Source organism: Pseudoalteromonas sp. SG45-3 (assembly GCF_014164075.1).
In the GTDB taxonomy this organism is placed as follows: Bacteria; Pseudomonadota; Gammaproteobacteria; order Enterobacterales; family Alteromonadaceae; genus Pseudoalteromonas; species Pseudoalteromonas distincta.
In genome coordinates this window covers 61,358-119,028 of the sequence record NZ_JACJEN010000012.1, presented here as the reverse complement: position 1 = coordinate 119,028, position 57,671 = coordinate 61,358, and the positions used below count along the sequence as shown (strand labels likewise).

The window sequence follows — 57,671 nt, the reverse complement described above, 5'->3', positions numbered from 1 at the left end:
CGTTGGTAGATTACTCTTTGCAAGCTGGTGCAAACTCAATGTTGTTTATGACTATTTTATGCTTGGCAATATTGAGTAGTAAGTTACCTGCGTCTAAACGAAGCAGAAAAGAGCATGGTTAAATACAAAATATAAGTAATAAAATATATAAGAAATTAAATCACCACAGAGAGCACCGAGAAGAAAAGGAGTAGTGACCAACCATTACTAGTATTTCCTCTGTGTAGCGCAAAGCGCCTCTATGCTCTCAGTGGTGGGATCCATTTATAAGTAATAAGAAACTGCGCTTTAACATTTGAATTCATTAGTAAACAACTGATTAAATCACCACAGAGAACACTGAGAAGAAAAGGAGTACTGACCAATCATTACTAGTATTTCCTCTGTGTAGCGCAAAGCGCCTCTGTGCTCTCAGTGGTGGGATCCATTTTTAAGTAATAAGAAACTTCGCTTTTACGTTTATGAGTAACTTATTACTTATGTTCTAAATCGAACTCGGTCAAATGCCCTTCACCGTGTATAAGTTGGTAGCGGGCTAAATTCCCCTGCTCTAGTGTTATTAAACTAATAGCTGAGTCACTTACTAAGTATTTTTGCCCTTCACCTATGGTTTGGTGTTTATCTACTTCCATGTGCCAGCGTTTGGTAAAAAAGTTTAATGGGCTTTTTGGGCCGTATAGAATTGAATCTAGTTTATCGAGTATGTTTATTAATTTACGCGGGAACTCATTTTTAATACCGCTGGCGGTAAGTTGCCAAATTCGATTGGGGTGATCGCCAAAACGTTTTTGCACCGAAAAGCAAAATGAGTAATGTACGTCTCCCGATAAAATAAGGGTCTCGTTTGGGGTGTCGGTTCGTCTAAAGGTATCGAGTAGCTTTTTGGCTGATCCTTCGTGCGCCATCCAGTTTTCTACGTCAACCATGAGCGGTTGGCCACATATGTTAAACATGGCTTGAATGGCTTCTATTGATTTAACACCAAATACAGGGGCTGGCGATACAATAATAACCTGATCGTGGCTTAATAGGCTTTCTTCAAGCTCTGTTAAACGCTCCCAATCAAGTAGGCCTGAAGGCTCGTTAAAGTTTTGCTCATTTCGCCAACGGTGCGTACGTGTATCTAGCACCACTACTTTTGGGGTTGTAGTTAACTCATAATGCCAAAAACTAAAATCGTTTAGTGGTTTATCAAATGCTTTAAACTGCCATAAATTATTAGCTGTACGGCTTTGCTTAAAAGGTGTTAGTAACTCGCCTGTTTTATTTAGTGCATCGTTCCCCATTCCTTGAAAAAGCCAATAACTAATTAAGCCGTTATTAATGATTCGTTTACTACTTGGATTTTCATTTATAGCTTGCTCCCACCCAGCGGTGAGGTTCCAGTCATCGGTTACATCATGATCGTCAAACATCATTAATGTAGATACATTGGCAAACAATCGCTCTACTTCACTTAAGCCTTTTGCATAATCAATCAGTGCTGTTTTTTCAGCGTCAAAAATAGTTTTGTTTTGCTTGTTTTGACCTGAATACGTTGTGTTTTGTATATCAACGCATTGCCAAGCAGCAGCACTAAAATTTAATAAATACAGTGCTATATATTCTTCAAAATGGATAAGGTGATTGTAGGCTTTTACGCTTGAAAAATGAGGTTCGTCTTTTTTTAGCCAGTAACCAACACCTAACTTTGAGCGTTTTTGCCAAGGCGTTTTTGGTAAATATAAGTGACGATTATAAAGTTGCTCATTTATATCATCCGGTAGCTCAATAGCAAGTGGTTGCTCTTTATAGATACCTAAGGCTTTAATTAACTGATGAATAGCTAATAACATGGGTCCTGCTACATCATCGGCATAAACCTGATCGCCGCTCAGTAATAATAATTGTGCGCCTTGGCTATTATTACCGCGCTGAGTATTTTGCCAGTGACTTGCAGACACTAAGCTATCTTTTGCTGGGTGATGTGCATTACGGCACGAGCCATGCAAAATATCACTGAGTTTATCGGGGATTACAAATGCAGGCGTTGTTTGGTTGCTATAGCACCAAGGTGATAAATCGATTGCTGTATCGTCAATTACAAGCTCATAGCTTAATAAGCTATCTACAGGGAGTTTGTTGTCTATTGGCTTTATAATAACGAAATGCAGGTATAAATGTTCCCCTAAAGAAACCGTATGTTGTTCGCTATAACACTTAACATTTAATAAGTTTATTTGGCAATTTGCAGGTTTGGAGGTAGCAAACTGAATACAGACTCCAGTTTGCTCTGCACGGCGCACCATTGGCCCCATTAGTAAAATAGGAAGGTTTGCCGTGTGAGGAATCATGTATTTAGCCTTTAGCTGCTAATTTAAATAAAGAATAAAAGTTTTCGGTAGTGGCTTTAGCCAGTTCATTAAAGCTAATGCCTTTAAGCTCGCTAATGTAATAAGCAACATCTTCTACGTACGCTGGCTGATTTGTTTGCCCACGATACGGTACCGGCGCTAAATAAGGCGAGTCGGTTTCTATTAATAATCTATCTAGCGGTATTTGCTTTACTACTTCTTTTAGCTCAATAGCATTTTTAAAGGTAACAATGCCCGAAATAGAAATATAAAAGCCCATATCTATGGCTTTTTTTGCCATATCCCAGTCTTCGGTAAAGCAATGTAATACACCACCGCAGTTTTCGGCCTTGTGCTCACGCATTAAATTAATGGTGTCGGCGCGGGCATCACGAGTATGAATAATTAACGGTTTTTGTAATTCGTTAGCCACTTCAATATGCCCAACAAAGCTTGCTTGCTGCACTGCGTGAGTATCTTTTGAATAGTAGTAATCAAGACCCGTTTCGCCAATAGCAACGACTTTGTCATGTGAAGCTAAGTCGATTAGTTGCTGTTTATTAAGGGCGTCTTTTTGATCAAGTGGATGTACACCGCATGAGGCTGATACATCGTCGTAATGTTTAATTTTATCAAGCATGCTTGGAAACTGATCAAGCGTTACGCTTACACATAAAAAGTGCTCTATTTGCTTTGCACGCGCTTTATCAAGAACTTGGTCAAGGTTTAAGTCTAGTTTATCAAAATCAAGACGGTCTAAATGGCAATGAGAATCTACAATCACTATAAGGCCTGTATTATGTTCAGGGTTTAAATTTGTTCGTTTAATTTATTATGTTAGTAATTAAAAGAACCCAATATAGGGCGGCGTTAATCTCAATGAAAAACCGACCCTATAACTACATGGTATATGTCTGATCGCCTGAGTTTAACATAGTCCCAAGGAGCTTTTCGATTTTAGCGTTTAGGTTTGTTTTATCATCTAAAAAGCTAATACCAATACCTGGAGGATTAGAGCTTTGTGCACCTTGTGGCGTGATCCACGACACTTTACCTGTCACTACGTCATCTTCTAAGGCATCGGGCAAAGTAACTCTAAGCGCTAATGAATGCCCTGCTTCGTAACGCATATTAGTGCGTACAAATAAGCCACCTTTTTTTAAGTAAGGCATATAACAACGGTATAACTCGTCTAAATCGTCTATGTCTACTAGTAGTTCTTGCATGATTAATCCTTTTAAGAATTTCGCAATGTGTATGCTAATCGTGATACAGCAAGCGGTAAATTAAGGCCAAGTACTTGTGTGTTATTTTGTAAAAACTCGCCTAGTGCATTTTGCGCACTTTGATAAGCGTCAAAACTCATGCCTTGCAGTAATTGCTGCTTTAGTTGCACGCTTAAAAACAAAGTAAATATACGAACAAGTTCAGGCTGTTTATTTATTATATCGACTAACGCTTTAAAATTATGACTTTGTTTAAACTCAGTTGCAAACTTATACAGTGTATCAATATTTTTCAGCTGGTCTTGCTGTTGCCAATGCTTTACTTGCAGCGGTTGGTTATAAAAAAGTGCTAACCAACTATAGTTAGGAATGTCTAATGTCTCTAGCCATTGCTGAGCAAGTGCTGTATTAGCTATTTTTACGTCACTTTTAGCGCATCGACTTAAAATAGTTGCAGGGAGCTGCTGTGGTTGGCTTGTGGTTAATATTAAAAAGCGGCTATTAGTTGGCTCTTCAAGTGTTTTTAATAATGCGTTAGCTGCTGCTGTGGTCATTTTTTCGCAATTTTCGATTATCGCGACTTTATTGCCATTTTGCGCTGCAGAGTGATTCATAAAATCACTAATACCACGAATATCATCTACACCAATACTTTGCCCATCAACTTGCGTTAAACGTTTGTCGGGGTGAGTGCCAGCCAGGTTAAGTAAACAGCTTTTACACTGTCCGCAAGGTTTTAGCATACTGTTTTGCGCAGCTACCTGCGTAGCTATATTTTGGCATAACAAAGCATTCCCAAGCTCATCACTTAACTCAAACTTACCTACGCCAACAGGCCCACAAAATAATTGCGCATGATGAAAACGCTCTGCGCGATAACTTTTCGCTAAACGTGCTTGAGTATCATGTAGCCAAGGCAATGGCATATTATTTTAGGCCTTCAAAAAATGAATGCAGTACATTGGTAATATCGCGATGTACTTTATCAATACTTTGGTTTGCATCAACGGTTTTAATTGTGTTGTCGTCATTAGCAAGTTCAACATAACGCATACGTGTACGCTGAAAAAACTCAATGGCTTCTTGTTCAATACGGTCAAGCTCGCCACGCCCTTTTGCACGTTCAAGGCCTATCACTGGGTCAATATCAAGGTAAATAGTTAAATCTGGCTTTAAGCCTTTTAACACCATTGACGAAAGTGAAGCTAATGTATTTGAGCTAATACCACGCCCTCCACCTTGATACGCCTGAGACGATAAATCATGACGATCGGCAAGTACCCATTGGCCTTTATCAAGCGCAGGGGTAATAACATTGTGCATTAGCTGCGAGCGAGCTGCATACATAATAAGCAACTCAGTTTCAAAGGCAATCTCTTCTTCGTGCTCTGCTTTTACAAGCGTACGAAGCGATTCAGCCAGTGGCGTGCCGCCAGGTTCGCGGACATTAATAAAGTCTATTTTTTGTTTGTTTAAAAAGTCTTGGCATAACGAAATAGCGGTTGATTTACCCGCGCCTTCTAGCCCTTCTATTACTATAAATTTTGATTTCATAAAAACTTAATTCTTTTTATTTAATATATACGTTTTAACTGCCGCGTTATGCTGCTTTAACGTGGTTGAAAATTGGTGGCTACCATCGCCTTTTGATACAAAGTAAACGTATTCACTTTGCGGCGGATTAACTGCAGCTAAAATAGCGGCTTTAGATGGCATAGCAATCGGTGTTGGCGGTAAGCCATTAATACGATACGTATTGTAAGGCGTATAATCGCGCAAATCTTTACGTTTAATATCACCATCAAAGTCAGCGCCTAGCCCGTATATTACGGTAGGATCGGTTTGTAGGCGCATATTAGTGTTTAATCGGTTAACAAACGCTGATGCAATTAACGGACGCTCGCTGGCAAGGCCTGTTTCTTTTTCAATGATTGAAGCCATTATTAGTGCTTCGTATGCTGTTTTATAGGGTAAATTAGCGGCGCGCTGCTGCCAAGCATCATCTAATGTTTGCTGCATTTTTTGTGCTGCACGTTTTAATACACTGCTTGCAGTATCGTTATTATGATAATGGTAAGTGTCGGGGAATAACCAGCCTTCTAAGTGCGTGTCATTACCCAGTATTTGAGTACTTAGTTCGTCAGTTTTTAAATCGTTTTGTAAATTATCAGCTTTTTTAATAGCACTTAGTACTTCACGTAAGTTTTGACCTTCAATTATGGTAAAACTAAAACTAATTTGCTGACCTTGGTTAATTTTTTTTACGTTGTTAATAACGCTATCGGCTGTTAGCTCGTAAAGCCCCGCTTTTAAGTCGGTAAGTGTGGGATCTAATTTGGCAATGACCTGATAACGCCAGCAACTCTCTACCCAGTTATTAGCTTGCCATTGCTGACATAATTTATTAAAGCCAGTGCCATGCTTAACTTCAAATTGTGTGTTTTTAGCTACCTTTAGCGGGCTATTTATTGTTGCTTGTAATTGCTGGTAACCAATAGCAGTGGTTACAACAGCTAAAAAGAGTACCGATAAAATAACTTTTAACACTCAGCCTCCTTGGCTAATAATTTAGTTAATAATGCGTGGCTGTCATCTGTATTAAATACTTGTTGCTCAATACGTTTAACAGGCACTGCTCCCATTAAGCTATTACACACAAATACGGCGTCTGCTTGGGTTAAGTCTTCTACTTTTACGCGTTTAAATTCAATAGGCAATTTATCACATAACGATTGTAGATAAACGCCCTTTATCCCGCACTCATCAAGGAATGGCGTAAACACACACTTATTTTTAATCGCAAAAATATTAGCTGCTGAAGCTTCAATTACATTGTTATTGTAATCAAGCACTAACACATCGTCGCAGTCTTGTTTTTGCATCGCTTTTTTAACTAATACTTGCTCAAGTCGGTTTAATGTTTTTAGGCCCGCTAAATGTGGCTGAGCCGCTAATTTAATGGGGCTTATTTCGAGATTTACACCCTTTTTAGCAAGCGCTTCGTAATTACTAGGATAATCTAATACACTCAATAAAATAGTAATATTACACTCACTTGGCAGCCCATAACCACGACCGCCTTCGCCTCGCGTTACAAGTATTTTAAACACATTCAGTGGTGCAGCTTTAATATGCAGGGCAATTTGATTTTCAAGGCTATTAAAGTCTAACTCAGGAAAACCCAAACGCTGTGCGCATTCAATCAAACGCGCTTTATGATGAGCCCAATACTGTACTTGCCCATCAACAACCTTAGCGGTTGTAAAAAAGCCGTCACCGTAATTTAAGCCCCTGTCACGCGTACTTAAAGTGCTATTTTGATCTGCTGCTATTATTGTTTGCATTTTGTTTGGCATATAAAAAAAGCCCAGTTAAACAACTGAGCTCTTATAATTTGATTCGTTGTTAAAAAAGATTATACCTTTTTAAATAGCAACGAGCCATTAGTACCACCAAAACCGAACGAGTTACACAGTGCAAAGTCTAACTTTGCATCACGTGCAGTGTGCGCAATATAATCTAAGTCACACCCTTCGTCTGGGTTATCAAGGTTGATAGTTGGCGACACTTTTTGATCTGTCAGCGATAAAATCGAAATAATCGATTCAACCGAGCCAGCAGCACCTAACAAGTGACCCATCATCGATTTAGACGAGCCTACCATTACATCTTTGGCTGAATTACCAAATATAGACTTAACAGCGGCAGTTTCTGCTTTATCGCCTGCATTTGTAGATGTACCGTGTGCGTTAATGTAACCAATTTGCTCAGCGTTTACTTGCGCATCATTTAGTGCGTTTTGCATTGCAAGTGCAGCGCCCGCACCATCTTCTGGTGGTGATGTCATGTGATACGCATCGCCGCTCATACCAAAGCCTACAAGCTCAGCATAAATTTTAGCTCCACGTGCTTTAGCATGTTCGTACTCTTCAACTACAACAACACCAGCACCGTCAGAAAGCACAAAGCCATCGCGGTCTTTATCCCAAGGGCGAGAAGCCGCTTGTGGATCGTCGTTACGTGTTGAAAGTGCACGTGCAGCATTAAAGCCACCCATACCAATTGGTGTACAGGCTTTTTCTGCACCGCCGGCAACCATTGCATCTGCATCGCCGTAGGCAATCATACGCGCTGCATGGCCAATATTATGCAAACCAGTAGTACAGGCAGTTACAATTGAAATATTTGGACCACGCAGTCCATGCATCATTGATAAATGACCTGAGATCATATTAATAATGGTAGACGGCACATAAAATGGAGATAACTTGCGCGGACCACTATTTAATAGCTTAATGTGGTTTTCTTCAATTAACGTAAGCCCACCAATACCTGAACCTACAGCTACACCAATGCGTGCTGCGTTTTGCTCGGTGATTTCAAGGCCTGAATCTTTAAAGGCTTGAACACCCGCTGCAATGCCGTACTGAATAAACAAGTCCATTTTTTTAGTATCTTTCGCTGACATGTATGCAGTTGCATCAAAGTCATTTATTAAACCCGCGAATTTAGTACCAAATTTTGATGTATCAAAGTGCGTTATTGTTTGAATGCCACTTTTACCATCTAATAAGCCTTGCCAGGTTGATTGAACATCATTACCTAGCGGCGTCAACATTCCTAAGCCAGTTACGACGACTCGACGTTTAGCCACGGTTTGCCTCCAATAAGGGATATTTTACAAGGGGGTGATCATACCCAAGCTACCTCAAAGTGCTAGTCCCAAAATAGATTAAAAACGCATAACACAATCAAAATTAATTTTTAGCTAAAATTGAGCATCGAGATTTAAGTTTTGAATCATGAACTTTGAGGTGGTTTGGATATAAAAAATTAAAGGCAGCGGATGCTGCCTTTAACGTGCGATTAATTACTCAGCGTGTGCTGTAACGTAATCGATAGCAGTTTGTACTGTAGTGATCTTCTCAGCTTCTTCATCTGGGATCTCAGTATCAAACTCTTCTTCAAGAGCCATTACTAGTTCAACAGTATCAAGAGAATCTGCACCTAGGTCATCTACGAAAGAAGATTCATTTTTAACTTCTTCTTCTTTAACACCTAGTTGTTCAATGATAATTTTCTTTACGCGTTCTTGGATATCGCTCATTCTTCTTTCCTTTATTAAAAACGCCGATGCGTTATTTTCAGATTGCCGCGTAGTTTACGCGGCATAATTCTCTGATTCAATGATTTGACCATAAATAATTGTCTGGTCAAACCTCTGAGTGTGTGTTTTGTCTTTTATCGCTTATTTTCGCAGCGATTTCAAGTATGTTTAAAGCAAGTTCACAAATAATTCAATGTTTTTGAGGTAACTTACTTAACTTTATCAAGCAGTAATTTAGGTACTATGGTTATTAAACCATGTACATCGCGCCATTTACATGCAAAGTTTCGCCTGATACATACGCAGCCGCGTCAGATGCTAAATAACATACTGCAGCCGCAATTTCGTCAGGTTGACCTAAACGCCCTGCTGGAACATTTGCAAGTGTTGCTGCTTTTTGCTCGTCAGTTAAATTATCAGTCATGTCTGTTTGAATAAAACCAGGTGCAATTACGTTAACGGTAATACCACGTGATGCAACTTCGCGCGCTAGTGACTTAGAAAAACCAATTACACCCGCTTTAGCCGCTGCATAATTAGCCTGACCTGCATTACCCATAGTACCCACTACTGAGCCAATGTTAATAATACGGCCTTTCTTTTTCTTCATCATTGGACGAAGTACCGCTTTAGATAAACGGAAAACTGAGCTTAAATTAGTGTCGATAATATCGTCCCACTCAGTCTCTTTCATACGCATTAATAAGTTATCACGTGTAATACCTGCGTTATTTACAAGTACGTCAATATCGCCTAAATCAGCTTTTATTGCAGCAAGTGTTGCTTCAATAGATGCAGGGTCGGTTACGTTCAATGCATAACCTTTACCACTGTCACCTAGGTACTCACTGATTTTAGCAGCGCCTGACTCGCTTGTAGCAGTGCCTGCAACTTTTGCACCTTGCGCAACTAATGTTGTTGCAATTGCTTTACCAATACCACGGCTAGCGCCAGTAATTAGGACAATTTTGCCCTCTAAAGAAAATAAATTAGACATTTTATATACTCTTATTTAGCTGCAGCGATTGAAGCGGCATCGTTTACTGAGCCACAAACCATTGCTTTATCAATTCGTTTAGCAAGTCCTGTTAATACTTTACCAGGACCAAATTCGTAGCTTTGCGTTACATCTTGTGCAACCAAGGCTTGTACTGTTTCTGTCCAGCGAACTGGGCTGTATAGTTGACGTACTAGTGCATCTTTAATTGCATCAGCGGTCGATTCAGCTTTTACATCAACATTATTAATTACATCACACTTAGGTGTATTAAATGTTAAAGCGGCTAAGTCTACCGCTAACTTATCAGCTGCTGGCTTCATTAGTTCACAATGTGAAGGTACGCTAACCGAAAGTGGTAATGCGCGTTTAGCACCAGCATCTTTACATGCTTGTGATGCTCTATCTACTGCCGCTTTATGCCCTGCAATAACAACTTGACCAGGAGAATTGTAGTTAACTGGAGATACAACCTCACCTTGCGCTGAGGCAGCACATGCCGCTTTTATTTCTTCATCGCCTAAGCCAATAATCGCAGCCATTGAACCTACGCCTGCAGGTACAGCTTCTTGCATGTATAAACCACGGTTTTCAACAAGCTTAACAGCTTCACTCAAGCTTACTACGTCGCTACATACTAGTGCTGAATATTCACCTAAGCTGTGCCCCGCCATAACAACGTCTGCATCTGGGTTTGCTGCAAGCCAATCACGGTAAATAGCAACACTTGCAGTTAATAATGCAGGTTGTGTACGATGAGTTTGATTTAATTTTTCTTCTGGGCCATTAAGAACTAGCTCTGCTAAGTCGTAACCCAGTGCATCTGATGCTTCTGCAAATGTTGCTTTAACAATGTCAGAACTCTCTAGTAGCTCTTGTAACATACCAACGCTTTGCGAGCCTTGACCTGGGAATAGAAGTGCAATTTTTTGTGCCATACTTTGCTCTTTTTAATTAAACAAATAAATAATGAAATACACGGCACATCAATTATTGATTAACCGCCGTGTCTTTAGAATGTGTTTTTTCGAAAATAGCGGCTATTTTATCAGGAAGTTGACGTTCAACCTCTTTTACCGCTTCATCAATTGCTGCTTGAAATGCTTTAGCTGACGCATTTCCATGACTTTTAACGACAATACCGCGCAATCCTACCAGAGAAGCACCGTTATACTGGTCGGGGTTCACCCTTTTATAGAGTTTTTTTATTATTGGACGCAATATAAACGCCATACATTTATACAAAAGGTGCTTTTCGAGCGCAGCTGTAAACTTATTCATAATAAGCTTGGCAATGCCTTCGCATGTTTTAAGCGCCACGTTACCCACAAACCCTTCGCATACAATAACATCAGCCTTGCCAGAAAAAATATCACTTCCTTCGCTGTAACCAATGTAATTAATATGTGGGCTTTGCTGCATTAATTGTGCAGCCTGTTTAATATCGTCGTGGCCTTTAATGTCCTCAGCGCCAATATTTAATAAGCTAACGCGAGGGTTATCGCAGCCAAGTGCTTGGCCAGCAACTACAGAGCCCATAATCCCAAACTGATACAGCATTTGCGCATCGCAGTGCACATTAGCACCTAAGTCGAGTAAATATACTGGGTTTTGGCTTTCTGTAGGAACAGATGAAATGAGTGCGGCACGTTTAACACCTGGCAGCATTTTTAATACGTAGTGAGCCATAAAAAATAAAGCGCCGGTATTACCTGAGCTAACACACGCTTGTGCTTCGCCCGATTTAACTAAATCAAGGGCAACACGCATAGATGAATCTTTTTTTGAACGTACAGCAATTGCAGGTTCGCAGGCGTTAGTGACTATTTCACTACAGTGACGAATTATGAGTCTTGGATGAGATAAAGAATCGAGGGATTCGAGTTCTTTAGATATAACGTCTTCATTGCCACATAAAATGAGACTTAAATTGGCATGAGCATTCACCGCATGAACGGCAGCAGGAATAGATGAACGGGGGCCGTAATCGCCCCCCATCATATCTAACGCTATGGTTAGATCTTTCAGCATATAAGTAATCTCTTATTTAGAAATTACTTGAACGCCTTTGTAGTAACCATCTGCAGTCACATGGTGACGACGATGAGTCTCACCAGATGTTTGATCTACAGTTAAAGTTGGACCACTGATCGCATCGTGTGAACGGCGCATGCCGCGTCTTGCACGAGACTTTTTGCTTTTTTGTACAGCCATAGTCTTCTCCTAAGAATCTTTCTTAAGTTGTTTCAAAATATCAAATGGATTAGGTTTATCATCTTCCGCCTTTAATACACCAAAGCTGGCAGGCTTTGCTGAATAACTGCATGAAGCTTCGTTGTGGGTAGCCACTAATGGAATTGCTAAAATTAGTTCGTCTTCAATTAAATCAAAAACGTTAACTTCACCATTTTCATCAAGTGCTACTTCGTCGTAGTCTTCAGGAAAAATATCTAACTCTGTATCTTCACCTACTGGTGAATATGCAAAGTCTTGAACCAAATCCAACCCTAAATCACCATTACAACGTTGACAAATGACAGTAACATGTGTGGACAAATTGCCTCTAATCACAGCGAAACCTTGATCATCGTTTTTGCAATGTATTTTTACCGCTATTTCACCTACTTCTTCCTGCACAACTTTCTCTAAACGAGTAAGTTTTTCAAGCGGTACAATTCCGTCATACTTTAAACGGTGCTGCGCTGCTTTGCCTGGATGAAGAGTGATGGGAATTTTCACCTTTTGCATAGGGGCTGCATCATATAGATAGTTAGTTTGTTAGTCAAAGTAAAAAACCATTTTTACTTGGTTTTTAACGTGTTTTACTCTCGGATCTGATTTATCCTAACTCAATCTGAATTATCGTAGGAAAACAGTCCATGAAGCTTCCACTCATTTTAGCGTCAAGCTCGCCTTTTAGGCAGTCTTTATTACAAAAATTTAATTTACCCTTTGATACGTTTTCACCCGACGTTGACGAATCAGCACTTGAATGCGAAACACCTACTGAACTGGTTAAGCGTTTAAGTGAGTTAAAAGCCTCAGCAGCTAATAAACACTTTAAAAAAGGGTTAGCAATTGGATCAGACCAAGTCGCTGTGTTTAACAATCAAATTTTAGGTAAACCGCACAATAAACAAAATGCTCTAAAACAACTAAATTTATTTAGCGGTAATACTGTAACATTTTTAACTGGGCTTTGTGTTTACGATATTGTAACTGGAACAAAAAAAACCTGCGTAGAACCTTTTAATGTGACGTTTAAAACCCTAAGTGATGCACAAATTAGTGCTTATTGCGACGCAGAGCAGCCTTATAACTGTGCTGGCAGCTTTAAAAGTGAAGGGTTGGGTATCTGTTTATTTGAAAAACTAAGCGGAGACGATCCTAATAGCTTAATTGGATTACCATTAATTAAACTCAGCCAATTACTGGCTGAGTTTGGTATTGATGTGCTTACCGCTCAAAACAAGCTCTAGTTAAATAAATTAGCCAAGCAAAACCTGTTGCAATTGCAGATAATTATCTACCGTTGCAACAGGGCTAAGCTTATTTAGCTGCTGTGCGTTATGTACACCCATTGTTACGCCAATTCTATCCACGCCTGCAGCTTTTGCCATTGTCATGTCTATTTGGGTATCACCAATCATTACAGCGTCTTGGGCGCTTATGCCAAGTTCTTCAAGTAATTGATACAGCATATCTGGAGAGGGCTTTGATTGCGCTTCGTCGCTTGTACGTGTTGCACTAAAAAAATGTCTAAGTTGGCTTTGATCAAGCAAGCGCTCTAATCCATCTCGACCTTTACCTGTTGCAACCGCTAAAACAATGCCCTGCTCTTTTAAGGCACCTAAAACGTTAACAACATTATCAAATACAGGAGTTGGCGTGGTATTAACACTATATTGGTGTTTATACCCTTTAATTAGCGCTTGATGCTGCGCGACATTATCGGGAAATAAAACATCAATTGCTTTTTCAAGCGACATACCAATAATATTTTTAATTGCTAAATCACTTGGCGCCACTAAATTAAGTGACTCAGCACTACTACGAATACAGTTAACTATTTTAGTGACTGAATCCATAACGGTGCCATCCCAATCAAAAATGACGAGCTTATATTTTTTAATCGGCGTCACTGCAATCACTGTTTTGCGTCTCGTAATTTTAGTAATGTATTTTTAAGCGTTTTATCAAGGGGCGCTTCAATACGCATCGTTGTTTCGTTTTTAGGATGATAAAAACTTAAATCGTGTGCATGTAAGAATAAACGGTTTAACCCAACTTTACGCATAGATTCATCAAACCCCTGGTCACCGTATTTATCATCGCACGCGATAGGATGACCTTTACATTGCGTATGAACACGAATTTGGTGCGTACGTCCTGTAACAGGCGACGCTTGTACGAGTGAGCAATCGTTAAAACGTTCAAGTACTTTAAAACGCGTATGCGAAGGCTTGCCCTCAGTGTTATCTACACGTACTACGCGTTCACCCGATTTAAGTGTATTTTTACGCAGCCCTTCGGTAACGTTTTTAGTTTTAGAGTCCCACTGCCCTTCTACAAGTGCCCAGTAATTTTTTTCCATGGTTTTTTCACGAAGCTGTTCATGCAATGCTGTTAACACCGAACGGCGCTTTGCAATAAGTAAACAGCCCGATGTATCACGGTCAAGCCTATGTACTAGCTCAAGATTGCGCTCTTCTGGGCGAAGCGCGCGCAGCGCTTCAATTAAACCATAACTTAAACCACTGCCACCATGAACAGCCATACCTGAAGGTTTATTTATGACGATAAGGTATTTATCTTCAAATAAAATATCGTTTTCTAGGCGAGTTACTTTGTCTAACTTTGATGGTACAAACTCTTCACGCTCAGCAACTCTGATAGGTGCAATACGCAGTACATCGTCAAGCTGTAGTTTATATACAGGTTTAATACGCTTTTTATTAACGCGTACCTCACCTTTGCGCAAAAGTTTATAAATAGCGCTTTTAGGCACCCCTTTTAAATGGGTAATAAGAAAGTTATCAATACGCTGACCTAAATGGTCTTCATTGATCGTGACATAAGTTACTTGTAAGTCGTTTTTTTCTGACATTGCCTAATCACTAATTTAAGTAAAATAATTTAGTTGCTAACACTGTAATAATAGTGGGATAATCAGCAGCGCAAATATTTAGTATTTGCAAATAACAACGGTGCTTTTTAACACATTAAAACATTCGTGATGCACATTCTGGGTAGCCGATCATACAGATCCGAGTTAAGTTTTCCAAAGCTTTTATGCCTCCTCAGTTAACACGTGCGATCAATTAACGGCAATGCGCGTAATATATTGCTGGTTAAGTTTGAACATGAAGCGATTTTTAATGTGCTAGAGAAAGCAATGAACAGATAATTTGTCTGATAGTGACGACGTAAAAAACGTCGTTCAGCACTAGCTCAATTATTGTAGTACCGTACAGCAGCTTATTTAGAATTAAAAAAATCTAATAAATAAGCGTTCATTAACATCGGCAGCGATTTTTGCTCTTAAAACGGATATTAGCGATACATCAGTATGTATTGCTCACCAACTTAATGAGCCCTACGCGCCTAATATGAATGATATTTAGTAAGATTAATATGACAGGCCGACTTCTGGGTAAAACTTGTAAACGTAGCTGAAAAGCCGACAGTTTTAGCACCATTAAGAATTTAATAGCGGTAATAATCGCTATTGTTTGCCAGCATTTAAAATACTGCATACGAGATACAGAGCCGTTCCGTTAAAGACCCAGTCGTGAGGCTGCACATTCTAAAAATAGGGACAACTGAACAGGCGAGAAAAACATCGTCATGTCAGCGACATAAATAAGTAGAGTAACAATATGAAACGTATGCTAATCAATGCAACGCAGCAAGAAGAAATGCGCGTAGCACTGGTTGATGGCCAGCGCCTTTATGATTTAGATATCGAAAGCCCAGGTCACGAACAGAAAAAAGCCAATATTTATAAAGGCAAAATCACTCGCATTGAACCATCTCTTGAAGCAGCATTTGTTGATTACGGTGCTGACCGCCATGGTTTCCTTCCTTTAAAAGAAATTGCACGTACTTACTTCCCTGCAGGTTACACTTTTCATGGTCGCCCTAACATTCGCGACGTAATAAAAGAAGGTCAAGAAGTAATAGTACAAGTTGATAAAGAAGAACGCGGCCAAAAAGGCGCAGCGTTAACTACTTTTATCAGTGTTGCTGGTAGCTATTTAGTTCTTATGCCTAATAACCCTCGTGCTGGCGGTATTTCTCGTCGTATTGAAGGTGATGAGCGTACTGAACTTAAAGAAGCTTTAGGCCGTTTAGAACTACCTAAAGGCATGGGCTTAATTGTTCGTACAGCCGGTGTTGGTAAGTCATTTGAAGAACTTAACTACGATTTAAAAGCACTATTAGTACATTGGGATGCAATTAAACAAGCAGCCGACAGTGCTAAAGCACCGTTTTTGATTCACCAAGAAAGCAACGTGATTTTCCGCGCAATACGCGACTATTTACGTCGTGACATTGGCGAAATTTTAATTGATAAACCACGTGTTTTTGAAGAAGCTAAAGCGCACATTGAGCGTTTTCGTCCTGACTTTATGAGCCGTGTTAAGCTTTATCAAGGTGACACGCCTTTATTTACACATTATCAAATTGAAAGCCAAATTGAGTCAGCATTCCAGCGTGAAGTACGTCTTCCTTCTGGTGGTTCAATCGTAATTGACCCTACTGAAGCACTGACATCTATAGATATCAACTCGTCTAAGGCAACTAAAGGCGGCGATATTGAAGAGACAGCACTTAATACAAACTTAGAAGCGGCCGATGAAATTGCACGTCAATTACGTCTTCGTGACCTAGGTGGTTTAATTGTAATCGACTTTATTGATATGACTCCTCCACGCCATCAACGTGAAGTAGAGAATCGTTTAAAAGATGCAGCGCGCCCAGACCGTGCTCGCGTTCAAATTGGTAAAATCTCACGCTTTGGTTTACTTGAAATGTCGCGCCAGCGTTTGCGTCCTTCATTAGGTGAAGCAAGCCAAGGCCCATGTCCACGTTGTAGTGGCCAAGGTACTATTCGTTCAAACGAATCAATAGCACTTTCAATTCTTCGCTTAATTGAAGAAGAAGCAATTAAAGACAATACAGCACAAGTAAATGCACAAGTGCCTGTTGCTGTTGCCGCTTATTTATTAAATGAGCAACGTCGTAGTGTTCATCGCATTGAAAAACATCATAAATGTGACGTAGTGATCATTCCAAATCAACATATGGAAACACCACATTATGAAGTTATGCGCTTACGTAAAGACGAAACACTTGAAACTGTAAGTTACGGACAAGTTGTTGCACCAGAGCCTGAAGTATTCGAGATGTCAAAATCTCCAAGTACGCCAGTCCGTGAAGAGCCGATGCTAAAAGGTGTGGTAATGCCTTCTACTCCTGCTCCACAAGCAGCGCCAGCTAAAGCCGTAGAGCCTGCTGCGGTAGCACAAACTAAAACTGAAGGTGGCTTACTAGCTGCTATTGGTAATTGGTTTAAGTCGTTATTTGCAAGTGAATCTGAAGAAGAGAAAAAAGAAGCTGTAGAAAAAGAGCAGCAAGAAACGCGCAATAATGCGCGTCGTGGTAACGATAATCGTCGTCGTAATAACAATCAACGTCGTCGCAATAATAACCCACGCACTAACAAGCCGCGCAATGAGCGTCCAGCCGCTGAAGAGGAAGCTAAAACTGACTCAGCAGCAAGCACCGAGACTCAAGAGAGAAGCGAGAACCGCAACAAGCGCCGTCGTAACCCTAACTCTCGTAAGCGCCCAGAGCATAAAAACCAAGAAAAAGATCAAGTTAAAACTGAAGCCCCTGCAAAGGCGGAAGTAGAAACTGATTCTAAGCCAGCACAAGCTGCAGAGCCTAAAGAGCAGAAGCCTAAAGTTCGCCGTCAACGTCGTAACATACGTAAAAAAGTACGTCTGCAAGATGAAAAAGCTGAGCAAGCTAACTCAACAGAGCAAGCACCTGAGCAAACGGCTGTAACTGAAACTCCACAAGTTCAAGAGCAAGCTCCTGCTGTAGAAAAGCAAAAGCAAACTCCGGCAGAAAAAACAGCTCACATTAAAGAAGAGAAAGTTGATGTTGTTGATTCTAACGATGAAACAGCAACTACTGAAGACGAACAAGAGCAAACACGTACACGTTCACGTCGCTCTCCTCGTCATCTTCGTGCATCTGGTCAACGTCGTCGTCGCCCTGAAGGTGAAGCAGAAGTTAAATCTGATGAAGCCCCTGCATTTATTCCAGTTGCTGATCAAGCTGCTGCAGAATACGAAGCAGAACTTAAAGCTAAATCAGAAGAAACACCAGTAGATGCGTCGCAACAAGTTGAACAAGCCGTTGCTGTTGAAGACTTAGCAAAAGTTGAAGCTGTAGAAGAGCCAGTAAAAGCTAAAGAACAAGCTAAAGTTGAAACGCCTGTGGTAACTGAAGAGCCAACTAAGGTTGAAGCGCCAGTAGTAACTGAAGAGCCTGCTAAAGTTGAAACACCAGTAGCAACTGAAGAGCCAGCTAAAGTTGAAACACCAGCAGCAACTGAAGAGCCTGCTAAAGTTGAAACACCAGTAGCAACTGAAGAGCTTGCTAAAGTTGAAACACCAGTAGCCACTGAAGAGCCTGCTAAAGTTGAAGCAAAATTGAAAACTGAAAAATCAGCACCGCATGTTAAAACAGCGGTTACTCAAGGGTCAGCAAGTGCGCCAATGGCACAACCTACTCCTGTAGCTGATAGCGAAGTGAAGCATACGTCTGTAGCAATGGCTCACGATAAACGTGAACTAGTTCCAGACAGTGGTTTACGTGCAGGTTCAATCAAACCTGCTGGTCGTGCAAGTTCTGCAATGACTAAAACAATGAGTGTTGATTAATAACTAACATTCATTAAAAAGCCCCGCTATTTAATAAATAGCGGGGCTTTTTTGTTTATATGATTTGAATAATTATTAAAGTTTCTTCACGCCCACAATAAGCGATTTATTCACAAAGAGGTAAAGAGACGCTGCGCTTTTAGAGGTAGTAAAAAAGCTAAGTCTTGCTAACTTAAATAAGCCCCGCTAGTAAACCATCGCTTGTGTTTCTCATTTACTCCTCTTTTACTTCTCTTTGTGCAATAGATCTTTTAGTGGTTTTGTTAGCAAAGAAATTAAATAAACAGAAGCGGTGCTTCTCGCGTAAGCAAGCTTCACGACTACAGCCGAAATTTAAAACCGAATAAGATAAACTTGTAGACGCACAACTTGTTGGCGTGACGGGCACAAAGCCCATAATAAGCGACTTATTCACAAAGAGGTTAAGAGACGCTGCGCTTTTAGAGGTAGTAAAAAGGCTAAGTTGTACTAGCTAAGTCTTGTTAATAAAGCACGACTTGTGTTTTCTCATTTACTCCTCTTTCACTTCTCTATGTGAAATAAATCTTTAAGGTTTTTTTTCCGATGCAACGAATTTATATACCGATACAAAAAAGCGCGATATAAATACCGCGCTCTTAAATCAGCTTTTTACTTGTGAAATTTACTCGCTTTCACTTTCCATAAAACGTTGTAACTGATCTTTTAAGTTTGGCGGAATACCTTTAATTACAAGCGTGTCCGTTGCCTCGTTGTAAGTTACGCGCTCACCTAAGTGTTTACGTTCAAAGCTTACACTCACACCACCACCAAGACCTGAGAACTTAACCATGCTGGTTACGGTTTTCTTATCAACAGGGAAAGTTTCTTCTAAGTCATAGCTTTGTTCTTTACAAAAACTATCAAACGGGCTGTCATCGCCTTTTGTAAGCGTTGCAGATAGCTCGCTTACGCTGGCATCTTCACCAGTTGTCACACAGTCATTACAGTAGTCAAAAACTTGTTTACGTAAATCGTCTTTTTCTGATTTATCAAATTGTTGCTCAGATAAATAATCCTCTACTGCGCTAAGCATTACTTGGCTTTGCTGTTTTGAATCAATACCCTCTTCACAACCTAAAAAGTCTAAGAAAAAGTCAGCAACTTTACGTCCAGCTCGCCCTTTGATAAATGAAATATAACGGTTGTCGTTAGCTTGTGTATCCCACGCTGTTAAATCGATACGAGCAGCAAGTTGCATGCGTGATATGTCTAAATGACGAGAAGCGGCTAAATCAAGCTCTGAGGTCATAGAATAATGCTCTTTGATGTTAATCATCGCAATTAGCATGTAATCAGTTGCAACGTACTGGTAATGACAAAATACTAAATAGCCTGTTTCACTAAATGCATACTTATCAAGCTCTTCTTTTAAAACCGTTGAGGCTTGCTCGGTCATATGCCAAAAGCCTAACTCATCATTACGGTAACTTTGCATTGCAGATGCTACAACACTGTTTTTGTCACCACTGAAAGCACAATAACCTTTACCAGGTTTACCATTGTATGCATGATGTAATTGTTCGATAAAAACGGCTACTTTATCGTTAATTACCATCTCATCATTTCGAAGGTGAATTTGCGTATCGTCGTCTTTTTTGTCTACATAGTGAACGACTAATTTTTTAACGTCTGTTGTCATCTTTGTTTTTCACGCCTCTAGTGTTAAAATACGAGAATATAACTATTTTATTGAACCAACTAATGCCAATCTTATCAAAATACTCTAATGAAGAAGTAGAACAAATCGTCGATCAGCTTATTGATGTGTTAACTAAACACAATGCGCCGGTTGATTTAAGTCTTATGTGTTTAGGAAATTCTATCACGCATATCTTAAAAGAGCATGTACCAACAGGGAAAAGACAAGCTGTAACCGAGAACTTTGCAAAAGCGCTCGCGCAGTCGGTTAAATAAAATTTATGAATTTATCGCAGCACAATCAATTTTCATCAAAAGCGAGTCAGCTGCTAAGTTGGGGGCATTGGTTTACCTTTGCCAATATCGGCTTAGCCCTACTTATTAGCTTAAGCTATTTATTTGCAGACTCGCCACCTACAAGCTTTTTAGGCATTACCTATATGCTAGTTACTTGGCTAAGCCACACTAGTTTTATAGCCTTTTTAGCGTTTGTGCTGACGGTATTTCCGCTTAGTTTAATATTCCCCTACCCACGACACATTCGTGGCATGGCCGCTGTAATAGCCACTGTAGGCGCATCATTGCTTACTCTTGATGCTTATGTGTATGTTAATTTAGGTTATCACCTAAGTATATCTGCCTTACCTGAAATCATTTCATTGTTGTGGCATCGTTTAACAAGCTCTCCTGCTTTAACAACAATTTTAGCCAGTGGTATTGTTGTTGTTATTTTAGGCTTTCAGCTACTTGTTAGTAATTACACATGGCACCACCTTGAGCGTTTAAAGCAATATAAATTTGCACGTTACGCAATTTCTTTCTTAATCGTGTGTTTTTCGCTTAGCCACAGTATTCATATTTGGGCTGACGCCAATTTAAACTTTGATGTAACAAAACAAGATAATGTTTTGCCACTTTCATACCCTACTACCGCTAAAAGCTTGTTAGCTAAAAATGATCTGCTAGATATAGAAAGCTACGAGCAAGCACACAACGTAAAAATTAATAACCAAAATATTAGTTATCAAATGCCAAGCCCGCTTGAAAAATGCGAGGACTACACACAAGCCAATGTAGATATATTTGTATTTGAAACTCAACAACAACTCGAAAAGTTTGTTGCCGAGAATAAAAACATGCACAAAACAGAGCAGTTTTTACAGCCAACAAATCATGACGATACGTTATTTAGCTTAGTGTATGGTTTACCCGCTTTTTATAAAGCAGCAATTTTAACCGAGCAGACACTCCCAGTTTGGCAAAGTCAGCGCCGTAGCATTGAAGTAACTGGCATTGAAGAACTAAGCTTTATTAATGATCAAGCACATAGCTCTAGTGCTATTCGAGTAATTAAAGCGAGTGATACCCCTACTGTTCGAGATGATGAAACACAAGTTTTTGCTTTTAGTCTTGCCAATAACAAGCAAGAAGTAGTAACCACCTCAACTTTATACAGCTCTGACAAACGTATTTCTAAGGTAGATGGGCTAATTCAACCTAGCGATTTAATTGCAACAAGCGTTGGGCAATATTTAAATTGCAAAGCTATTGCCAAGCAAACAATGCTAGGCGTTAATCTATACAAGAAAAAAGACGATATGGGCGTGAACTACTCTCAGGGTGTTGTTATAGCCTATAAAAAAGATAGGATTACCTTAATAGATTCAGATGGTAACTTTAAAAACATTTCCGCCGCTGAAGGTTTTTCTATTGAACAAGGTTTAGATATACCATTTTTAGTACAGAGTATTAAAAAGCTCAAAACCTTTACCCAATAACAGTTATCCTAACCTAGCTTGATATACCACCAAGCTAGGTTATAGTTTTATATTGTTGTTAGATATATAAACCAAGGATGACATGTATGTTTAAAACTTCTCGTTATATTCTCCATTCTAGCTTTTTACTTATCAGTTTTTTTAGCTTTAGCGATACCACTTACTACAAATGTGTAACAGAAAAAGGCACTGTCTTTTCTCAACTCCCCTGTGACGACGAAGCAACGACTTATAAAGTTAACACAACGGGTAATCAGTATTCTGGTCCTAAGGTTGACTACACTAAACAACTAAACGAACTTGAGCGTGAAAGGCTTCTATCTGGCTTACAGGCAGAGCTTCGCAGTAATAACCATAAACTAACAATACTTGATCGTAATAAAGAGCGTGCTGAATACAAACAACAAGAGCGGTTAAATCATATCTTAGCCATTGATGATAAAAAGCGTATTACTAAAGACATTACTAAAAAACTAAAAATAATTAATAAAACATATAAGAAAAACGTATCGGCTGTGACTAAACAAATTAAAATTCTCGAAAAAAAGATAGCTCAATTCCAATAAGTTACTCTTAGTTAGTAAGTAACATTTATCTTGGTTTTAAACTTAAAATAACATACCCTTAACACAATAGAGTATAAACTCTAGGGACTTTTAAGGAGTGCAAATGCAACCTCGCCATATTGCTGAATTAATTTTAACGGGTTTTAAAAGGCACTATCAGTTATTTCAAAAAACAACAGCCAAAGCCCCTCTTGCCTTTGCAAAAAAAGATTGGCAAGCAATTAATGATATCAGCCGTTTGCGTATCAGCTATTATGATGATCGTGTTAACGAAACCACGCAAGCGCTAAAAAAAGAAACCCCAACCGAACAACTCGATGAAAGCCTATGGCTTGAAGTTAAAAAGATATACCAGCATTTTTTATGTTTTCATCCCCAAGCAGAGCTCGCCGAAACTTTTTATAACTCTGTATTTTGCCGGCTGTACCATAGGCGCTATTTTCATAATGACTTTATATTTGTAGAAGCAACCTTAAAAGATGCTCCTTCAGTGCCTGTAGAAGCAGAATATAGAACTTACTTTCCTGTAGTTGATGGCCTCAAACCAACAATAAAACGCATTATTAATCATTTTGATTTTAAAGCCCCATTTGTAAATTTAGAGCGTGATATCCGCCTCCTTGTTAAAGCTTTTTATAAACAAGCCCCCGATACACATCACCAACCTTGGCAAATGCGCTTTGATATTTTACATACGCCTTTTTATCGAAATAAAGCAGCCTATATTGTTGGTCGTGTTGTTTCAAAAAGTGGGGTTCAGCCCTTTATAATCGCCGTATTACACGATGAAGATAACGGATTATATTTAGATGCACTTTTAACTAAGTCATCTCAAATGCGTGTTATTTTTGGCTTTGCCCGCGCCTACTTTATGGTAGAGACTCACGCACCTTCAGCACTTGTTCGGTTTTTAAATCAACTTATGCCAAACAAAACACTTGCTGAGCTCTATAACGCAGTGGGTTTTCATAAGCAGGGTAAAACTGAGTTTTACCGAGAGTTTTTAAATCACTTATCTCACTCTAGTGATGAGTTTACAATTGCACCGGGGACTCCCGGTATGGTGATGATGGTATTTACCCTCCCCTCATTTGGCTATGTTTTTAAAGTAATAAAAGACAAATTTGGTGAGAGTAAACCCTTTGGCCGTGATACGGTATTAAAGCGCTATCAACTAGTAAAAAACCATGATCGCGTTGGCAGAATGGCCGACACCATAGAGTATTCTAACGTCGTATTTCCTTTGGCACGTTTTGATAGTAATTTACTTGCGCAATTGCATAAAACAATTGGCTCATCAATGGTAATTGAAGGCGAATGGTTGATCATCAAGCATTTGTATATTGAACGGCGCATGACACCTCTTAACTTGTTTTTAGAAAATGCTGATGAAGAAAGTGTCGCCGACGCGATTGAAGAATATGGGCAAGCCCTAAAAGAAATGATTGCTGTTAATATATTCCCTGGTGATATGCTCTTAAAAAACTTTGGTGTAAGTAAGCACAAACGTATTATTTTTTACGATTACGATGAAGTTCAATACCTAACCGATATGAACTTTAGAGCATTACCAAAAGCAAAGAGCTATGACGACTATTTAATGGATGAACAAAGTTACTCTGTTGCACCACAGGACGTATTTCCTGAGCAACTTTGTACATTTGTAATGCCAAACCCTATGTATAAAAAGTTTTTACTCAGCACTCATCCTGAGCTTATAGATGTTAGCTTTTGGAAGCAGGCACAACAAAATATAAAAAATGGTCAGGTAAGTCATATTTACCCATACCCGACAGCACAGCGCTTTATTCACCACTGGTAAGCGCTAAAGGACACACACAATGAATATAAGTAAAATAGATTTAAATTTACTCGTTTACCTCGATACATTGCTTCGAGAATGCAACGTAACACGCGCTGCTAATCAATTGAGTATAACGCAACCTGCAATGAGTAATGGCCTTAAACGACTTCGTAACCTATTTAACGACCCTATTTTAGTTCGTACCAGCGATGGTATGGTCCCGACAGAGCGCGCTTTAGAGTTACAACCTGTTATTCGTGGCATATTAATGACGCTTGAAGAAACTCTAGCACCTAATAGAGAATTTGAGGCAAGCCAGAGTAAACGTGTATTTAGAATAATGGCCAGTGATTACGCTGCAAGTACGTTAGCGCCAAAGCTTTTAAGTAAACTACACGAAGAAGCCCCCGATACTACTTTAGATATACTCACACCAAGTGACGTAACCTTTCATGACGTAGAAAACGGTAAAGTAGATATGGCAATCAACCGCTTTGAAAACTTACCTCAGTCTTTTCATCATAAACGTATTTGGAAAGACAGTTTTTGCTGCTTAGTTAAGGCCGACAACCCTATTATTGAAAGCTTTAGCCTCGACAGCTACTTAAAAGCACGCCATATATGGGTGAGTAAAACAGGTTTTGGTGTAGGTGTGGGCATGGACCCTAAAGATGTGCAAAAACTTGGCTGGGTTGACGAAGCACTTGCTCACTTTGGTAAGCATCGTAATATTGCCACTTTTACGCGTAACTACCATGTAGCAATTCATTTAGCTAAAGAGAAAAATTTGATTGCGACCCTTCCTTCAAAAGCCGCAAATATATATTTAGATGATCAGGGGCTTAAAATTTTAGAGCCACCATTTCCAATTCCTCCTTTTGAGCTTGATATGATTTGGAGCCCACTGTTACATCGCGATGCGAGTCACATTTGGTTACGTCAAAAAGTAGCTGAAGTAGCTGAAGAGCTAAAATAACTTTATTACACAATATAATGTAAAAATTGCTAGGTTAACTTTTTGCCTGTTAACTTAGCATCTTACTAGATCAAAATTAAACCAATAAAATCAAATAACTACATAATAATTAAAACGTGGAACATACATTGCTTTTATTAAATTGAACTATACATTCATTTAATTAAAGAGGTCATTATGAACACCCATCAAGGATCAGAAGTAAATCATATTACTGACATCATTCAAGTTATGAACAGCGGCATCGATTTTTATCAAAAAGCGCAGGAAAAAGTTGAAGACCCTGCTATTGGTGCACTTTTTCAGCGTATGATAGATGCCCGAAAAGTGAGTGTTGAGCGCTTGCAGCCATATGCAATTAATGAAAAAGGCGAACGCGAAGATGGCTCATCTTTCGCAGTTGAAGCACGACGTGCGTACACAGCCCTATTGACTACTTTCACCTCACACAACGACAGCACGTATGTAAAAGAGCTTGAAGAGGTAGAAGATAAAACCCTTGAAGAAATTAAAGCAGCAATGGATAAACCGCAACCAGCTGACTGCGAAGCTGCACTGGCTAAAACATTATTAACAATGCAAAGCTGCCATGCAGAAATGAGCCGTATGCAAAAGCATTAAGCTTACATAGCGCATAACTAGAACCCAGCCTCGAGCTGGGTTTTTTATTGCCTCTAATACCAATCTACATAGTTTTTTAAGCAATTTAACAAATTGCATTACATTATAACGATGCTAAATAGACCCCATATATAAGCAGAACGGTATAAACACCGCCTTATTTCACCACATTTTAAATACATAATTAGTACAAATATTTAATATTATTAGAATATTTATTTAACCACGCTTTATTTTTGCTGTGCTAATTTTGTTAATAGGTACCTAAAACCTTGCTGTGGCGCCGCAGCATTTAATTAAAAATAAGGTCCAATATGAAAAGTAAACTAACCAAACTACAAAATAATGCTGATGTAGATATGACCCCGATGTTAGACATAGTGTTCATATTACTAATTTTCTTTATTGTAACTACATCTTTTGTAAAACCTGTGGCTATTGAATTAAACCGACCACTCGACAGCCCTCAAATAGATAAGCCTGTTAAAAATGCTTTATTTAGAATTGATGAAAGTAACGGAGTATATTTTTCTGGGAGGTTAATTGATTTAGAGCAAGTTGCGACTAACTTAGCTATGTTCGCGGCTAAATATGAAATAAGTTCGGTACTTATAACCGCAGACGAAAACAGTACACATAATACTTTAATGAATGTAATGAATAATATTAAGCAATACGATGATTATCCAATAAGTTTGATTTCTAAATAAAATCAGCCCAAGCTAAAACCAAAAAAAGGGCCTTACGGCCCTTTGAGTTAAATAACAAAAGGGAGGTTATTAATTAAAAACGGTATTCTGCACCTACGTAGTAGTAAGCTCCGTTAAATCCAAACGGAGCCGAACGACGTGAGTAGTCAAACACACCTGAGCTACTTATTACTGTGTTGCCACTAGCATCCACAATAGTACCTGAGCGAGAGTTACCTATTTCATTTTTATCTGGGTAAACATCGAACAAGTTATTTGCACCAATATTTACTGATAAATCTTCAGTAACGAAGTAGTTAACTTTAACGTCAGTTAAAATTTCTGCGCCATACGTTTGACGACCGCCATCTTCTACTGTGTATTCACCAAAACGATTAAGTGACAGGTTAACAGTCCAATCATCACGTTGATAAAGCGCACTTAAGTTAATACGGTCCTCTGGTTGCCACTCTTCTATAATAGAGATGTCTTCAGCTGAGAATATATCTTCTACTTTTACTGTCTCAAGGCTTGAGCCAGCAGGAGAGAACAACGATACAACATCTGTTTTGGTAAAGTTAGCTGCAAGTGTAAAATCAAGCGTGCCGCCTAAACCTTCAGTGTTCCACGTTGCTACAAAATCAACACCACGAGTTTCTGTATCAGCACCATTTAAGAAAAACTGCCCTACGCCAGCACCTGCACTATTTAGTGCTGCATCAAGGCTTGTAGATAACCCTTTACCTAAGCGATCACTAATTACAATACGGTCGTCAATATCAATCGAGTAGTAATCAACGGTTACATTAATATTATCGGTAACGTTATACACAATACCTAAACTACGGTTTTGTGATTTTTCTTCTTTAAGTTTTGGAATACCTAAACTTTGCGCAAGTGTTGAATCATTTCTAAATGTACCAACTTCTTCTGCAACTAAATTCCCATTAGTATCAACAACAAATTGTGTGCTTACGTTATTAAAGTAAAGCTGCTGCATTGAAGGCGCTCTAAATCCTGAGCTTAATGCACCACGTAATGAAATATCGTCGGTAATAGACCAGTTACCAGCAAGTTTAAAGTTTACTGTATCGCCAAAACCTTTGTAGTTATCGTAGCGAAGTGCTCCAGATAAAATCACATCTTCAATTACATAAGATTCTGCATCTACGTAAAATGAAATTACATCACGTGACTCATCCACTGAAGACGCAGGTGATGAACCACCAAAACCTTGTGAACCACCCGATGCATCTTCAGAGCCAACACCGCCACTTAAACCGCTGTAAATACTTACACCATTTAATGTGTCGTAATCGCGGTACGCATATTCATTACCTTCTAAAATACGGTATTCGTCAGTACGTATTTCAGCACCCATCGCTAACGAATAATCATCAAAGTTTTGTGTAAAATCAATATTGATTGTTTGCAATGATAATTCCATGCCGTAAGCGTACGCTTCACGTGGAATAGTTGTACGAATATCAGCTGCACTTAAACCTTGGTCATAACGTAAAAAGTTAGCGTATGAGGCATTGATAGTGTCACTTGTAGTGTAATCAATACTGTTCTCGCCATAGGTGTAAGATAAATCAAGGCTTGCATCGTTATCAAATTCAGTTTTATAACCAAAGTTGTACGAGATATCATCGATAGTTGTGTTGATTTTTGGTAAGAAACCTAGCGGAATCGTCGCATCGTTATCTTGTAGTACTGGGTTACCACCTGCATTTGCATTATGACGGAAAAATGCAGCCGACTCATTTTCACGTGTTGAGTAAGTAATAAAGCCGTAAAGCTCGCCATCACCTAACTCGTAACCGGTATTAATTGTTAAACCAAACTGCTGAGAGTCAGCATCACCAATTCTAAAGGTATCACGATCGGCTGTCAGCTCACGCGGATCGCCAGCAAGTAAAGTGCCGTCACTTAGTTCTGTACAACCATAAAACTGACAAGAGCCATGTAAACCGGCACGGTTAGTCGGTGCACGGTCACGGTAATTGATAGTTGTATTTAAATAACCGTCATCACCTAGCGCAAAGCCTTTATTAAAATCAAGGTTAATGGTTTCGCCATCGCCTTCAGAATATTGACCGTAGTTAATAGCCGCTTTACCACCTTCGCTACCATCTTTGAGCACAATATTAATAACACCTGCAATTGCATCAGAACCATACTGAGCAGCAGCGCCATCACGTAATACTTCAATGCGTTTAATTGCAGAAGCTGGAATTGCATTCATGTCAGTACCTGCGGTACCACGCCCAACAGAGCCATTAATATGAATAATACTTGCTTGATGACGACGTTTGCCGTTAATTAACACCAATGTTTGATCGGGGCCCAAACCGCGAAGTGTCGCAGGTCTTAAAGCATCTGTACCATCACTAATTGCAGAGCTTGAAAAGTTAAATGAAGGGGCGATAGACTGTAGCATACGACCAACTTCTGTTTGGCCCGTATTTTCAAGCGCTTCTGCACTTAGGATATCTACTGGAACGGGTAAATCTTCAACTGAACGTCCTGCTACACGGCTACCGACAATAGCAATTTTTTCAATTTTTTCTTGAGCGACTTCTTCTGCTGCGTTTACACCTTGCGAATTTACTGCAAGTAAAGCTGGTAATACTGCTGCACTGACCGCTGAAAGCTTCATCATGTTGTTATCATTCCTGTTGATTTGTTTGAGTTTTATACTCAGTAAACCATTTTGATCAACAACCGCATCGAGCTCAGTCCCACCTAATAATGCCTCTAGAGCATCTAGCTGAGTGTAAAATCCATAAACTGAATTTGCGTCATACTGCTTTGCCAACTCATAAGAAAACACCACGGTTTGCTCTGTTTGTTTAGCATATTCAATTAAGGCTTTGTCTGCTCGCTGCGCTTTTATATCAAATTGCACCATTTGCCCAGTGGTTTGTGTTGCTGCTTGTACACTTAAACTAAAAATAGCCGGTGCAAGCACACTAAATCCACTCAATAAATGCGTTTGGTTACTGCGCAACTTATATAAACAGCTGACAAACAAAAATCCTCTATGGGTTTGTTTCTTTTTTTTAATGTTTTTTTTACGTTCAATCTTTATTGATGTAACTTTACCTAACATTAGTTTGATTTGCATAACGTCTACTTATGATTCTGTATGGTGTTTTAGCGTTACTACATGCTCACCTAAACGCTCATGATCAATCGAAAAGTTAGTTTGTAAACTTTCTAGTAAACCTTCAACGTCACCGGCTTTAAATACTCCAGCGACTTTAATACTGGCAAGCTCAGCTGATGAAAGCTCAAAACGTGTGGCTGTATAGCGGCTTACTTCATTTAAAGCATCGCTTAGCTCTTCTCCATTAAAAATAAGCATCCCGTTTTGCCATGCCAAATCGCGTTGTACGTCGTTCATTGAAAGCTGCGTAATTGGTTTTGTAACACTTTGCTCAATAACTGCTTTTTCGCCTGAGGTAACAATATTGGCATTAATTTGACGAATTTTTTTCGTGCTATTATCTGCAAGTTGATAATCTTTAAAGTCATTTGCATCAACCGCTACACTTGGATCAGTGATCATCACTTTGCCTTCAGTAACCACCAGTTCTAAATCTGATGAAGTATTGCGTTGGACATTAAATACCGTGCCTAACGCGGTAAAACTTTTATCACCAGCCATAACACTAAACGGACGCGTGGCATCTTTTGCTACATTAAAGCGCCCTTCTCCACGACTAAGTAATAACTGCCTGCGGCCTTTACTATAAGCAACTTCTAGTAAGCTATTAGTATTAAGCTGCACTATGGTGCCGTCTGGCAATACATACGTTGCTTGCTCGCCTACTTTTGTTTTGTAAATTTTAGTGTAATTAACTTTAGCAAGCTCTTGGTTGTAGCCATTTTCTAAGTTAATTAATAAGTAGCTGCATACCATTAACGCTGCAAACAAACTCGCTGCAATTGAGTAAGAAAACATCCACTTGTTTTTTGATGTTTTAGTATTGTTGCGCTGAGGAAATAAATGACTTAATTCGTTTAATACTGAAAGCTCATCCCAAAGCTGAGCAAGCTCGTATATAGAGTCTTGATGTGCAGTGCTTTGCATCATCCATAATTTAAATTGCTCTTTTTCATCATCAGTTAAACCACGATCAATCGCGCTTATCCAATCACATGACTTTTCTAAGATTAAATCTTTTGAATTAAATTGATGAACATTACTCATTCTGCGACCCTCTTAACTGATATAGGATGTGCCTGAGCTTTAGGGTTCGTTTGAGGGCTTTGCTCATGTTCACGCATGTATAACATGGTTTGTAACAATCCTTTGGCAATGTGTTTTTCAACAGTGCTTTGGCTTAACTGCATTTGGTCTGCTATCTCTTTTTGGCTCATACCATAAACTTTTTTTAATATAAAGCATTTACGAATCGATGAGCTTAGTTGCTCAGTAGCTCTACAAAAAAGTAAAAAACGCTCTTTAGATGTGTATTCGTCTTCGAGCTTCATTGATTTGAGTAATACGGGCAATTCGTTATCGTTTTCTAACGAATCATTAAATTTATTGTCCCACTTAGCTATATGGTTGAGTGCTAGATGTTTTGCTGTTTTTAGCATATAACTGCGGGTAAACTGGATGTCTTGTTTTAAATCAGCTTCATAGCTTTTTACAAAAGTTTCTTGCACAATATCTTCTACATCGTCGGGTTGAACAATGCGCGATACAAAACGTTTGAGCTGTTTAGAAATATCAACAAATGTTGACGTGAACTTTACTTTTTTCGTCATCCTTAACATCCACCTGTTGTTATTTTTATTATTAGGGCGTGTTGGCGCCTTTCGTGGTTGAATTTGCAGCAGTACGTTTGGTATTTAGGCAAGGCAGAGCCTATGTAGTGTGGTTATTCCCCATAAATAAGTGATAACGCAGCATAAATACCATACATGCGCTGCCCTTTGGGTTCAATCCACAAAGGTTAACACGCCCCAATAGATTACGAGTTTTTGACATAAAAACAAGCTCAAATGTTAATTCTGGGTTATTTAAATGCATAGGAAGATAAATGAGTAAACTTTTAGATTATATACGACTTAGTTTCTTTGCATTCGGTTTACTACTTGGAGTGCAAATTCCTGCATTTGTAAGCGATTTTGGTCAAGCATTATCAGCCCAATTAATTGAAGCTAATAATGCCCTTGCGCCTTTTAAAAGCGATGCAGCTAAGTATTTCAATAATGATTTAAATAAGCTAATAAAACACTATCAAAATATTGATGATGAAATTGTGAACAAAGGGGCTAGTAATATCAATACTCTTTACGAGCGACAGCAAGATTTACAGATAGCCGTAAATAGGTTTGAGAAATCTCCGTATATATTTACTATGATCAGTGGCATGAGCGATATAAAGCAACAAGTATGGCAACGCTTTGAAGGTCAAATCATTTTGAAAAAAGACTCTATTATAGCCGCCATTGTTGCAGCCATAATTGTTGCCTTGCTTGCAGAGCTTACTGGTTATTTGTTTTTAACTGGAGTAAAACGCTCATTTAAACGCTTATTCGCAGCTCAAAAATAGTGATTTCATAAAATCATAAAATACATCGGTTTTGCGGGTTGTTAAACTATTTTGCGGACGTAAAAACCAAACCGGTGCATCATCTTGTGCCATTACCCCAGGCATAACTTCAACCAAAATACCGTTTTTAAGATCTTCATTAATCGCTATTTTTGATTTAATAGCAATACCATGACCTGCAATAGCAGCTTGTGTCATATTATCGGAGTTTGAAATAGTAAAACGGGTTTTAGCATTAAAGGTATGTATTTTTTTGTGTTCGTCATAAAGCTTTAACTGGCGTTGCCACGGCAGGCAAACCCAATAATGCTCACTCAATTGCGTTAAATTTTCAGGCATGCCGTACTTTTCTATATAGCTAGGGGCTGCACACAGTATGCGACTATTGTTTACGATTTTACGAGAAAGTAATCCTGAGTCATTTAATTTTCCCACCCTAATTGCAACATCTTGAGCGTCATCAACCACATTTACAAAATGATCCGTTATTAAAAAATCAAGCTTTAGTTCAGGGTAAGCTTGCTCAAACTCATTGAGTTTAGGCATTACGTATTTTGAAAAAACCCAAGGCGGCATGGTCACGCGTAGTAAACCACTCACCGATGAGCTGCGCGCGCCAATACTATGTTCAGCATCGTGAAGGGCTTCTATTATAGCCCCCACACGCGTATAAAATATTTCACCTGCGGGAGATAACCGTACTCGCCTGCTATCTCTAAAAACAAGTACTGTAGCAAGCTCACGCTCTAGTTTACTTAAGCGATGGCTCACCGTTGCAGGCGATAAACGCTGCTCGCGGGCAGCAGCAAGTACGCCCTTGTTTTCAACTACAGCTATAAATGTTTCTAGGTCGCTTAAATTATACATAAAGATGCCATTATGCACTTTTCAATGTTTAATATTTTCGAATGAAGCTTTCAGTATTGCAATGTTTATTTAAATATCTAAAACACTATAATTGCAAATAGTCTAATTATTGAGGTTCAATCATGAGTTTAAAAGCGCAAATAGATGCCTATAACGTACAAAAAGATGCCAAATTGCCAGCTGACGTTTTGGCACTAATGAACACTACAAACGAAGAGCTAATTGCACAGCATATAAAAGACAATGCATTGCAAATTGGTCAAAAAGTAGAAAACTTTAGCTTAGCCAACCATAACGGCGAAAACATTGAGCTTGCAGATTTATTAAAAAAAGGCCCGGTAATTATTAGCTTTTACCGTGGTGGCTGGTGCCCATATTGTAATTTAGAACTAAAAGCACTTAACGACTACTTACCACAATTTAAAACTCAAAGTGCTCAGTTAGTCGCAATATCACCACAACTACCTGATGAAACTCTCTCAACTGCACAAAAAAACGACCTTGAATTTGACGTGCTTTGCGATGTGAGCAATAAAGTAGCTGAGCAATTTGGTTTATTGTTTACACTTGATGAGCGTATTCAAGCGTTATATACACAATTTGGTATTGATTTTGAACACTACTACGGCGATAAAAGCTTTAAATTACCGCTACCGGCCACCTATGTGATAAACCAAGAAGGTGTTATTGCATACGCATTTTTAAGCGAAGATTACACCCTACGCGCAGAACCTATTGATGTTATGACAGCACTTGAATCGGAGAATAATTAATGTCTATTTTAAAATCGTTAAAAACACTTACTCTTTCACTACTTGTGGGCACAAGCCTTGTATCTGGTTATGCAGTCGCTGATGAACCAAAAGAACAAGCAAAACCTAAAGTGCTTATTTTTGATGTAAACGAAACCCTACTTGATTTAACGTCAATGCGTACCTCTATTGGTAAAGCGCTAGGCGGACGTGAAGATTTATTACCACTGTGGTTTTCAACTATGCTGCATCATTCATTAGTAGATACAGTAAGCGGTAGTTACCACGACTTTGGGCAAATCGGTGTGGCATCACTCCTTATGGTTGCTCAAAACAACAACATTGATATTACAAGTGAACAAGCTAAAACAGCTATTGTTACGCCTCTTTTAACGCTTCCTCCCCACAGCGATGTTAAAGAAGGACTGGCAAAACTCAAAGCACAGGGCTATAAGTTAGTAAGCCTTACAAACTCTTCAAACAAAGGTGTAAAGGCACAGTTTGAAAGCGCTGGTTTAATGTCTTACTTTGATGCGCGTTACAGCATTGAAGATATTAAAATTTACAAACCAGACTTACGTGCGTATGAGTGGGTACTTAAAAAGCTAAACGTAGCACCAAATGAAGCAATGATGGTTGCAGCCCATGGTTGGGATGTTGCTGGTGCAAAAGAAGCTGGCTTACAAACCACTTTTATAGCACGCCCAGGTAAAGCACTTTACCCATTAGCTAAAAAACCAGATCACGTTGTGAAAGATTTACATGAATTAGCCGCTCTACTTAAATAAGTACACGCTGATGAATCAATACCCAAGCGGCCAATGTTAGGATGACATTGGCCGCTTTTTTATAACTAACCCTAAATATGTCTTAGTGTATTTATTTTCATAATCAGTATGCTAAAAATCGAATTTAAACAAAGCATTTAGACCGCTATGCGTTATTTTATCTGCTAGCAATTTAGTACTCACAACGCTACTATTAAATAAATACGTGGTGGAGAACATAATGAATAGTGAAAAATTAGGTGAGTTTGAGCAGTACTTTCAAATTAATGAAAGTATAAGAGTAAATTTATTCCCCGTATCAAACGGACAAGTTCCTAAATCGCAGCTTGAGCTTGAAGACGACATTCCCCCACTATTTAGATTAGCAAATGAAGTAAGTGAGCTTGAACAAAGCTCGTTACGCCCACTGCGTAACTTAGGCGATATAGCACAAGAGCTAGCTACTTTTTTACAAGCGCAGTCACGTAAAATAGATTTAATAATGAGCCATATTTTGGCCTCAGAACAAGCCCAAGATAACGCAATACAATGTGATAGCTACGGCGGTGGCGGTATTCGCTTTACATCACCTGAAGTACACTCAATTGGCCAAGCATTTAGAACCAAACTGTTTTTGCACTACGAGGCCTCTGCGGTTTATTGTTACACCGAAGTTGTGGCAGTAGAAAAACAAGATAGCGAACACTACCAATACACTATGCTCTTTACCGCAATTAGAACCACTGACCAAGAACTTATTGTTAGAGCGAGTTTACATGCTCAAACCCGCCAACTTAAAAAACGTCAAGAACTTGATCAAAACCAAGGCGACCTAAACAGTGATAATTAGCTGACATCTTTATGTAAAATGCTAAACTAGCGCCATCTTAATTAGTATATAAAATTCATGAACTTTAGACTTTTACCAGAATGGGCCGAGCAAGACGCTGTTATGCTTACATGGCCTCACAAAGACACCGATTGGGCCGACAACTTAACGCGTGTAGAACCTGTATATATTGAACTTGCTAAACACATAACAACGCAGCAACAGCTTGTTATTGTGGCGCATAACAGTGCCTTAAAAGTGCATATTACAGCATTACTAAATAGTGCTAACGTCTCTCTTAATCGTGTTCATTTTGTAGTAACGCCTACTAACGATACCTGGGCGCGCGATCATGGTCCGCTTACTTGCGCCGCTATTGATTCAACAGAACAATTAAAAGTATATGATTTTACTTTTAATGGTTGGGGCAATAAGTTTGAAAGCACATTAGACAATCAAATTAATCGTACTTTGGTAAAAGAGCTAAGTAGCACAAACAACCAATATCAAGCGCTCGATATGGTACTTGAAGGTGGCGGTATTGAAATAAACGAGCACGGTGTGTTGCTAACAACCAGTGAGTGTTTGCTTAATAAAAACCGTAACCCTGATTTAAACCCAAATGATATTGAAGCACTTTTGAAAGAGCACTTAGGCGCGACGAGTTTTTTATGGGTTGAACATGGCTATTTAGCGGGCGATGACACCGACAGCCACATTGATACCTTAGTGCGTTTTGCACCAAATAATACCCTTGTATATGTGCAGTGTGACGATAAAACTGATGAGCATTTTAGCGCACTTGATGCGATGGAAAAACAACTAAAAACCTTTAAAACTGCCGATAACACCCCATATAACTTAATTGAGTTACCGTGGCCAAAAGCCGCTTATGACGATGAGCAAACACGCTTACCGGCTACCTACGCTAACTACTTAATTATTAATAATGCTGTGCTTGTGCCAACGTATAATGATGCCAATGATGAACGTGCTCTTGCACAAGTTCAAAAAGCATACCCACAACACACTATTATTGGCGTAAATTGCCAACCAATTATTGAACAATTTGGCAGCCTGCACTGTATTACAATGCAATTACCTCGTGGATTTTTAGCTGGAGCAGCACAATGACAAGCCCTGCAAAATTAACCGTTGCGTTAGTGCAACAAAGCAATACCGATAACGCAAATGACAATATGGCAAAATCAATAAGTGCCATTCGTGAAGCCGCTCAAAAAGGTGCAAAACTGGTTGTACTCCAAGAGCTACACCGAAGCCTCTATTTTTGCCAAACCGAAAATGTTGACGTATTTGATTTAGCCGAAACCATTCCAGGCCCTAGCAGTAATGCCTTAGGTGAGCTTGCTAAAGAGCTAAGCATTGTTATTGTCGCGTCTTTATTTGAAAAACGCGCTACGGGCCTTTATCACAATACTGCAGTTGTATTAGAGCAAGACGGCAGTATTGCAGGTAAATACCGCAAAATGCATATTCCTGATGATCCAGGTTTTTACGAAAAATTTTACTTTACCCCAGGTGATATCGGTTTTGAGCCTATTCAAACCTCGGTGGGTAAATTAGGCGTGCTAGTATGTTGGGATCAATGGTTTCCTGAAGCTGCACGTTTGATGGCAATGGCTGGCGCTGAGGTATTAATTTACCCAACCGCTATCGGTTGGGATCCTAACGACGACATTGCTGAGCAAACTCGTCAAAAAGATGCGTGGGTTATTAGCCAGCGTGCCCATGCTGTTGCCAATGGCGTGCCGGTAATTAGCTGTAACCGCGTTGGCCATGAAAGTGACCCTAGTGCGCAAAGCGATGGTATTTCGTTTTGGGGCAATTCGTTTATTGCAGGCCCACAAGGTGAACTATTAGCAGAGGCTAATAATACTGATGAGCAAATTTTAGTAGTAGAAATTGATCAAAAACGCTCAGAAAACGTAAGACGTATTTGGCCTTTCTTACGTGATAGACGAATTGATCACTATAAAGACCTAACAAAAATATACCGAGACTAAGTAACCTTAACTCAAGATGGCTCTTACTTGCTAAGAGCCAACTATAAATGGAGTAATAAATGGCGTTTGAGCAATGGGCAGCCTTGCCTTGGGTAAAATCTCATAAAGATAAAATTCAATGGGGCCAGCTAAGCGGAAGTGGTTTAAGTATTGCTATTGCTGAAGGCGTTAAACAACAAGATAACTTAGTCTTAATTGTTACGCCTGATACACCAAGTGCACTGCGCCTTGAAACAGAATTAGAATATTTATTACCCGATAACCCAGTCATGGTATTTCCTGATTGGGAAACTCTGCCATACGATCATTTTTCTCCCCATCAAGATATTATTTCAGCCCGTTTGGCCACTTTAAACACCTTAAAAAAAGAACAACAAAGTGTGTTAATTGTGCCTGTATCTACTTTAATGTTGCGCACAGCCCCGGCCTCATTTATTTACGGTTCAACAATAAACTTTAAAGTAGGCGACAAACTAGACACTCATAACTTTCGTGACAATTTAGAGCAAGCCGGTTATTTAAATGTTCAACAAGTAATGGAGCACGGCGAATACGCTATACGCGGCTCTATCGTTGACTTATACCCAATGGGTAGCCCACACCCATTCAGACTCGACTTTTTTGATGACGAACTCGATACCATTCGCTTATTTGATGTAGAAACACAGCGCTCTGATGAAAAAGTAGATAAAATTGAGCTACTTCCAGCGCATGAATTTCCTACTAACGACGCTGATATAGAACGCTTTAGAATAAGCTACCGTGAAAAATTTGGCGCAAGCTCGCAGCAAGATTCAGTATACATGCAAGTAAGCAAAGGTAACTGGCCTGCAGGTATTGAATACTACATGCCGTTGTTTTTTGAAAAGCTCGCGACTATTTTTGACTACCTGCCAGATACAACAACCGTTATGCAGCTGGGTGATTTAGAGCACGCGGCAGATAACTTTTGGCACGATGTAAATGTACGCTATGAAAACCGCAGAGTTGACCCACTTCGTCCATTACTTGAACCCAATGCGCTTTATCAGCCTATTGAAGAGCTGTTTTCTAATTTAGGCAATTTTGCACGTATTAGATTATCCCTTGCAAAGCTTGGCACTAAAGCGGGTAATAAAAACTTAAGCGTTAGCGAGCTGCCAGCCATTCGAATTGATCATAAACAGCATGAACCTTATGGCGCGTTTATAAATTATGTAGCAGAGCAAAAAAAGAAAAAAGGCCGCATATTACTCAGTGTTGAATCGGACGGTCGTCGCGAATCATTGCTGAGCATTTTAAAACCAAGCGGTTTAAAATTTAAAGAATTTGAAACACTCGAACAATTTATAAAAAGTGCAAGTGACGTAGGCTTAATAGTAAGCCCGCTCGAGCAAAGTGTAGTACTTGGCACTAAACCAAGCCTTTCTATTATTACCGAGCAAGAACTGCTTGGCATAAAAGTATCTCAGCGCAGACGCCGCAAGCACAAGTACGAAGCCAGCCAAGATGCGCTAATTCGTAATTTAGCCGAGCTTAAAGAAGGTCAACCTGTTGTGCATCTTGATCACGGTGTTGGCCGTTATCAGGGGTTGCAAACAATTGATGCTGCAGGTGTAGTTACTGAGTTTGTTACGATTACTTACGCAAGTGAAGCTAAATTGTACGTGCCAGTATCTGCATTGCATATGCTGAGTCGTTACTCTGGCGGTGAAGAAGCCAGCGCCCCACTGCATAAGCTTGGCTCAGATGCATGGGAAAAAGCAAAAAAACGTGCTGCTGAAAAAGTTCGCGATGTAGCCGCAGAATTACTCGACATTTATGCTCAGCGCCAAGCAAAACCTGGTAATAAATTTACCCTAGACGCCCCTGCATATCGCCAATTTAGCGATAGCTTTCCGTTTGAAGAAACTGACGATCAGCGCAACGCCATAGAAGCCGTATTAGGTGATATGCAATCAAAACAAGCGATGGATCGTTTAGTGTGTGGTGACGTAGGCTTTGGTAAAACAGAAGTGGCCATGCGCGCTGCTTTTGTAGCAGTTAACGATGATAAGCAGGTAGCCATTTTAGTGCCCACCACCTTGCTCGCTCAACAACACTATGAAAACTTTAAAGACCGTTTTGCTGATTTTCCTATTGAAGTAGGTGTGCTTTCGCGCTTTAACTCCACTAAAGAGCAAAAAGACACACTTGAAAAAATGGCCAATGGTAAGCTCGATATAGTTATTGGCACGCATAAACTTATTCAACAAGACATTAAATTTAACGATTTAGGCTTGTTAATTGTTGATGAAGAGCATCGCTTTGGTGTTCGCCAAAAAGAGAAAATTAAAGCACTGCGCGCCGATGTAGACATACTCACACTGACTGCAACGCCAATACCTCGTACACTCAACATGGCCATGAGCGGCATGCGCGATTTATCGATAATCGCAACGCCACCGGCTAAACGTTTAGCGGTAAAAACCTTTGTACGCCAACGCGATGTAGAACTAATACGCGAAGCGGTACTGCGAGAAATTAAACGCGGTGGCCAAGTTTACTTTTTACATAACAACGTAGAAACTATCGAGCGTGTTGCACAAGAAATTAGTGAATGGGTACCTGAAGCCAGTGTGACTACAGCCCATGGCCAAATGCGCGAGCAAGAGCTTGAGCAAATAATGACTGACTTTTACCATCAAAAATACAACGTGCTAGTATGTACCACAATTATCGAAACCGGTATTGATGTGCCTACGGCTAATACCATTATCATGGACAGAGCAGATAAACTCGGCCTTGCCCAGTTACACCAATTACGTGGACGAGTTGGTCGAAGCCACCATCAAGCGTATGCCTACCTACTAACAGGTGACCCTAAAGCCCTTTCTAAAGATGCGAGTAAACGCTTACAAGCAATTGAATCATTAGAGGACTTAGGTGCAGGTTTTGCCCTCGCTACACACGATTTAGAAATTCGTGGTGCGGGTGAGCTACTTGGCGATGATCAATCAGGCCAAATGCAAACCATCGGCTTTAGTTTGTATATGGAAATGCTCGAACAAGCCGTAAATGCGCTGCGCGAGGGTAAAGAGCCAACGCTTGAAAACCTACTTCAAAAACAAACCGAAGTAGATTTAAAGCTGGCTGCATTATTACCTGATGACTACATACACGATGTTAATGCACGTTTAGGCATGTACAAGCGCGTTGCAAGTTGTGCTAACCTTGATGATATGGATGAGCTTCAGGTAGAACTAATAGACCGCTTTGGTTTACTACCTGATGCTGCTAAAAACCTATTTAGCCTACAATTATTAAAAATGAAAGCTAGTAGTTTAGGTATAACTAAAATTGAGGCAAACCCAAAAGGTGGTTACTTTGAGTTTAGCCAAGATACCAAGGTTAACCCTAGCTTCATCATTGGCTTGATACAAAGTGCACCTAAGGTGTACAAAATGGATGGCGCAAATAAACTGCGCTTTGCAATTAGTGAGGCAAATGCCCGCGAACGCTTAAAAATGGTCACTGCAATGATTGCAGATTTCGAAAAAAAGGTTAGCCATTAATGTTGCTAAAAAAATCGCTTATTGTTTTATGCTGCTTATTTAGCAGCACTGCATTTGCAGAACGCTGGTTTGAGGTTGAGGTGCTTGTATTTAAACAGCGCCCTGCCCCGTATTTACAAGAAGACTTTAGCCTTAAGCACAAAGCTATTGAAGATAAAAATACGCTAGACTTACTGACCCCTCTTTACACTGAACAAGCAATGCAGGCCTGCATAGATGGCGATGAGCGTTTTCAAAAACGCACTTTTACTGATTCATTAGTTAATTCAAACCCGCAATCGGGTGTATGTGACAACAGTATTGACTACCTACAAAGCTACGATGAGCTACCTGTAACGCCTTTAGCACCCGCTAAAGATGATATGCAGCAAATTTATTTATTAGCGCCGCAACAGCTGCAATTTAAAGCGCAATATAGGCAACTAGACCGCAAAGGCTTAACACCTATTCTACACACTGGCTGGCGCTTTGAAGGTGCAAGCAAGTCACGCGCCCCAAGCATGCATTTAATAGCGGGTAAGCATCTTAAAAATGAACCCAATGTAACACCTAGCTATTCAAACCCTGATTTTGTAAGTTTATTAAATTCACAACCGGCACTATTTAACGACCCAGATCAACCAAAAGCAGAGTGGGAACTAGACGGTTTATTTAAAATACATTTACGGCATTATTTATACATAACAGCTAATTTTGATATTAGCCAAAAGCTAGAAAACGGCGATATAGAGTCAGCCCGTTTCTCTCAGTTTAGACGTGTAATTAGTGGTGAAGTACATTACTTTGACCATCCACGAATGGGCATGATTGTCCAGATCAGAAAATTCAAACATTAATATTAAGTAGGATATAACAATGAAAAAACTCCTTATCATCGCAGCTACATTAAGCCTTGCGGCTTGTTCTAAGGTAAGTCTTGAAAATTATGAAAAAATTAAAGTAGGCATGGATAAGACTGAAGTTGAAACTATTTTAGGCAGTGCTGATAACTGTGTTGAAAAAACACTACATACTAACTGTGTATGGGGCGATGAAGCAAAAAATATCGAGATCACACTAGTATCAGACAAAGTAACTTTATATAGCAAACATGGCTTAGCTAATAAATAAAGTGACCAAATAAAAGGGGCTGATTGTATCAGCCCCTTTTAAAATTAATTAAACTCATTTTTTGGAGTAGATAAGCTCAATATTAACGATTTTACTGCGATTTAACGTTATTTTATAGCGTTGATAAAGTGTTTTATCTTCCTCAGTTAGCACAAGTACCATGTTTAATTGATAACGCCTTTCTACAGCCTGCTTAGAAATTTTATTACTGTCTAAATGATATAGCTTCCCTTCACCACGTTTTAAATAACGTGCAAATGGTGCAAGATTAAATTGTAGCGTGTGCTGTAGCGTATCGTAGCCGGGCAAAAATTCTTTCGCACTAACACGTGTCTCACTTGCAAAGTGTAACCACTGCGCAGCTTGTTTATTTTGTTGACGACGTTTTGAAAAAATAGATTTCACTTCTTTAGGTATTTTCTTAAAGCGCATGTATTCAAACCAAATTAGCTGACTCGCTACTTTGTCTTTGGTAATACTATTTTTAAAACTAAATCGCCACTTAGGTCGCCCTTGTACAATGGCTCGCCAAATCATACGTGTAATATCTTCTTTAAATATTTCACGTAGCCCGTAAATAACCCCTAAAATTAAAATAAGCGTCGCGGTGACTTCCGTAAACGTTGAGCGAGCATTGAGTATTACAACCATCACAAATGCCATGATAACGGCTGTAACAGTGCCTTTAACTAATCGCTTAAGGTAGCTGTTAAGAAACCGCGTTTGACGCTGTAATATTACGCCGTGCTCAATTAAGCGTTGTAACAAGCGCATTTTATTTGTTATTCGATTTGCGTCTTGCATGGTTGTTTCAGAGTTGTAGCTTTTCTCTGCTCGATACGTATTTTCGCTTTTACAAAACTGCAGTAAATCGTTACGCTCTTTTGCATAATCGCTACTACGTGGGCCTTCATCTAAAAGCTTTAAAAAAGATTGCTCAACATGCCAACTTAAATAGTTATCAGCATTGGTAAAAAATGGCAGTAGTTTTTCGTCATCTGGTGTGTAGCGACGCAGCTTTTTTAAAAGCCCTTCGCTTTGCTCATATACCTCGTTAGCACGTTTATAAAAGTCTTCGGCTTCATCAATTTTTAACGCGTCTTTTATATCGGCATCAAGGGCTAAACGTACTTGGTAACAAAATAAATTAAGGTTTTGCCGGTAATCTTGTTGCTCACCTTTGTTTTTACTAACAAAACGGCTTCGCACTAAAGGCAAGTGTATATTGTTAGCGTTATACGCTAGGTGTGATTTAAAGTGGTTATTAAAGTAAGATTCTTCGGTAAGTGTTTGCGGATTGATCCCCATTTCATTAGGGATAGAAAAATACAGATCTATGCGCTGTTCAGAACGAGGAGTTAGTTCTGGTTCAATGACAAAAGATAAGTTTTCATCTTGTTTTAACAATTAGTTCTCCTTCTAAAATATCGTTTTAGTGTACTTGCCTCCTTTATTTTGTTCAATAAAAAAGGCTCAGTAAATACTGAGCCTTAATAAGATTAATGTGCTAGTTAAAATTTAACATTTACACCAGCAAATACACGACGGCCAAGTACATCATATGTGTACGGGTCAGTATTAGAATCGTTGTTACCTGAGTAGTATGGTGGTTGCTTATCGAATAAGTTATTTACACCTGCAGTTAACGAAACCATGTCACTGATAAAGTAAGAACCGCTCACATCATGGTAAACAACAGATGGTGTTGTTGGTGCATAACATGTAGATTCTTTACCTAAACAGCTGTAGCTATCCATTCCTGCAATGTAACGTGCTTTGTAGTTAGCAGACCAAGCATCACCTTTAACATCTAGCTCAAAGTTTGCTTTTACGTCAGCATAACCACCTATACCAGAAGTAATTAAACCAGCGTAATCAATGCTTGATTCAATAACATCAACAGTGTACTCGTCAAGGTAAGTAACATCTAATGACGTATTCCAAGCAAGGCCAGCTAAATCAAATTTGTAATTTAAGTTTAAGTCATAACCTTTTGTTTGCTCATAACCTACGTTTTGTAGTTGGTTATTAAACGCGATACGACCTGTGCTTTGGTTAAAATCGATATTTGCTGAACTACAAAGTGCTGTTGATTGATTCGCTAAAGAGCCATCTGTTGCAAGACATGAATCAACAATGTATTGGTTGTTTACTGTAGCAATAGCGTTTTCGATTTCAATGTCGTAGTAATCTAACGTCATTGAGAAACCTTCAAACCATTCTGGTTCGTAAACTACACCAACGGTAACTGTATCAGCTAATTCAGGTGTTAATTGGTCATTACCACCAACGGTTACTTCAGCCTGATCTTGTGCACCGGTGAAGCTAACTTGCTCATAAGATGGAGAATCACCTGAGTATAGCTCAGCAACTGTAGGAGCACGGAAAGCTGTAGAACGAACACCACGAAGCATTAATTCGTCGTTTACACGCCAAGTTAAACCAAGTTTCCACGTTTCATCAGAACCAAATGTGCTGTAATCAAAAGCACGGATCGCAGCGCTTAATTCTACATTTTGTGCAAGATAAGCATCTGCAACTAAAGGAATAGCCAGCTCAAGGTATGCTTCGTTTACATCAAAACGACCGCTTGTTGCATCAACGCGTGGATCATTTGCAAGACCTTGTGAAGTGATCGAATCTGGTGTGTACCACGCTTTTTCTTCACGGCGTTCAAGACCTGCAGCAAAACCTACAAAGCCCGCAGGTACTTCCATTAACTCACCAGAAAGCGCAGCTGTAATCATAAATAATTGACTGCCGCCTGAGTTTTGCTCAGTGTAAACATAATCACTAAAGCTACTGCTTGACCATGAAGCTTGTGAAAGTGGGTTAAAGTTACCAGCTTCAATTTCGCTTTGAATTGAACCCATATTGTGAAGGTTGCTTAAGCGATCTACTGAGTCATTACGACCAAAAATTACTGATGTATCCCACTCTAAACCGTTATCTAAATAACCTGCAGCACCGATAACAGAACGAACTGTATCAACTACTTGAGATGAATCACGTGTACCAGTGTCAACCATACGACGGCCGTAAGAAACTTCATCACCGTAATTAATATTTTGGTCGATTAAAGAATCACCCATCCACTCAGAGTAGTCAAAGTCGAACCATACTGGTTGAGGTGCTAGTTGCTGCTCTGACCAACGTTTTGAGTATGTAAACTCAGAGTATAAACGCGTTTCATCAGTTAAATCAAAACTACCAATACCTGTAAGGTTTAAACGACGCATTGGCGTGTATAAGTAGCTAGATTGCGAATAGTTGTAAGCATCACTAGTACCAAAGTCGTGCCAACCATTATCAGCTTGACCTTGTAAAGATTCATCACCTGACCAAACATGACCATTAGGAGTATAAGAAGAACCAGAACAGTACGGAGCACTGCCATCGCCATCTTCAGTTAATGGACAATCAGAAAAGCTACGATCAGCCTGAGAAGCATCGCCACGGTCTGTGTACTGCAAACCGATTACAACGTTACCACGACCGAAGTTACCACCCATTGTAATATCAAAAGACGTTTCATCTGCATCACCTTCAGTAGTGATTGCTGATTTAACATTAAGGTCTAAGCCTTCAAAGTTATCTTTTAAGATAATATTTACAACACCCGCAACAGCATCAGTACCATAAACAGCAGATGCGCCATCTTTAAGCACTTCAATATGCTTGATCATAGATACTGGGATAGTATTTAAATCAACTGTAGAAGCTGCGCCTGTACCTGAGTTGATCATACGGCGGCCGTTTACAAGTACTAAAGTACGTTGTGAACCTAAACCACGTAAATCAATTGATGCATTACCACCAGAACCATTATTGATACCTGGGTTTGTCATTGCGCCGCCTGTAGCGGTCATTTTTTGTAGTACAGAATCTACTGATACTGCGCCTGAAGCAGCAATATCGTCAGCACCGATAATAGTAACTGGGCTAGCGGTTTCCATATCTGCGCGCTTAATGCGAGAACCCGTTACTTGAATTTTTTCGATTGCTTGTGCTGAGTCTTCAGCAGCAAGAACTTGCACACTTGAGAACATTGGAAATGCTGCGATTACAGCTAAACCAAGAGTTGATTTTTTCATGAAAGAACCCTACTTGTTGGAAATTTACCTTTATTGGTAATGCTCACTTTTTATTAGAATAGTGAGTCAGGTGGGCAACTTAGGCGCTTTTAACTGAACGAAAACTTAATGGCAGCTCAATTTATATCAAGAAATAAAATGGAATAACCATAGTAGGTACATAGGTTACATTATGTTTCAGTGTTAATTAATAAATACACTTTAAAAACAATACCTTGAAAAGACAAGGAAACATTAGAAACACACCTGAAACCAAAGTGATTCACTTTGTAATCAAATGTAATTAACTGAGCTACGTACCAAAAACAGACAAATTAACAACTTAATCACAGCACATTATTAAAACCGCAAAACTAAATGTTAATTAATAACCATATTTATGCATACTTGATGCTTAAATAGTCTTATTTAGTCTCTTTGGAAGGTTTTTTGATTAGATTTTTTTATTCAGTCGTAATTAAAGTTGAACTTTTTGAGAGCACTTATTCACTATTGAAGTTTTGTCAGTATTAAAACCTAAAAAGGCAATTTTATTGATCTTGTCACTCAAATAATCGTATGTATAAGAAAACGAACTCACATCAAAAATGTAAGCTGTATACAAGAGTTTGTAGTCGCAACTTTAATACGTAACGTAAAAAGAGTAATTGAGTGTTTGTATTACAGAGGTGGCATTATCTTTAACGGTTAGTTCTAAATTCCAAAGCATATTTTGCTCTGAACAAATACCAACCATAGTATTACTTTGCCAAAGATCATTATGTTTTTTAAATTTTTGGGGAATGTAACCCATGTACATAGTGATGCCTTTAAGCTTGGCATCTTCAATTGTAACGTTTGCAGGTAAGTCACTAAAGATAGTAAATGGGGTTTCGGGGGAAAGGGTTTTCTCGCTTAACCATACTTTAACATCATTTGAAAAAGTACAAGGCAAATTGGCTTCGCACTGGGCATTTTTAAGAAATTTTTCATCTGTATTTTTAGAAAAATCACACGCTGTTAATAAAAAAAACACCACAGTGAATAAACTTAACCTATATATAAGCATAACAATTTCGCACTAAAGAAAAGTAAATACTAATAATCGTGACTGTAAATAACAAGTGCGAGTGTTACTATTAGGCCAAATTAGGCACAAACTGTATCAAAAAATAAACAACAAGCTCACAAAGTTTGATTGATGTCATAATTTTATGTAATTGACCTATCTTTTTTAGGCCAAAAAATTTATCATTTCACCCGCAAAAAATAAGGGTTTCTCAAGTTTTTTTTCTGAAGTTTTCATGTATTGAAAGTTTTAGGTAACACGCTTGAGAAAAATAGTAGGCCCCACTTTTAATAGTGGGTAATTCATTTCTAAACGCATTTATTGCAGCGGAAGCCAGAAAATGAGCCAAACAGTAGCATCACAAACTGAGTATAACTATAAGGTTGTACGCCAATTCGCTATTATGACAGTGATTTGGGGCATCGTTGGCATGAGTATTGGGGTTCTGATTGCTGCCCAATTAGCTTGGCCAGCACTTAACTTTGATACACCATGGTTAACTTACTCTCGACTACGTCCGTTACACACGAACGCAGTAATTTTCGCATTTGGTACTAGTGCACTGTTTGCGACGTCTTATTACGTCGTACAACGTACTTGCCAAACGCGTCTTTTCTCAGACAAACTCGCCGCCTTTTCATTTTGGGGCTGGCAGCTAGTTATTGTATTAGCAGTAATTACATTACCACTTGGTATTACTAGCTCAAAAGAATACGCAGAACTTGAATGGCCAATCGATATTTTAATCGCTGTGGTTTGGATTGTTTACGCTATTGTATTCTTTGGTACTTTAATCAAGCGTAAAGTGTCGCACATTTATGTTGCTAACTGGTTCTATGCTGGCTTTATTATTACTGTTGCAGTACTACACATTGTAAACAGCATGGCAGTGCCTGTGTCGTTAACTAAATCATACTCAATCTACGCAGGTGCGGTAGATGCTATGGTTCAGTGGTGGTACGGTCATAACGCTGTAGGTTTCCTATTAACTGCTGGTTTCTTGGGTATGATGTATTACTTTGTACCAAAACAAGCAGGTCGCCCAGTTTACTCATACCGTTTATCGGTAGTTCACTTTTGGGCATTAATTTCATTATATATTTGGGCAGGTCCTCACCACCTTCACTACACTGCGCTTCCTGATTGGACGCAAAGTTTAGGTATGGTTATGTCTATTATTCTATTCGTACCGTCTTGGGGTGGTATGATTAACGGTATTATGACCCTATCAGGCGCATGGCATAAACTGCGTACTGATCCAGTACTACGCTTCTTAGTTGTTTCATTGTCTTTCTACGGTATGTCTACGTTCGAAGGCCCTATGATGGCAATTAAATCTGTAAATGCGTTATCTCACTACACAGATTGGACAATCGGCCACGTACACTCAGGTGCACTAGGTTGGGTTGCTATGATTTCAATTGGTGCTATTTACCACTTAATTCCTGCGTTATTTGCGCAAGGTCGTATGTATAGCGTTAAATTAGTTAATACCCACTTCTGGTTACACACTGTAGGTGTTGTTTTATACATTGTTGCAATGTGGATCTCTGGTGTAATGCAAGGTCTTATGTGGCGTGCGGTAAATGCCGACGGTACATTAATGTACAGCTTTGTACAGTCTTTAGAAGCGTCGCATCCTTTCTACATTATGCGTTTTGTAGGCGGTGTATTCATCGTAACAGGCATGTTAGTTATGGCTTATAACGTTTTCCGTACAATTTCAGCTGAGAAAGAATCTCTGAAGTTAGACGCGCAAGCACAATTAGCATAACGGAGTGAGATGATGAGCAATAAAAATTCACAAAACAAACATGAAATAGTAGAAAAGAACGTTGGCCTTATGGCTATTCTGACTGTTTTTGCTATCAGCTTTGGTGCATTAGTTGAAATTACTCCGCTAATGTTCCAAGACGACACAACTAAACCAGTAGAAGGCCTACGCCCTCTTAATGCTTTAGAAATGGAAGGCCGTGACATATATGTACGTGAAGGTTGTTATAACTGTCACTCACAAATGATCCGCCCTTTTCGTGATGAAGTTGAGCGTTACGGTCACTACTCTGTAGCAGGCGAATCAGTATGGGATCACCCTTTCCAATGGGGTTCAAAACGTACTGGTCCTGACCTTGCTCGCGTTGGTAAACGTTACTCGGACGATTGGCATTATGCTCACTTAGTTGACCCACGTGCTGTGGTTCCTGAGTCGAATATGCCAGGTTTTCCTTGGTTAGCAGAGGATAGGGTAGATACAAGCCTGACTCTGAAAAAACTACAAATTTTCCGTGATACTTTTGCTATTAACCCAGAAAACCCTAAACACCCGGGCCTAGGTTATGGCAGCGACGAAGAACTTAAAGCTGATGTTGAAAAAGTTAACGCTATGAATAACGGCGAAGGCGCAACAGAAATCCAAGCTCTAATCGCGTATTTACAGCAACTTGGTACCCACTTGAAGTAAATTATTATGGATTACGGAACATACAGAGGCATTTTGACTCTGGTAATTTTAGTATTGTTTATTGTGATTGTTGTATGGGCATACAGCAAGCGTAGCAAAAATCGTTTTGATAGCGCTGCTAATGCCATTTTTGAAGATGAAAAAAAACATAACAACACACTCTCTAACGAGGAAAAGGAGTCTGAAAAATGACTAGCTTTTGGAGTATTTGGGTTATTGTATTAACCCTTGCATGCTTATGCATCATCTTTGGCCTATTAGTTTGGAACTTAAAAAACTATGCTGGCGTAAAAGAAGGTGAAAGCTGTGGACATGAATTTGACGGCATTGAAGAGCTAAATAATCCACTACCAAAATGGTGGACTTACATGTTTTTCGCAACTTTTATTTGGTCAGTATATTATCTTGCAGCTTACCCAGGTTTAGGCAACTGGGAAGGTTTAGGTAAATGGACTAGTTCTAACCAAGGTATTACGTCTTTAGCTGAATCTAAAAAAGCAGTTGCAGAGGCCAAAGCAGAAGGTCGTTTTGTTAAACTTGATAAAGAGTATGAAGCTGCAGAAGAACGCTTTGGTCCTATTTTTAATCGACTTGCACAAGTGCCGGTTTTAGATTTAGTTAATTCTAAGTTTGAAGGTGACGCAGCGCAGCAAGTTGCTCTTGAAAGTGGTGACAAACATGAACAAACAGATGGTCAATTAGCCATCGAAATTGGTCAGCGTTTATTCTCACAAAACTGTGCGCAATGTCACGGCTCTGATGCACGTGGTGGAACAGGCTTCCCTAACCTAACTGATAAAGATTGGTTATATGGCGGTACACCAGACAAAATTAGAGAAACACTGCTTAATGGTCGTATAGCTGCAATGCCAGCTTGGGGCGATGCTCTTGGTGAGCAAGGCGTTAAAGAAATGACAGCACATGTGTTGAGCCTTTCTGGTCGTACTGTTAACCAAAAAGATGCAGCCGCAGGTAAAGCTAAGTTTGCTATGTGTGCTGCATGTCACGGTGCTGACGGTAAAGGGTCGGTTGCACATAACCTACCATTTGGCGCGCCTAACCTGACTGATAACATATGGTTATACGGTGGTTCTCAACGTGCTGTTGAAGAAACGCTTAACCACGGCCGTGCTGGTGTAATGCCTGCTTGGAAAGACATTTTAGGTGAAGATAAGATTCACTTATTAACAGCCTACGTTTACAGTTTATCGCAAGATAAATAAGCACGCGGTTAATAAAATGTTTATAAATTAATTTATTTAATTCAATAGATTAATCCAGATCAAAAAAGCCTCCAGTCGGAGGCTTTTTTTTAGTCTTTTACGTATAATTCCTATAAAATAACGCTTCCTAAACTAATTTTAGAGACACTATGCAACCTACTCCGTGGTATAAAAATTTTTGGCCTTGGTTTTTAATCTTTTTTCCGTTAGTTGCCATTATTGGCTGTATTAGCTTATTTATTACGGCAATAGGTAACGGCCCAGATATGGTTGTTGACGACTACTACAAAAAAGGCAAAGCAATAAACTTAGAACTGACTAAGTTTGAAAAAGCAAAAGCACTTTACTTACATGGCGAATTAAATGTTACCAACGAGCGTGTAAGCTTTAAGTTTACAAAAGGTGACAGTAGCAACGTACATGTTTTAAAACTTTCGTTTTACCACCGTACTATTAAAGCGCATGACTTTGAGGCCACACTTACACCTAATGCCAATCAAGAATTTACTGCATTACTTGATAAGTATACGCCAGGTGCATACTCTGTATTTATTGAGCCAATTGATGGCAGCTGGAAACTAAAAGAAAACATTGTTCTACCGACGGCTGAAACCGTTTTAGTTACTCCTAACTATAAGTAATCATCACTATGTCTCACTCTTGCTTTCATTGCCTTGAAAGTGTGCCAAACGGATTTAGCGCAAACGTTATAATTGACGATATAGCCCAGCCAATGTGTTGCATTGGCTGCCAAGCAGTTGCGCAAAATATTGTTGATCAAGGTATGACTGATTATTATAAATACCGAACTGTTCGCGCAGGCAAGGTTGAGCAACTGGTACCTGAGCAACTCGCATTTATAAAAAGTTATGACAACGAAGACATTCAAGACGAATTTATAGCTACTAACGACAATATCTCAGAGGTATTGTTGAGTGTTGAAGGTATAACCTGCGCAGCGTGTGCATGGCTTATCGAAAAACAACTCTTAAACTTAAATACTGTAAAACGGGTTGATGTAAATACATCCACCAACCGCGCGATGATCCAATGGGATAAAACCAGCACCCCATTGAGTGAAATTATTACTTCCTTAGCCAAAATTGGTTATAAAGCCTACCCATTTCAATCAGATATTGAAGCTCAACAAAAGCAACAAACTGCCAAAGCCTATATTCGCCGCTTAGGTGTTGCAGGCTTAATGACCATGCAAGTTATGATGTTTGCGTTTGCCATGTACTTTGGCATGTTTTCAGGGATGGACAGCAATTTTGAGCAGTATTTTAGATGGATCAGCTTAGTACTTGCCTCTCCGGTTATTTTATATAGCGCACTGCCCTTTTTAACCAACGCCATAAATGGCTTAAAAGCAAAACAGCTCAATATGGATTTACCCGTATCGCTGGCTATTTTTGGTGCGTTTGGCGCAAGTTGTTACGCCACATTTATGCAAGTCGGCGAAGTATATTTTGAATCTGTGTGCATGTTTACCTTTTTACTTTTATTAGGTAAGTACCTTGAATTTAGAGCGCGTTTAAAAGCGAGCGAATTTACTGCCAACTTACAAAAATTATTGCCATTAACAGCCCGCACCATTAACGACAGTGGTGAAGAACTTATAATTGCAGCCAAAAAACTAAAACTTAATGACGTAGTACTCATTAAAGCGGGTGAAACAATCCCTGCCGACGGCGAACTTATAAAGGGTAAAACTACGGTTGATGAATCAATGATGACGGGCGAACACCAACCCGTTACAAAATTTATCGGCCACAATGTCTACGCCGGTTGCGTTAACCATGACGGTGTTATTGAAATAAAAATCAATAAAATTGGCCAAAATACGCTTTTAAATCAAATTATCCGCTTGCAACACAACGCATTAACTAAACGCCCTAAACTGGTTGAAATTACAGATAAAGTTGCGCAATGGTTTATAGCGTGCCTGCTTATATTTGCTTCACTTACAGCTATTGGCTGGTACCAAATTGACCCTGAACACGCATTTTGGATCACCATTTCGGTTTTAGTTGCTACCTGCCCATGTGCCCTGAGTTTAGCCATACCAACCGCACTTACATGTGCAGTGGCAACACTTACTCGAAAAGGCGTATTAATAAAACAAGCGCATGTGCTCGAAACACTCTCACAAATTACGTTATTTGCCTTTGATAAAACAGGCACACTTACTCAAGGTAAATTTAGCCTAGATGAAGTAGATATACTCGATAAGCAATACACAAAAGCGCAAGTGCTAGATATGGCAGCTATGTTAGAGCGTTATTCTGAGCACCCTATCGCCAGCGCATTTGATGAAATTACTCCTGCTCACCACAATCTTAATAACGTTAAAGTGCATCCAGGTCTGGGAATTAGCGCACAAGATGCAAACAATCATTATGCAATTGGTAAAAGTGGTTGGTTTGATAGCAAAAAATCAAATGCACAAGCAAGCTTGTATATAAATAAGCAGGTTATTGCACGTTTTTACTTTATTGATAAAGTAAAAAACGATGCTAAAAAGCTTATAGACTCACTTCAATCGCAAAACTTAACCTGTCACATGTTAACCGGTGACGCGTCAGATGCTGGGCAAAAAGTAGCTAAACAACTTAACCTTGAAAGTGTGCAATCTGGGTGTTCGCCACAAGATAAACAAACAGCTGTTGAACAATGGGCGTCACAAAACGAAGTTGTAGCAATGGTCGGCGATGGCGTAAACGACAGCCCTGTATTTGCTAGTGCGCATTTATCCATTGCAATGGAAACCGGTGCTGACATATCAAAAAATAGCGCCGATGTAGTGCTCCTTAATAGCGATTTAGCTTCAATTGATCATTTACTCAATGTTGCAAAACAAACCAGACGAATTATTAAGCAAAACCTTGCGCTGTCTTTATTGTATAATGCGTCCATATTACCATTGGCAGCGCTGGGCTTAGTCGCTCCGTGGATGGCTGTTATTGGCATGTCTGCCAGCTCAATTATTGTGATTAGTAATTCACTAAGGCTATTAAAGTTATGAGCATAATTTACATTTTGATCCCCATTGCCATTTTGTTTGTCATTATTGCTATAGGCGTTTTCTTTTGGGCCGTAAAAAGTGAGCAGTTTTCTGATTTAAATAAGCAAGGTCATAGTATTTTGTTTGAAGACGACAAAGAGCAACATAACAAAAGTAATGATTGACCCTCTTTACACCAGCGCATTTTTAATGGGGCTAATAGGTAGCGGTCATTGCATTGCCATGTGCGGCGGTATTGCAAGCTCATTACAACTGGCAAGTGATAAACGCAAAACATTTACCTATTCATTTGCCTATAATACCGGGCGTGCACTGAGCTACATGGCAGCAGGTGCACTTGTTGCTGGTATTAGCAGCCAATTTGCTAGGCAAAACACATCTTTTTCTTTAGCACTTTCATTCATTGCAGCTATTTTTATGCTCCTTGTCGGCGTGTATATAATGCGCTTAGGCCCTACGTTGCAATGGTTAGAAAAAATTGGTAAAACCTTAGTGTGGCAACACATTGTTAAGCTAAATAAATACTTAATGCCTATTAACTCCCCTTTTAAAGCTCTAAGTTACGGTGCTTTGTGGGGATGGCTTCCATGTGGACTTGTTTACTCAGCACTTACATGGGCGATGACTAGCCCAAGTGCCCTAGACGGTGCTTTAGTGATGCTTTGTTTTGCTTTGGGTACTTTCCCCGCAATGATCACGTTAGGCGTTACCGCACAAAAACTAAATAGTATTATTAACCACCCTTGGACCCGAATTGTATTGGGCAGTGTTATAATCTGGTATGGTATCTACTTATTGATAATTGCAACTGACAAGCTGATACAATAACCTATTCGCAGTATTAACCTTTTATGGTTATTTTGCAGTCGTGTGTATAAAAATTTAAACGGATTAAATTATGGATTTCTCTCAAAGTCGCGCTAAAGGTAATTGTGCTATTAGCTGTAATAACTGCAGTATTAGTCAATTGTGCTTGCCATTTTCTCTCAATGGCCAAGAAATGGATAAGCTAGACGAAATTATTGAGCGAAAAAAACCACTCCATAAAGGCGATTATCTATTTGAATCAGGCGAACCTTTACAGGCTATTTATGCTGTACGCTCTGGCTCATTTAAATCGTACACATTATCAGAGCAAGGTGATGAGCAAATAACCGGGTTTCATTTAGCGGGTGACTTAGTAGGCTTTGACGCGATAAGCAAAATGGCGCATCAGAGCTTTTCGCAAGCACTTGAAACGTCAATGGTGTGCGAAATACCATTCGATACCCTTGACGAACTTGCTGGTAAATTACCAAAACTTCGTCAACAAATAATGCGCTTGATGAGCAGCGAGATTACATACGATCAAGAAATGCTGCTATTACTCAATAAAAAATCAGCAGAAGAACGCTTAGCTAGTTTTATTTATAATTTATCAGAGCGTTTTGGTGAACGTGGTTTTTCACGCAAAGAATTTAGATTTACCATGACTCGCGGTGAAATAGGTAACTACTTAGGCCTTACCGTAGAGACCATTAGCCGTTTATTAAGCCGTTTTCAAAAAGCCGACTTAATTAAAGTTGAAGGTAAATTTATTACAATTTTAGATAATGATGCCTTATCTAAAACGGCGGCAATCGTTAAGCCTCGCTAAATTAAATAGTTTGATTTAGAACAACAATTTATATGCTACCCCTTTAACTGTTTTATATTTGCGTTACACTAATTGTACACCCGTTAGGCAAATGGAGTAGCATATGAACACTATTAAACGCATTATTGCGGTTATTGACCCTACCAAAGACGATCAACACGGTTTATCACGTTCAATAGACTTAGCAAAAAAATCTGGCGCAAGTATTACCGCCTTTATGACGGTTTACGACTTCTCTTATGAAATGACAACGATGCTATCTGGCGATGAACGCGAAGCAATGCGTGATGCCGTACTAAAAGATCGCCAGCTATGGCTTAACGATTTGGTTTCACCTTACAAAGATATAGATATTGACACCCAAGTGGTTTGGCATAACCGTCCTTATGAAGCCATAATCGATACTGTAATTGATCAAAAGTACGATTTAGTAATTAAAGGCACACATCAACATGGTGCACTTAAATCCGTTATTTTCACCCCTACCGACTGGCATTTAGTACGAAAATGCCCTGCCCCGGTGTTGTTTGTTAAAGAAATGGCATGGCCAGAAAACGGTAATATTTTAGCTGCTGTGAATGCGGTTAGTGAAAACGAAGAACATGTAGCACTTAATAAACGGGTAATTAAAGACGCACAATTTTTATGTGAACTTGCCAACGCAAAACTTAATTTAGTTAATGCTTATCCTGCAACGCCCATAAATATAGCAATTGAAATTCCTGAGTTTAACCCTGGACTTTATAACGAATCAGTTAAAAAACACCACATTGAATCAACCAATGCACTTGCTGCTGAGTTTAATTTAAGCCAAGAGCAATGTTTTATTGAAGAAGGCCTACCAGAGGATGTAATCCCTGATGTAGCTAAGCGGTTAAATAGCGAATTAGTTGTTATTGGTACCGTTGGTCGTACAGGCTTAAGTGCCGCTTTAGTAGGTAATACAGCAGAGCATGTAATTGATAGCCTTGACTGCGATGTACTAGCACTTAAGCCCGATGGTTACGTAAGCCCGATGGCAAAGAAACTAGATTAATTAAAAATTTAGCAAGTAACAAACTGGATATTACTTGCTAAAAATACCGTGTTTAATTACATCCTAAACTCGCATATTCAGGTGGTTTGGGTATAATACGCCCCTTTATTTTTAGCAAATAACTTTGCTGTATTGTTTTACTAGGGGGCGTAATTGTCACACTCAGATCAAGCTAAAGCTCAATTTAACTTAAATAAGCTACAAAAGCGTTTACGTCGCCAAACTGGTCAAGCCGTTATGGACTTCAATATGATTGAAGAAGGTGACCGTATAATGGTGTGTTTATCAGGTGGCAAAGACAGCTACACAATGCTTGAAATGCTTCAACATTTAAAACGTGTAGCACCTATAAAGTTTGATCTCGTTGTTGTAAACCTAGATCAAAAACAACCAGGGTTTCCTGAGCACGTTTTACCTCAGTATCTTGATAAATTAAATGTAGAATACAAAATTGTAGAAGAAGATACCTACAGCATTGTTACTGACATTATTCCTGAAGGTAAAACAACCTGTTCACTTTGCTCACGACTGCGCCGTGGTATCTTATACCGCACAGCAAATGAGTTAGGCGCAACTAAAATAGCCCTTGGCCACCATCGTGACGACATGATTGAAACGTTGTTTTTAAATATGTTTTACGGTGGAAAACTAAAAAGTATGCCGGCTAAATTAATGAGTGATAACGGCGAGCATATGGTTATTCGCCCACTTGCATACTGCAAAGAAAGCGATATAAGCCAATACGCATTTGCACAAGGTTATCCAATTATTCCGTGTAACCTATGTGGTTCGCAAGAAAACCTACAGCGTAAACATACAAAAGCAATGCTCGCTAAATGGGATGCTGAGCACCCAGGCCGTATTGAGAGTATTTTTACAGCAATGCAAAACGTCGTGCCTTCACACTTAGCTGATGCTGATTTGTTTGATTTTAAAAACTTACAAACCGGTGAAGTCATTGATGGTGGCGATATAGCTCT

The 57,671-nt window shown here is 39.3% G+C and carries 54 protein-coding genes (2 of these 54 running past the window's edge); 30 read left to right on the top strand and 24 right to left on the bottom strand.

From position 1 onward, the window contains the following. Positions 1 to 122, top strand: the 3' end of a protein-coding gene (locus H5126_RS14130) for an O-antigen ligase (RefSeq protein ID WP_182720752.1). Its footprint begins 1,195 nt before the window's first position; the window shows 122 of its 1,317 coding nt (coding positions 1,196-1,317); its start codon lies beyond the left edge, outside the window; the stop codon is at positions 120 to 122. Positions 123 to 473: 351 nt separating this feature from the next. On the opposite strand, the gene H5126_RS14125 is transcribed toward H5126_RS14130, so the two are convergent. The 14 genes from H5126_RS14125 to yceD all read right to left on the bottom strand — a co-directional run bounded on the left by H5126_RS14125 (position 474) and on the right by yceD (position 12,411). Beyond that, the gene (locus tag H5126_RS14125; RefSeq protein WP_182720753.1) at positions 474 to 2,333 is read right to left on the bottom strand and encodes an alkaline phosphatase D family protein; all 1,860 of its coding nucleotides are present in this window, start codon (positions 2,331 to 2,333) and stop codon (positions 474 to 476) included. Between the two features lie 4 nt (positions 2,334 to 2,337). Continuing rightward, positions 2,338 to 3,117: a YchF/TatD family DNA exonuclease gene (locus H5126_RS14120; protein WP_182720754.1), complete on the bottom strand. Its 780-nt coding sequence runs from the start codon at positions 3,115 to 3,117 to the stop codon at positions 2,338 to 2,340. Positions 3,118 to 3,232: 115 nt separating this feature from the next. Next, a complete protein-coding gene (locus H5126_RS14115; protein WP_002962367.1) occupies positions 3,233 to 3,559 on the bottom strand; it encodes a PilZ domain-containing protein in 327 nt (108 codons plus the stop codon). 11 nt (positions 3,560 to 3,570) lie between these two features. Further along, a complete protein-coding gene (locus H5126_RS14110) occupies positions 3,571 to 4,485 on the bottom strand; it encodes a DNA polymerase III subunit delta' (RefSeq protein ID WP_182720755.1) in 915 nt (304 codons plus the stop codon). Position 4,486: 1 nt separating this feature from the next. After that, on the bottom strand, positions 4,487 to 5,113 hold the full coding sequence (gene tmk / locus H5126_RS14105) for a dTMP kinase (RefSeq protein WP_007585737.1): 627 nt from the start codon (positions 5,111 to 5,113) through the stop codon (positions 4,487 to 4,489). A gap of 6 nt (positions 5,114 to 5,119) precedes the next feature. Further along, positions 5,120 to 6,106 carry an endolytic transglycosylase MltG gene (gene mltG / locus H5126_RS14100; protein ID WP_182720756.1) on the bottom strand — a complete coding sequence of 329 codons (987 nt, stop codon included), beginning with the start codon at positions 6,104 to 6,106 and terminating at the stop codon, positions 5,120 to 5,122. Next, a complete protein-coding gene (gene pabC / locus H5126_RS14095) occupies positions 6,100 to 6,915 on the bottom strand; it encodes an aminodeoxychorismate lyase (RefSeq protein ID WP_182720757.1) in 816 nt (271 codons plus the stop codon). Before pabC ends, mltG begins: the two co-directional genes overlap by 7 nt. A gap of 59 nt (positions 6,916 to 6,974) precedes the next feature. Continuing rightward, positions 6,975 to 8,213, bottom strand: coding sequence for a beta-ketoacyl-ACP synthase II (fabF, locus tag H5126_RS14090; protein ID WP_076923842.1), 1,239 nt, complete (start codon positions 8,211 to 8,213; stop codon positions 6,975 to 6,977). Positions 8,214 to 8,429: 216 nt separating this feature from the next. Next, a complete protein-coding gene (gene acpP / locus H5126_RS14085; protein WP_002962377.1) occupies positions 8,430 to 8,666 on the bottom strand; it encodes an acyl carrier protein in 237 nt (78 codons plus the stop codon). 250 nt (positions 8,667 to 8,916) lie between these two features. Then, a complete protein-coding gene (gene fabG, locus H5126_RS14080) occupies positions 8,917 to 9,663 on the bottom strand; it encodes a 3-oxoacyl-ACP reductase FabG (protein ID WP_182720758.1) in 747 nt (248 codons plus the stop codon). A gap of 11 nt (positions 9,664 to 9,674) precedes the next feature. Next, a complete protein-coding gene (gene fabD / locus H5126_RS14075; RefSeq protein ID WP_002962379.1) occupies positions 9,675 to 10,601 on the bottom strand; it encodes an ACP S-malonyltransferase in 927 nt (308 codons plus the stop codon). 52 nt (positions 10,602 to 10,653) lie between these two features. Continuing rightward, a complete protein-coding gene (gene plsX / locus H5126_RS14070) occupies positions 10,654 to 11,694 on the bottom strand; it encodes a phosphate acyltransferase PlsX (protein WP_002962380.1) in 1,041 nt (346 codons plus the stop codon). Positions 11,695 to 11,706: 12 nt separating this feature from the next. Continuing rightward, positions 11,707 to 11,877, bottom strand: coding sequence for a 50S ribosomal protein L32 (gene rpmF / locus H5126_RS14065; RefSeq protein ID WP_002962381.1), 171 nt, complete (start codon positions 11,875 to 11,877; stop codon positions 11,707 to 11,709). Positions 11,878 to 11,886: 9 nt separating this feature from the next. Next, positions 11,887 to 12,411, bottom strand: coding sequence for a 23S rRNA accumulation protein YceD (gene yceD / locus H5126_RS14060; RefSeq protein WP_007375269.1), 525 nt, complete (start codon positions 12,409 to 12,411; stop codon positions 11,887 to 11,889). Positions 12,412 to 12,542: 131 nt separating this feature from the next. On the opposite strand from yceD, the gene H5126_RS14055 reads away from it, so the two are divergent. Further along, on the top strand, positions 12,543 to 13,142 hold the full coding sequence (locus H5126_RS14055) for a nucleoside triphosphate pyrophosphatase (RefSeq protein ID WP_154903353.1): 600 nt from the start codon (positions 12,543 to 12,545) through the stop codon (positions 13,140 to 13,142). Between the two features lie 9 nt (positions 13,143 to 13,151). Here H5126_RS14055 and H5126_RS14050 read toward each other — a convergent pair whose 3' ends face one another. Next, a complete protein-coding gene (locus H5126_RS14050; protein WP_182720759.1) occupies positions 13,152 to 13,814 on the bottom strand; it encodes an HAD-IA family hydrolase in 663 nt (220 codons plus the stop codon). After that, positions 13,811 to 14,770, bottom strand: coding sequence for a 23S rRNA pseudouridine(955/2504/2580) synthase RluC (rluC, locus tag H5126_RS14045; protein WP_024596136.1), 960 nt, complete (start codon positions 14,768 to 14,770; stop codon positions 13,811 to 13,813). Before rluC ends, H5126_RS14050 begins: the two co-directional genes overlap by 4 nt. 772 nt (positions 14,771 to 15,542) lie before the next feature. Here rluC and rne point away from each other — a divergent pair. Further along, a complete protein-coding gene (gene rne, locus H5126_RS14040; protein WP_182758541.1) occupies positions 15,543 to 18,620 on the top strand; it encodes a ribonuclease E in 3,078 nt (1,025 codons plus the stop codon). Positions 18,621 to 19,263: 643 nt separating this feature from the next. On the opposite strand, the gene yejK is transcribed toward rne, so the two are convergent. Continuing rightward, positions 19,264 to 20,280: a nucleoid-associated protein YejK gene (gene yejK / locus H5126_RS14035; RefSeq protein ID WP_182720761.1), complete on the bottom strand. Its 1,017-nt coding sequence runs from the start codon at positions 20,278 to 20,280 to the stop codon at positions 19,264 to 19,266. Between the two features lie 62 nt (positions 20,281 to 20,342). On the opposite strand from yejK, the gene H5126_RS14030 reads away from it, so the two are divergent. From H5126_RS14030 to H5126_RS14000, 7 genes are all read left to right on the top strand, one after another. Continuing rightward, the gene (locus H5126_RS14030; protein WP_002961475.1) at positions 20,343 to 20,555 is read left to right on the top strand and encodes a DUF1414 domain-containing protein; all 213 of its coding nucleotides are present in this window, start codon (positions 20,343 to 20,345) and stop codon (positions 20,553 to 20,555) included. 5 nt (positions 20,556 to 20,560) lie between these two features. Further along, on the top strand, positions 20,561 to 22,057 hold the full coding sequence (locus H5126_RS14025) for a DUF3413 domain-containing protein (RefSeq protein WP_024596962.1): 1,497 nt from the start codon (positions 20,561 to 20,563) through the stop codon (positions 22,055 to 22,057). A gap of 86 nt (positions 22,058 to 22,143) precedes the next feature. Next, entirely contained in the window at positions 22,144 to 22,623 is a 480-nt protein-coding gene (locus H5126_RS14020; protein WP_024596961.1) for a DUF4124 domain-containing protein, read from the top strand. 103 nt (positions 22,624 to 22,726) lie between these two features. Further along, complete coding sequence (gene aceK / locus H5126_RS14015) at positions 22,727 to 24,445, top strand: bifunctional isocitrate dehydrogenase kinase/phosphatase (RefSeq protein WP_024596960.1); 1,719 nt, start codon at positions 22,727 to 22,729, stop codon at positions 24,443 to 24,445. A gap of 19 nt (positions 24,446 to 24,464) precedes the next feature. After that, the gene (locus H5126_RS14010; protein ID WP_182720762.1) at positions 24,465 to 25,403 is read left to right on the top strand and encodes a LysR family transcriptional regulator; all 939 of its coding nucleotides are present in this window, start codon (positions 24,465 to 24,467) and stop codon (positions 25,401 to 25,403) included. A 177-nt stretch (positions 25,404 to 25,580) separates the two neighbouring features. Continuing rightward, positions 25,581 to 26,024 (top strand): PA2169 family four-helix-bundle protein, encoded by a 444-nt coding sequence (locus H5126_RS14005; RefSeq protein ID WP_002961486.1) that lies wholly within the window; start codon positions 25,581 to 25,583, stop codon positions 26,022 to 26,024. A gap of 314 nt (positions 26,025 to 26,338) precedes the next feature. After that, a complete protein-coding gene (locus H5126_RS14000; protein WP_024596959.1) occupies positions 26,339 to 26,734 on the top strand; it encodes a biopolymer transporter ExbD in 396 nt (131 codons plus the stop codon). Between the two features lie 73 nt (positions 26,735 to 26,807). On the opposite strand, the gene H5126_RS13995 is transcribed toward H5126_RS14000, so the two are convergent. From H5126_RS13995 to H5126_RS13985, 3 genes are read right to left on the bottom strand one after another with little or no spacing between them, the layout of a single operon-like run. After that, on the bottom strand, positions 26,808 to 29,843 hold the full coding sequence (locus H5126_RS13995; RefSeq protein WP_182695105.1) for a TonB-dependent siderophore receptor: 3,036 nt from the start codon (positions 29,841 to 29,843) through the stop codon (positions 26,808 to 26,810). Positions 29,844 to 29,852: 9 nt separating this feature from the next. Beyond that, positions 29,853 to 30,932, bottom strand: a complete 1,080-nt coding sequence (locus H5126_RS13990; RefSeq protein WP_024603563.1) for a FecR family protein — start codon at positions 30,930 to 30,932, stop codon at positions 29,853 to 29,855. Beyond that, positions 30,929 to 31,495 carry an RNA polymerase sigma factor gene (locus tag H5126_RS13985; RefSeq protein WP_002961494.1) on the bottom strand — a complete coding sequence of 189 codons (567 nt, stop codon included), beginning with the start codon at positions 31,493 to 31,495 and terminating at the stop codon, positions 30,929 to 30,931. Before H5126_RS13985 ends, H5126_RS13990 begins: the two co-directional genes overlap by 4 nt. A 275-nt stretch (positions 31,496 to 31,770) precedes the next feature. On the opposite strand from H5126_RS13985, the gene H5126_RS13980 reads away from it, so the two are divergent. After that, positions 31,771 to 32,286 (top strand): DUF2937 family protein, encoded by a 516-nt coding sequence (locus tag H5126_RS13980; protein ID WP_182720763.1) that lies wholly within the window; start codon positions 31,771 to 31,773, stop codon positions 32,284 to 32,286. Here H5126_RS13980 and H5126_RS13975 read toward each other — a convergent pair. Then, complete coding sequence (locus H5126_RS13975; protein WP_165723944.1) at positions 32,266 to 33,153, bottom strand: LysR family transcriptional regulator; 888 nt, start codon at positions 33,151 to 33,153, stop codon at positions 32,266 to 32,268. The genes H5126_RS13980 and H5126_RS13975 overlap by 21 nt on opposite strands. Positions 33,154 to 33,275: 122 nt before the next feature. On the opposite strand from H5126_RS13975, the gene H5126_RS13970 reads away from it, so the two are divergent. The 8 genes from H5126_RS13970 to H5126_RS13935 all read left to right on the top strand — a co-directional run bounded on the left by H5126_RS13970 (position 33,276) and on the right by H5126_RS13935 (position 42,168). Beyond that, the gene (locus H5126_RS13970; protein WP_182720764.1) at positions 33,276 to 33,926 is read left to right on the top strand and encodes a peroxiredoxin-like family protein; all 651 of its coding nucleotides are present in this window, start codon (positions 33,276 to 33,278) and stop codon (positions 33,924 to 33,926) included. After that, on the top strand, positions 33,926 to 34,693 hold the full coding sequence (locus tag H5126_RS13965; protein ID WP_002961500.1) for a haloacid dehalogenase type II: 768 nt from the start codon (positions 33,926 to 33,928) through the stop codon (positions 34,691 to 34,693). The genes H5126_RS13970 and H5126_RS13965 overlap by 1 nt, the downstream gene beginning before the upstream one ends. Before the next feature lie 220 nt (positions 34,694 to 34,913). After that, positions 34,914 to 35,522: a PilZ domain-containing protein gene (locus H5126_RS13960; protein ID WP_182720765.1), complete on the top strand. Its 609-nt coding sequence runs from the start codon at positions 34,914 to 34,916 to the stop codon at positions 35,520 to 35,522. A 57-nt stretch (positions 35,523 to 35,579) separates the two neighbouring features. Next, positions 35,580 to 36,635, top strand: a complete 1,056-nt coding sequence (locus H5126_RS13955; RefSeq protein ID WP_182720766.1) for an agmatine/peptidylarginine deiminase — start codon at positions 35,580 to 35,582, stop codon at positions 36,633 to 36,635. After that, on the top strand, positions 36,632 to 37,525 hold the full coding sequence (locus H5126_RS13950; RefSeq protein ID WP_182720767.1) for a carbon-nitrogen hydrolase: 894 nt from the start codon (positions 36,632 to 36,634) through the stop codon (positions 37,523 to 37,525). The genes H5126_RS13955 and H5126_RS13950 overlap by 4 nt, the downstream gene beginning before the upstream one ends. 59 nt (positions 37,526 to 37,584) lie before the next feature. Continuing rightward, positions 37,585 to 41,058, top strand: coding sequence for a transcription-repair coupling factor (gene mfd / locus H5126_RS13945; protein ID WP_182720768.1), 3,474 nt, complete (start codon positions 37,585 to 37,587; stop codon positions 41,056 to 41,058). Then, on the top strand, positions 41,058 to 41,894 hold the full coding sequence (locus H5126_RS13940; protein WP_182720769.1) for a peptidoglycan binding protein CsiV: 837 nt from the start codon (positions 41,058 to 41,060) through the stop codon (positions 41,892 to 41,894). Before mfd ends, H5126_RS13940 begins: the two co-directional genes overlap by 1 nt. Before the next feature lie 19 nt (positions 41,895 to 41,913). After that, positions 41,914 to 42,168, top strand: a complete 255-nt coding sequence (locus H5126_RS13935) for a lipoprotein (RefSeq protein WP_024597375.1) — start codon at positions 41,914 to 41,916, stop codon at positions 42,166 to 42,168. Between the two features lie 54 nt (positions 42,169 to 42,222). Here the strand turns inward: H5126_RS13935 and H5126_RS13930 are convergent, their stop codons facing one another. The 3 genes from H5126_RS13930 to H5126_RS13920 all read right to left on the bottom strand — a co-directional run bounded on the left by H5126_RS13930 (position 42,223) and on the right by H5126_RS13920 (position 47,310). After that, a complete protein-coding gene (locus H5126_RS13930) occupies positions 42,223 to 43,575 on the bottom strand; it encodes a hypothetical protein (protein WP_182721335.1) in 1,353 nt (450 codons plus the stop codon). Between the two features lie 104 nt (positions 43,576 to 43,679). Further along, positions 43,680 to 46,262: a TonB-dependent receptor gene (locus tag H5126_RS13925; RefSeq protein ID WP_182721336.1), complete on the bottom strand. Its 2,583-nt coding sequence runs from the start codon at positions 46,260 to 46,262 to the stop codon at positions 43,680 to 43,682. A 622-nt stretch (positions 46,263 to 46,884) separates the two neighbouring features. After that, complete coding sequence (locus H5126_RS13920; protein ID WP_039490088.1) at positions 46,885 to 47,310, bottom strand: hypothetical protein; 426 nt, start codon at positions 47,308 to 47,310, stop codon at positions 46,885 to 46,887. Positions 47,311 to 47,650: 340 nt separating this feature from the next. On the opposite strand from H5126_RS13920, the gene ccoN reads away from it, so the two are divergent. The 11 genes from ccoN to ttcA all read left to right on the top strand — a co-directional run. Further along, a complete protein-coding gene (gene ccoN, locus H5126_RS13915) occupies positions 47,651 to 49,084 on the top strand; it encodes a cytochrome-c oxidase, cbb3-type subunit I (protein WP_002961515.1) in 1,434 nt (477 codons plus the stop codon). A 12-nt stretch (positions 49,085 to 49,096) separates the two neighbouring features. Continuing rightward, complete coding sequence (gene ccoO / locus H5126_RS13910) at positions 49,097 to 49,771, top strand: cytochrome-c oxidase, cbb3-type subunit II (RefSeq protein WP_165723947.1); 675 nt, start codon at positions 49,097 to 49,099, stop codon at positions 49,769 to 49,771. Between the two features lie 6 nt (positions 49,772 to 49,777). Beyond that, on the top strand, positions 49,778 to 49,963 hold the full coding sequence (locus tag H5126_RS13905; RefSeq protein ID WP_024597380.1) for a CcoQ/FixQ family Cbb3-type cytochrome c oxidase assembly chaperone: 186 nt from the start codon (positions 49,778 to 49,780) through the stop codon (positions 49,961 to 49,963). Continuing rightward, positions 49,960 to 50,994, top strand: a complete 1,035-nt coding sequence (ccoP, locus tag H5126_RS13900; RefSeq protein WP_182721337.1) for a cytochrome-c oxidase, cbb3-type subunit III — start codon at positions 49,960 to 49,962, stop codon at positions 50,992 to 50,994. The genes H5126_RS13905 and ccoP overlap by 4 nt, the downstream gene beginning before the upstream one ends. Before the next feature lie 149 nt (positions 50,995 to 51,143). Then, positions 51,144 to 51,635, top strand: coding sequence for a FixH family protein (locus tag H5126_RS13895; RefSeq protein WP_002963075.1), 492 nt, complete (start codon positions 51,144 to 51,146; stop codon positions 51,633 to 51,635). A gap of 8 nt (positions 51,636 to 51,643) precedes the next feature. Continuing rightward, positions 51,644 to 54,019, top strand: a complete 2,376-nt coding sequence (locus tag H5126_RS13890) for a heavy metal translocating P-type ATPase (RefSeq protein ID WP_182721338.1) — start codon at positions 51,644 to 51,646, stop codon at positions 54,017 to 54,019. Next, the gene (ccoS, locus tag H5126_RS13885) at positions 54,016 to 54,183 is read left to right on the top strand and encodes a cbb3-type cytochrome oxidase assembly protein CcoS (RefSeq protein WP_002963071.1); all 168 of its coding nucleotides are present in this window, start codon (positions 54,016 to 54,018) and stop codon (positions 54,181 to 54,183) included. Before H5126_RS13890 ends, ccoS begins: the two co-directional genes overlap by 4 nt. Beyond that, positions 54,176 to 54,847, top strand: coding sequence for a sulfite exporter TauE/SafE family protein (locus H5126_RS13880; RefSeq protein ID WP_182721339.1), 672 nt, complete (start codon positions 54,176 to 54,178; stop codon positions 54,845 to 54,847). Before ccoS ends, H5126_RS13880 begins: the two co-directional genes overlap by 8 nt. A 70-nt stretch (positions 54,848 to 54,917) precedes the next feature. Further along, positions 54,918 to 55,655, top strand: a complete 738-nt coding sequence (locus H5126_RS13875; protein WP_182721340.1) for an FNR family transcription factor — start codon at positions 54,918 to 54,920, stop codon at positions 55,653 to 55,655. A gap of 103 nt (positions 55,656 to 55,758) precedes the next feature. Further along, entirely contained in the window at positions 55,759 to 56,691 is a 933-nt protein-coding gene (gene uspE / locus H5126_RS13870; RefSeq protein ID WP_165743043.1) for a universal stress protein UspE, read from the top strand. A gap of 153 nt (positions 56,692 to 56,844) precedes the next feature. Further along, positions 56,845 to 57,671: the 5' portion of a tRNA 2-thiocytidine(32) synthetase TtcA gene (gene ttcA, locus H5126_RS13865; RefSeq protein WP_002963067.1), read on the top strand. The gene runs 88 nt beyond the window's last position; only the first 827 of its 915 coding nucleotides appear in the window; its start codon is at positions 56,845 to 56,847; its stop codon lies off the right edge, out of view.

Coding starts and splice junctions, on each gene's coding strand:
- H5126_RS14125 (WP_182720753.1), bottom strand. CDS start 2,333: ATGATTCCTCACACGGCAAACCTTCCTATTTTACTAATGGGGCCAATG.
- H5126_RS14115 (WP_002962367.1), bottom strand. CDS start 3,559: ATGCAAGAACTACTAGTAGACATAGACGATTTAGACGAGTTATACCGT.
- H5126_RS14110 (WP_182720755.1), bottom strand. CDS start 4,485: ATGCCATTGCCTTGGCTACATGATACTCAAGCACGTTTAGCGAAAAGT.
- tmk (WP_007585737.1), bottom strand. CDS start 5,113: ATGAAATCAAAATTTATAGTAATAGAAGGGCTAGAAGGCGCGGGTAAA.
- pabC (WP_182720757.1), bottom strand. CDS start 6,915: ATGCCAAACAAAATGCAAACAATAATAGCAGCAGATCAAAATAGCACT.
- acpP (WP_002962377.1), bottom strand. CDS start 8,666: ATGAGCGATATCCAAGAACGCGTAAAGAAAATTATCATTGAACAACTA.
- fabG (WP_182720758.1), bottom strand. CDS start 9,663: ATGTCTAATTTATTTTCTTTAGAGGGCAAAATTGTCCTAATTACTGGC.
- fabD (WP_002962379.1), bottom strand. CDS start 10,601: ATGGCACAAAAAATTGCACTTCTATTCCCAGGTCAAGGCTCGCAAAGC.
- plsX (WP_002962380.1), bottom strand. CDS start 11,694: ATGCTGAAAGATCTAACCATAGCGTTAGATATGATGGGGGGCGATTAC.
- rpmF (WP_002962381.1), bottom strand. CDS start 11,877: ATGGCTGTACAAAAAAGCAAAAAGTCTCGTGCAAGACGCGGCATGCGC.
- yceD (WP_007375269.1), bottom strand. CDS start 12,411: ATGCAAAAGGTGAAAATTCCCATCACTCTTCATCCAGGCAAAGCAGCG.
- H5126_RS14055 (WP_154903353.1), top strand. CDS start 12,543: ATGAAGCTTCCACTCATTTTAGCGTCAAGCTCGCCTTTTAGGCAGTCT.
- rluC (WP_024596136.1), bottom strand. CDS start 14,770: ATGTCAGAAAAAAACGACTTACAAGTAACTTATGTCACGATCAATGAA.
- rne (WP_182758541.1), top strand. CDS start 15,543: ATGAAACGTATGCTAATCAATGCAACGCAGCAAGAAGAAATGCGCGTA.
- yejK (WP_182720761.1), bottom strand. CDS start 20,280: ATGACAACAGACGTTAAAAAATTAGTCGTTCACTATGTAGACAAAAAA.
- H5126_RS14030 (WP_002961475.1), top strand. CDS start 20,343: ATGCCAATCTTATCAAAATACTCTAATGAAGAAGTAGAACAAATCGTC.
- H5126_RS14025 (WP_024596962.1), top strand. CDS start 20,561: ATGAATTTATCGCAGCACAATCAATTTTCATCAAAAGCGAGTCAGCTG.
- H5126_RS14020 (WP_024596961.1), top strand. CDS start 22,144: ATGTTTAAAACTTCTCGTTATATTCTCCATTCTAGCTTTTTACTTATC.
- aceK (WP_024596960.1), top strand. CDS start 22,727: ATGCAACCTCGCCATATTGCTGAATTAATTTTAACGGGTTTTAAAAGG.
- H5126_RS14010 (WP_182720762.1), top strand. CDS start 24,465: ATGAATATAAGTAAAATAGATTTAAATTTACTCGTTTACCTCGATACA.
- H5126_RS14005 (WP_002961486.1), top strand. CDS start 25,581: ATGAACACCCATCAAGGATCAGAAGTAAATCATATTACTGACATCATT.
- H5126_RS14000 (WP_024596959.1), top strand. CDS start 26,339: ATGAAAAGTAAACTAACCAAACTACAAAATAATGCTGATGTAGATATG.
- H5126_RS13995 (WP_182695105.1), bottom strand. CDS start 29,843: ATGCAAATCAAACTAATGTTAGGTAAAGTTACATCAATAAAGATTGAA.
- H5126_RS13990 (WP_024603563.1), bottom strand. CDS start 30,932: ATGAGTAATGTTCATCAATTTAATTCAAAAGATTTAATCTTAGAAAAG.
- H5126_RS13985 (WP_002961494.1), bottom strand. CDS start 31,495: ATGACGAAAAAAGTAAAGTTCACGTCAACATTTGTTGATATTTCTAAA.
- H5126_RS13980 (WP_182720763.1), top strand. CDS start 31,771: ATGAGTAAACTTTTAGATTATATACGACTTAGTTTCTTTGCATTCGGT.
- H5126_RS13975 (WP_165723944.1), bottom strand. CDS start 33,153: ATGTATAATTTAAGCGACCTAGAAACATTTATAGCTGTAGTTGAAAAC.
- H5126_RS13970 (WP_182720764.1), top strand. CDS start 33,276: ATGAGTTTAAAAGCGCAAATAGATGCCTATAACGTACAAAAAGATGCC.
- H5126_RS13965 (WP_002961500.1), top strand. CDS start 33,926: ATGTCTATTTTAAAATCGTTAAAAACACTTACTCTTTCACTACTTGTG.
- H5126_RS13960 (WP_182720765.1), top strand. CDS start 34,914: ATGAATAGTGAAAAATTAGGTGAGTTTGAGCAGTACTTTCAAATTAAT.
- H5126_RS13955 (WP_182720766.1), top strand. CDS start 35,580: ATGAACTTTAGACTTTTACCAGAATGGGCCGAGCAAGACGCTGTTATG.
- H5126_RS13950 (WP_182720767.1), top strand. CDS start 36,632: ATGACAAGCCCTGCAAAATTAACCGTTGCGTTAGTGCAACAAAGCAAT.
- mfd (WP_182720768.1), top strand. CDS start 37,585: ATGGCGTTTGAGCAATGGGCAGCCTTGCCTTGGGTAAAATCTCATAAA.
- H5126_RS13940 (WP_182720769.1), top strand. CDS start 41,058: ATGTTGCTAAAAAAATCGCTTATTGTTTTATGCTGCTTATTTAGCAGC.
- H5126_RS13935 (WP_024597375.1), top strand. CDS start 41,914: ATGAAAAAACTCCTTATCATCGCAGCTACATTAAGCCTTGCGGCTTGT.
- H5126_RS13925 (WP_182721336.1), bottom strand. CDS start 46,262: ATGAAAAAATCAACTCTTGGTTTAGCTGTAATCGCAGCATTTCCAATG.
- H5126_RS13920 (WP_039490088.1), bottom strand. CDS start 47,310: ATGCTTATATATAGGTTAAGTTTATTCACTGTGGTGTTTTTTTTATTA.
- ccoN (WP_002961515.1), top strand. CDS start 47,651: ATGAGCCAAACAGTAGCATCACAAACTGAGTATAACTATAAGGTTGTA.
- ccoO (WP_165723947.1), top strand. CDS start 49,097: ATGAGCAATAAAAATTCACAAAACAAACATGAAATAGTAGAAAAGAAC.
- H5126_RS13905 (WP_024597380.1), top strand. CDS start 49,778: ATGGATTACGGAACATACAGAGGCATTTTGACTCTGGTAATTTTAGTA.
- ccoP (WP_182721337.1), top strand. CDS start 49,960: ATGACTAGCTTTTGGAGTATTTGGGTTATTGTATTAACCCTTGCATGC.
- H5126_RS13895 (WP_002963075.1), top strand. CDS start 51,144: ATGCAACCTACTCCGTGGTATAAAAATTTTTGGCCTTGGTTTTTAATC.
- H5126_RS13890 (WP_182721338.1), top strand. CDS start 51,644: ATGTCTCACTCTTGCTTTCATTGCCTTGAAAGTGTGCCAAACGGATTT.
- ccoS (WP_002963071.1), top strand. CDS start 54,016: ATGAGCATAATTTACATTTTGATCCCCATTGCCATTTTGTTTGTCATT.
- H5126_RS13880 (WP_182721339.1), top strand. CDS start 54,176: ATGATTGACCCTCTTTACACCAGCGCATTTTTAATGGGGCTAATAGGT.
- H5126_RS13875 (WP_182721340.1), top strand. CDS start 54,918: ATGGATTTCTCTCAAAGTCGCGCTAAAGGTAATTGTGCTATTAGCTGT.
- uspE (WP_165743043.1), top strand. CDS start 55,759: ATGAACACTATTAAACGCATTATTGCGGTTATTGACCCTACCAAAGAC.